Origin of the sequence: Uliginosibacterium paludis (assembly GCF_039631355.1) — a bacterium.
In the GTDB taxonomy this organism is placed as follows: domain Bacteria; phylum Pseudomonadota; class Gammaproteobacteria; order Burkholderiales; family Rhodocyclaceae; genus Uliginosibacterium; species Uliginosibacterium paludis.
This window is the reverse complement of the sequence record NZ_JBDIVF010000005.1, coordinates 1-53,467: the sequence shown is the minus strand read 5'-3', so window position 1 is coordinate 53,467 and position 53,467 is coordinate 1. Positions and strand designations below refer to the sequence as shown.

General features: G+C 66.2%; 60 protein-coding genes and 4 tRNA genes (1 of these 64 cut by a window edge). 30 read left to right on the top strand and 34 right to left on the bottom strand.

Features of this window, described 5'->3' with window-relative positions; all coding sequences use genetic code 11:
- Positions 1-112: the 3' portion of a chemotaxis protein CheB gene (locus tag ABDB87_RS13835; protein ID WP_345928016.1), read on the top strand. The gene continues 464 nt to the left of window position 1, outside the view; 112 of the gene's 576 nt are visible here — the last part of the coding sequence; its start codon lies off the left edge, out of view; it ends in the stop codon at positions 110-112.
- Positions 109-1,218 (top strand): hybrid sensor histidine kinase/response regulator, encoded by a 1,110-nt coding sequence (locus ABDB87_RS13830; protein WP_345928014.1) that lies wholly within the window; start codon positions 109-111, stop codon positions 1,216-1,218. The genes ABDB87_RS13835 and ABDB87_RS13830 overlap by 4 nt, the downstream gene beginning before the upstream one ends.
- A gap of 96 nt (positions 1,219-1,314) precedes the next feature.
- On the opposite strand, the gene ABDB87_RS13825 is transcribed toward ABDB87_RS13830, so the two are convergent.
- The 7 genes from ABDB87_RS13825 to ABDB87_RS13795 form a co-directional block, all read right to left on the bottom strand.
- Entirely contained in the window at positions 1,315-1,458 is a 144-nt protein-coding gene (locus ABDB87_RS13825) for a hypothetical protein (protein WP_345928012.1), read from the bottom strand.
- Between the two features lie 71 nt (positions 1,459-1,529).
- Positions 1,530-1,970 (bottom strand): BON domain-containing protein, encoded by a 441-nt coding sequence (locus tag ABDB87_RS13820; protein ID WP_345928010.1) that lies wholly within the window; start codon positions 1,968-1,970, stop codon positions 1,530-1,532.
- Between the two features lie 154 nt (positions 1,971-2,124).
- Positions 2,125-2,721 carry a hypothetical protein gene (locus tag ABDB87_RS13815; protein ID WP_345928008.1) on the bottom strand — a complete coding sequence of 199 codons (597 nt, stop codon included), beginning with the start codon at positions 2,719-2,721 and terminating at the stop codon, positions 2,125-2,127.
- Positions 2,718-3,104, bottom strand: a complete 387-nt coding sequence (locus tag ABDB87_RS13810) for a hypothetical protein (RefSeq protein ID WP_345928006.1) — start codon at positions 3,102-3,104, stop codon at positions 2,718-2,720. The genes ABDB87_RS13815 and ABDB87_RS13810 overlap by 4 nt, the downstream gene beginning before the upstream one ends.
- An 80-nt stretch (positions 3,105-3,184) precedes the next feature.
- Positions 3,185-3,571: a hypothetical protein gene (locus ABDB87_RS13805; protein ID WP_345928004.1), complete on the bottom strand. Its 387-nt coding sequence runs from the start codon at positions 3,569-3,571 to the stop codon at positions 3,185-3,187.
- Between the two features lie 66 nt (positions 3,572-3,637).
- Complete coding sequence (locus ABDB87_RS13800; RefSeq protein WP_345928002.1) at positions 3,638-3,802, bottom strand: DUF1328 domain-containing protein; 165 nt, start codon at positions 3,800-3,802, stop codon at positions 3,638-3,640.
- 222 nt (positions 3,803-4,024) lie between these two features.
- Positions 4,025-5,413: a CHASE3 domain-containing protein gene (locus ABDB87_RS13795; RefSeq protein WP_345928000.1), complete on the bottom strand. Its 1,389-nt coding sequence runs from the start codon at positions 5,411-5,413 to the stop codon at positions 4,025-4,027.
- Between the two features lie 66 nt (positions 5,414-5,479).
- On the opposite strand from ABDB87_RS13795, the gene ABDB87_RS13790 reads away from it, so the two are divergent.
- Positions 5,480-6,112 (top strand): response regulator, encoded by a 633-nt coding sequence (locus tag ABDB87_RS13790; protein WP_345927998.1) that lies wholly within the window; start codon positions 5,480-5,482, stop codon positions 6,110-6,112.
- A 22-nt stretch (positions 6,113-6,134) separates the two neighbouring features.
- On the opposite strand, the gene ABDB87_RS13785 is transcribed toward ABDB87_RS13790, so the two are convergent.
- The 7 genes from ABDB87_RS13785 to ABDB87_RS13755 all read right to left on the bottom strand — a co-directional run bounded on the left by ABDB87_RS13785 (position 6,135) and on the right by ABDB87_RS13755 (position 11,881).
- Positions 6,135-6,545, bottom strand: a complete 411-nt coding sequence (locus tag ABDB87_RS13785) for a response regulator (protein WP_345927996.1) — start codon at positions 6,543-6,545, stop codon at positions 6,135-6,137.
- A gap of 115 nt (positions 6,546-6,660) precedes the next feature.
- The gene (locus tag ABDB87_RS13780) at positions 6,661-8,712 is read right to left on the bottom strand and encodes an AsmA family protein (RefSeq protein WP_345927995.1); all 2,052 of its coding nucleotides are present in this window, start codon (positions 8,710-8,712) and stop codon (positions 6,661-6,663) included.
- A gap of 119 nt (positions 8,713-8,831) precedes the next feature.
- On the bottom strand, positions 8,832-9,047 hold the full coding sequence (locus ABDB87_RS13775; RefSeq protein ID WP_345927993.1) for a CsbD family protein: 216 nt from the start codon (positions 9,045-9,047) through the stop codon (positions 8,832-8,834).
- Between the two features lie 38 nt (positions 9,048-9,085).
- Positions 9,086-9,403: a BON domain-containing protein gene (locus tag ABDB87_RS13770; RefSeq protein ID WP_345927991.1), complete on the bottom strand. Its 318-nt coding sequence runs from the start codon at positions 9,401-9,403 to the stop codon at positions 9,086-9,088.
- Between the two features lie 207 nt (positions 9,404-9,610).
- A complete protein-coding gene (locus tag ABDB87_RS13765; protein ID WP_345927989.1) occupies positions 9,611-10,999 on the bottom strand; it encodes a phospholipase D-like domain-containing protein in 1,389 nt (462 codons plus the stop codon).
- A 111-nt stretch (positions 11,000-11,110) separates the two neighbouring features.
- Positions 11,111-11,677 carry a ferritin-like domain-containing protein gene (locus ABDB87_RS13760; protein WP_345927987.1) on the bottom strand — a complete coding sequence of 189 codons (567 nt, stop codon included), beginning with the start codon at positions 11,675-11,677 and terminating at the stop codon, positions 11,111-11,113.
- 27 nt (positions 11,678-11,704) lie between these two features.
- Positions 11,705-11,881, bottom strand: coding sequence for a DUF1328 family protein (locus ABDB87_RS13755; RefSeq protein ID WP_345927985.1), 177 nt, complete (start codon positions 11,879-11,881; stop codon positions 11,705-11,707).
- Positions 11,882-12,122: 241 nt separating this feature from the next.
- Between ABDB87_RS13755 and ABDB87_RS13750 the strand changes: the two genes are divergently transcribed.
- Positions 12,123-13,157 (top strand): diacylglycerol/lipid kinase family protein, encoded by a 1,035-nt coding sequence (locus tag ABDB87_RS13750; protein WP_345927983.1) that lies wholly within the window; start codon positions 12,123-12,125, stop codon positions 13,155-13,157.
- The gene (locus ABDB87_RS13745) at positions 13,154-13,990 is read left to right on the top strand and encodes a metallophosphoesterase family protein (protein ID WP_345927982.1); all 837 of its coding nucleotides are present in this window, start codon (positions 13,154-13,156) and stop codon (positions 13,988-13,990) included. Before ABDB87_RS13750 ends, ABDB87_RS13745 begins: the two co-directional genes overlap by 4 nt.
- Positions 13,991-14,004: 14 nt before the next feature.
- Here ABDB87_RS13745 and ABDB87_RS13740 read toward each other — a convergent pair whose 3' ends face one another.
- The 5 genes from ABDB87_RS13740 to ABDB87_RS13720 form a co-directional block, all read right to left on the bottom strand.
- Complete coding sequence (locus ABDB87_RS13740; RefSeq protein WP_345927979.1) at positions 14,005-14,868, bottom strand: YihY/virulence factor BrkB family protein; 864 nt, start codon at positions 14,866-14,868, stop codon at positions 14,005-14,007.
- A 418-nt stretch (positions 14,869-15,286) separates the two neighbouring features.
- Positions 15,287-15,363 (bottom strand) — tRNA-Arg (locus tag ABDB87_RS13735).
- Between the two features lie 121 nt (positions 15,364-15,484).
- Positions 15,485-15,561, bottom strand: a tRNA-Arg gene (locus ABDB87_RS13730).
- Positions 15,562-15,630: 69 nt separating this feature from the next.
- A tRNA-Ser gene (locus ABDB87_RS13725) sits at positions 15,631-15,723 on the bottom strand.
- 48 nt (positions 15,724-15,771) lie between these two features.
- A complete protein-coding gene (locus ABDB87_RS13720) occupies positions 15,772-17,001 on the bottom strand; it encodes an aspartate kinase (protein WP_345927977.1) in 1,230 nt (409 codons plus the stop codon).
- Positions 17,002-17,291: 290 nt separating this feature from the next.
- Between ABDB87_RS13720 and ABDB87_RS13715 the strand changes: the two genes are divergently transcribed.
- From ABDB87_RS13715 to ABDB87_RS13705, 3 genes are all read left to right on the top strand, one after another.
- Entirely contained in the window at positions 17,292-17,585 is a 294-nt protein-coding gene (locus ABDB87_RS13715; protein ID WP_345927975.1) for a helix-turn-helix domain-containing protein, read from the top strand.
- A gap of 119 nt (positions 17,586-17,704) precedes the next feature.
- Positions 17,705-18,151, top strand: coding sequence for a 6-carboxytetrahydropterin synthase QueD (queD, locus tag ABDB87_RS13710; protein ID WP_345927973.1), 447 nt, complete (start codon positions 17,705-17,707; stop codon positions 18,149-18,151).
- A gap of 68 nt (positions 18,152-18,219) precedes the next feature.
- Positions 18,220-18,309 (top strand) — tRNA-Ser (locus tag ABDB87_RS13705).
- Between the two features lie 538 nt (positions 18,310-18,847).
- Here ABDB87_RS13705 and ABDB87_RS13700 read toward each other — a convergent pair.
- On the bottom strand, positions 18,848-20,479 hold the full coding sequence (locus ABDB87_RS13700; protein WP_345927971.1) for a methyl-accepting chemotaxis protein: 1,632 nt from the start codon (positions 20,477-20,479) through the stop codon (positions 18,848-18,850).
- Positions 20,480-20,839: 360 nt separating this feature from the next.
- On the opposite strand from ABDB87_RS13700, the gene ABDB87_RS13695 reads away from it, so the two are divergent.
- The 6 genes from ABDB87_RS13695 to ABDB87_RS13670 all read left to right on the top strand — a co-directional run bounded on the left by ABDB87_RS13695 (position 20,840) and on the right by ABDB87_RS13670 (position 24,715).
- Positions 20,840-21,481: a TetR/AcrR family transcriptional regulator gene (locus tag ABDB87_RS13695; protein WP_345927969.1), complete on the top strand. Its 642-nt coding sequence runs from the start codon at positions 20,840-20,842 to the stop codon at positions 21,479-21,481.
- Positions 21,482-21,592: 111 nt separating this feature from the next.
- Positions 21,593-22,762 (top strand): MBL fold metallo-hydrolase, encoded by a 1,170-nt coding sequence (locus tag ABDB87_RS13690; RefSeq protein ID WP_345927967.1) that lies wholly within the window; start codon positions 21,593-21,595, stop codon positions 22,760-22,762.
- A gap of 18 nt (positions 22,763-22,780) precedes the next feature.
- Positions 22,781-22,966: a hypothetical protein gene (locus tag ABDB87_RS13685; RefSeq protein ID WP_345927965.1), complete on the top strand. Its 186-nt coding sequence runs from the start codon at positions 22,781-22,783 to the stop codon at positions 22,964-22,966.
- An 11-nt stretch (positions 22,967-22,977) separates the two neighbouring features.
- The gene (locus ABDB87_RS13680) at positions 22,978-23,196 is read left to right on the top strand and encodes a hypothetical protein (RefSeq protein ID WP_345927963.1); all 219 of its coding nucleotides are present in this window, start codon (positions 22,978-22,980) and stop codon (positions 23,194-23,196) included.
- A 20-nt stretch (positions 23,197-23,216) separates the two neighbouring features.
- Positions 23,217-23,894 carry a Rossmann-fold NAD(P)-binding domain-containing protein gene (locus ABDB87_RS13675; protein WP_345927961.1) on the top strand — a complete coding sequence of 226 codons (678 nt, stop codon included), beginning with the start codon at positions 23,217-23,219 and terminating at the stop codon, positions 23,892-23,894.
- Between the two features lie 131 nt (positions 23,895-24,025).
- Complete coding sequence (locus ABDB87_RS13670; protein WP_345927959.1) at positions 24,026-24,715, top strand: Bax inhibitor-1/YccA family protein; 690 nt, start codon at positions 24,026-24,028, stop codon at positions 24,713-24,715.
- A 65-nt stretch (positions 24,716-24,780) separates the two neighbouring features.
- Here ABDB87_RS13670 and rlmD read toward each other — a convergent pair whose 3' ends face one another.
- The 3 genes from rlmD to ABDB87_RS13655 all read right to left on the bottom strand — a co-directional run bounded on the left by rlmD (position 24,781) and on the right by ABDB87_RS13655 (position 28,997).
- Positions 24,781-26,079, bottom strand: a complete 1,299-nt coding sequence (gene rlmD, locus ABDB87_RS13665; protein ID WP_345927957.1) for a 23S rRNA (uracil(1939)-C(5))-methyltransferase RlmD — start codon at positions 26,077-26,079, stop codon at positions 24,781-24,783.
- Between the two features lie 562 nt (positions 26,080-26,641).
- Positions 26,642-27,871, bottom strand: a complete 1,230-nt coding sequence (locus tag ABDB87_RS13660) for a sensor histidine kinase (protein WP_345927955.1) — start codon at positions 27,869-27,871, stop codon at positions 26,642-26,644.
- On the bottom strand, positions 27,843-28,997 hold the full coding sequence (locus tag ABDB87_RS13655; RefSeq protein WP_345927953.1) for an FIST signal transduction protein: 1,155 nt from the start codon (positions 28,995-28,997) through the stop codon (positions 27,843-27,845). The genes ABDB87_RS13660 and ABDB87_RS13655 overlap by 29 nt, the downstream gene beginning before the upstream one ends.
- Positions 28,998-29,195: 198 nt before the next feature.
- Between ABDB87_RS13655 and ABDB87_RS13650 the strand changes: the two genes are divergently transcribed.
- From ABDB87_RS13650 to nifM, 4 genes are read left to right on the top strand one after another with little or no spacing between them, the layout of a single operon-like run.
- Positions 29,196-30,152, top strand: a complete 957-nt coding sequence (locus ABDB87_RS13650; protein ID WP_345927951.1) for a beta/alpha barrel domain-containing protein — start codon at positions 29,196-29,198, stop codon at positions 30,150-30,152.
- 19 nt (positions 30,153-30,171) lie between these two features.
- Positions 30,172-30,486, top strand: a complete 315-nt coding sequence (gene nifW, locus ABDB87_RS13645) for a nitrogenase-stabilizing/protective protein NifW (protein ID WP_345927949.1) — start codon at positions 30,172-30,174, stop codon at positions 30,484-30,486.
- Positions 30,483-30,959 carry a nitrogen fixation protein NifZ gene (locus ABDB87_RS13640; protein WP_345927947.1) on the top strand — a complete coding sequence of 159 codons (477 nt, stop codon included), beginning with the start codon at positions 30,483-30,485 and terminating at the stop codon, positions 30,957-30,959. The genes nifW and ABDB87_RS13640 overlap by 4 nt, the downstream gene beginning before the upstream one ends.
- Positions 30,952-31,824 carry a nitrogen fixation protein NifM gene (gene nifM / locus ABDB87_RS13635; protein WP_345927945.1) on the top strand — a complete coding sequence of 291 codons (873 nt, stop codon included), beginning with the start codon at positions 30,952-30,954 and terminating at the stop codon, positions 31,822-31,824. The genes ABDB87_RS13640 and nifM overlap by 8 nt, the downstream gene beginning before the upstream one ends.
- A gap of 67 nt (positions 31,825-31,891) precedes the next feature.
- Here the strand turns inward: nifM and ABDB87_RS13630 are convergent, their stop codons facing one another.
- From ABDB87_RS13630 to rsxA, 8 genes are all read right to left on the bottom strand, one after another.
- Positions 31,892-32,350, bottom strand: coding sequence for a GNAT family N-acetyltransferase (locus tag ABDB87_RS13630; RefSeq protein ID WP_345927943.1), 459 nt, complete (start codon positions 32,348-32,350; stop codon positions 31,892-31,894).
- 228 nt (positions 32,351-32,578) lie between these two features.
- Positions 32,579-32,860, bottom strand: a complete 282-nt coding sequence (locus ABDB87_RS13625) for an RnfH family protein (RefSeq protein WP_345927941.1) — start codon at positions 32,858-32,860, stop codon at positions 32,579-32,581.
- Between the two features lie 20 nt (positions 32,861-32,880).
- The gene (locus tag ABDB87_RS13620; protein ID WP_345927940.1) at positions 32,881-33,567 is read right to left on the bottom strand and encodes an electron transport complex subunit E; all 687 of its coding nucleotides are present in this window, start codon (positions 33,565-33,567) and stop codon (positions 32,881-32,883) included.
- On the bottom strand, positions 33,564-34,178 hold the full coding sequence (gene rsxG, locus ABDB87_RS13615) for an electron transport complex subunit RsxG (RefSeq protein ID WP_345927938.1): 615 nt from the start codon (positions 34,176-34,178) through the stop codon (positions 33,564-33,566). Before rsxG ends, ABDB87_RS13620 begins: the two co-directional genes overlap by 4 nt.
- A gap of 2 nt (positions 34,179-34,180) precedes the next feature.
- Entirely contained in the window at positions 34,181-35,272 is a 1,092-nt protein-coding gene (locus ABDB87_RS13610) for an RnfABCDGE type electron transport complex subunit D (protein WP_345927937.1), read from the bottom strand.
- A 10-nt stretch (positions 35,273-35,282) separates the two neighbouring features.
- Positions 35,283-36,770 (bottom strand): electron transport complex subunit RsxC, encoded by a 1,488-nt coding sequence (gene rsxC, locus ABDB87_RS13605; protein WP_345927935.1) that lies wholly within the window; start codon positions 36,768-36,770, stop codon positions 35,283-35,285.
- 14 nt (positions 36,771-36,784) lie between these two features.
- Positions 36,785-37,309: an RnfABCDGE type electron transport complex subunit B gene (locus ABDB87_RS13600; RefSeq protein WP_345927933.1), complete on the bottom strand. Its 525-nt coding sequence runs from the start codon at positions 37,307-37,309 to the stop codon at positions 36,785-36,787.
- Positions 37,310-37,319: 10 nt separating this feature from the next.
- Positions 37,320-37,901 (bottom strand): electron transport complex subunit RsxA, encoded by a 582-nt coding sequence (gene rsxA / locus ABDB87_RS13595; RefSeq protein ID WP_345928282.1) that lies wholly within the window; start codon positions 37,899-37,901, stop codon positions 37,320-37,322.
- A gap of 376 nt (positions 37,902-38,277) precedes the next feature.
- Here rsxA and nifL point away from each other — a divergent pair, with 376 nt between their 5' ends.
- The 4 genes from nifL (at position 38,278) to ABDB87_RS13575 (ending at position 42,928) form a co-directional block, all read left to right on the top strand.
- Positions 38,278-39,816: a nitrogen fixation negative regulator NifL gene (gene nifL, locus ABDB87_RS13590; protein ID WP_345927931.1), complete on the top strand. Its 1,539-nt coding sequence runs from the start codon at positions 38,278-38,280 to the stop codon at positions 39,814-39,816.
- A gap of 69 nt (positions 39,817-39,885) precedes the next feature.
- Complete coding sequence (gene nifA / locus ABDB87_RS13585; RefSeq protein ID WP_345927929.1) at positions 39,886-41,424, top strand: nif-specific transcriptional activator NifA; 1,539 nt, start codon at positions 39,886-39,888, stop codon at positions 41,422-41,424.
- Positions 41,425-41,571: 147 nt separating this feature from the next.
- Entirely contained in the window at positions 41,572-42,309 is a 738-nt protein-coding gene (locus ABDB87_RS13580; protein ID WP_345927927.1) for a hypothetical protein, read from the top strand.
- Positions 42,310-42,349: 40 nt separating this feature from the next.
- Positions 42,350-42,928, top strand: coding sequence for a hypothetical protein (locus ABDB87_RS13575; protein WP_345927925.1), 579 nt, complete (start codon positions 42,350-42,352; stop codon positions 42,926-42,928).
- Here ABDB87_RS13575 and ABDB87_RS13570 read toward each other — a convergent pair.
- A complete protein-coding gene (locus ABDB87_RS13570) occupies positions 42,903-43,340 on the bottom strand; it encodes a polyhydroxyalkanoate granule-associated phasin (RefSeq protein ID WP_345927923.1) in 438 nt (145 codons plus the stop codon). The genes ABDB87_RS13575 and ABDB87_RS13570 overlap by 26 nt on opposite strands.
- Before the next feature lie 172 nt (positions 43,341-43,512).
- On the opposite strand from ABDB87_RS13570, the gene ABDB87_RS13565 reads away from it, so the two are divergent.
- The 7 genes from ABDB87_RS13565 to ABDB87_RS13535 all read left to right on the top strand — a co-directional run bounded on the left by ABDB87_RS13565 (position 43,513) and on the right by ABDB87_RS13535 (position 48,946).
- On the top strand, positions 43,513-43,989 hold the full coding sequence (locus ABDB87_RS13565; protein ID WP_345927921.1) for a hypothetical protein: 477 nt from the start codon (positions 43,513-43,515) through the stop codon (positions 43,987-43,989).
- A 72-nt stretch (positions 43,990-44,061) separates the two neighbouring features.
- Complete coding sequence (locus tag ABDB87_RS13560) at positions 44,062-45,234, top strand: GNAT family N-acetyltransferase (RefSeq protein ID WP_345927919.1); 1,173 nt, start codon at positions 44,062-44,064, stop codon at positions 45,232-45,234.
- Between the two features lie 224 nt (positions 45,235-45,458).
- Complete coding sequence (locus ABDB87_RS13555) at positions 45,459-45,629, top strand: hypothetical protein (protein ID WP_345927917.1); 171 nt, start codon at positions 45,459-45,461, stop codon at positions 45,627-45,629.
- 16 nt (positions 45,630-45,645) lie between these two features.
- On the top strand, positions 45,646-45,816 hold the full coding sequence (locus tag ABDB87_RS13550; protein ID WP_345927914.1) for a hypothetical protein: 171 nt from the start codon (positions 45,646-45,648) through the stop codon (positions 45,814-45,816).
- A gap of 25 nt (positions 45,817-45,841) precedes the next feature.
- A complete protein-coding gene (locus ABDB87_RS13545; RefSeq protein ID WP_345927912.1) occupies positions 45,842-46,039 on the top strand; it encodes a hypothetical protein in 198 nt (65 codons plus the stop codon).
- Between the two features lie 26 nt (positions 46,040-46,065).
- Entirely contained in the window at positions 46,066-48,192 is a 2,127-nt protein-coding gene (locus tag ABDB87_RS13540; RefSeq protein WP_345927910.1) for a sensor histidine kinase, read from the top strand.
- Between the two features lie 4 nt (positions 48,193-48,196).
- Positions 48,197-48,946, top strand: coding sequence for a LytR/AlgR family response regulator transcription factor (locus ABDB87_RS13535; protein ID WP_345927908.1), 750 nt, complete (start codon positions 48,197-48,199; stop codon positions 48,944-48,946).
- Between the two features lie 194 nt (positions 48,947-49,140).
- On the opposite strand, the gene ABDB87_RS13530 is transcribed toward ABDB87_RS13535, so the two are convergent.
- Positions 49,141-51,522: a methyl-accepting chemotaxis protein gene (locus ABDB87_RS13530; protein WP_345927906.1), complete on the bottom strand. Its 2,382-nt coding sequence runs from the start codon at positions 51,520-51,522 to the stop codon at positions 49,141-49,143.
- 284 nt (positions 51,523-51,806) lie between these two features.
- Here ABDB87_RS13530 and ABDB87_RS13525 point away from each other — a divergent pair, with 284 nt between their 5' ends.
- A complete protein-coding gene (locus ABDB87_RS13525; RefSeq protein WP_345927903.1) occupies positions 51,807-52,133 on the top strand; it encodes a hypothetical protein in 327 nt (108 codons plus the stop codon).
- A 10-nt stretch (positions 52,134-52,143) separates the two neighbouring features.
- Here the strand turns inward: ABDB87_RS13525 and ABDB87_RS13520 are convergent, their stop codons facing one another.
- Positions 52,144-53,409: a sensor domain-containing diguanylate cyclase gene (locus ABDB87_RS13520; RefSeq protein WP_345927901.1), complete on the bottom strand. Its 1,266-nt coding sequence runs from the start codon at positions 53,407-53,409 to the stop codon at positions 52,144-52,146.
- Positions 53,410-53,467: the final 58 nt, after the last annotated feature.

Below are 53,467 nucleotides of genomic sequence, written 5' to 3'. Positions count from 1 at the left end.
GCAGGCCATCGTGCCGACCATGCCGCAGGCCGCGCTGGATCTCGCGGGAGCCGACCTCGCGCCGGGCATCGAAGAAATCGGACACCTGCTGGGGAACGGAAAATGGAGATGAAATCCATGGAGAGGGAAAAAATCAGCGTGCTCGTCGTCGACGACATCGCGCAGAATCTGCTCGCCATGAGCGCCATGCTGGGCAATGAGGACATCGAGATCCTCACCGCCAGCTCCGGCCCGAAGGCGCTGGAGCTGCTGCTGGTCCATGATGTGGCGCTCGCCATCCTCGACGTCCAGATGCCGGACATGGACGGTTTCATGCTGGCCGAGCTGATGCGCGGCACCGAACGCACGCGCCGCATTCCCATCGTATTCCTCACCGCCGGCGGGCACGACGAGCAGCGCATCTTTGCGGGCTACGGCGCCGGCGCGGTCGACTTCCTCTACAAGCCGATCGATCCCTGCGTGCTGCGCGGCAAGGTGGCGGTATTCGCCGAACTGCACCGACACCGGCGCGCGCTCAGCCAGCGCATGGCCGAGCAGGAGCGCCTGCAGCGGCTCAACAGCCTGATGCTGTCGGCCCTCTCGCACGACATCCGCACCCCGCTGACCGCTCTCACGCTGAATGCCGAGATCCTCGTCCGCCGCAGCGAAACCCCGGCAGCGCAGCAGGCCGGGGCGCGCATCAAGAGCCTGACGGCGATGCTCGGCCGCCAGCTCGATCACCTCGTCAATCTTGCGCGCCAGCCCCGTGACGATCTGCATCCCGAACCGGTTTGGGCGGATTTCGGCGCACTCGTCCGCGAGTGCATCCGCGCCAGCGAGGCGCGCGGCGCGAGCCCGGCCGCCATCTTCTTCAACCAGGAAGGCGATGCCCACTGCGAGCTCGATGCAGGCCTGCTCTCGGAGGCGCTGGATCATCTGCTGCTGCAGGCAGCGACCCATGCCGAGGGCCATCCGCTGAGTGTGGAAATCGACGGGGAAGCGCGCCGCGCCGTCACGCTGCGCGTGCGCTTCGCGGCCAGCCTTGCCGCGCCGGCCGCCAGTCACCTCTTCGGCTCCGGCTTTGCGCTCGAAGGCATCTCTTCCCCCCATGTCGGGCCCGGCCTCCACTTCGCCGAGCGCGTGGCCCGCGCGCATGGCGGCTCGCTCATCGGCCACTCGAAAAACGGCGAGGGCACGCTCTTCGAGCTGATGTTGCCGCGCAGTACCGAAGCGCGCTGAAGGCGGATGTAAAAAAGGCGACACGCAAGCGGTCGCCCCTTTCTTCCTGTTGTCCACCGCCCGCACGCCCTGAAGGAACGGCAGGCGCGGGCGGCTTCAATCCTGATCCGGCAGCGTGTCACGCCCGACGCCGAACTGGGTGCTCTCGATCTGCGCTTCGTTCATGTAGGCGCTGCGTTCGTTCTCTTCATCCAGACGTTCGATGTCGGCGGCATTGCCCGGTTTGTCGATGAGGCTCATGGTCTGCTCCTTCAGGGGGTTCGCGATGAAGCGGACGGGCCGTCCGCTCCGTTGAATGCCGGTGGCCGGAATCAGCTGCCGACTTCGAGCTTGTTGTCGACGTCCGTCACGCCCTTCACATTCGCGGCCAGGCGTGTGGCGCGCTCGCGCGATTCGGCATCCGGTGCCTTGCCGGTGAGCAGCACCTTGCCGCCCTTGGTGTCGACGTCGATCTTCAGCGCGCTGAGCTTGTCGTCCTTGGCGAGCTCGGCATTCACGCCAGCAGTGATCGACGCGTCGTCCACCGCGCCGGCCACTGCATTGCCCGCCTGCTTCATGTCCTGCTTGAGCTCGGACATTTCCTGACGCACATCGGCGCGCGTCTCGCTGGCGTTACGCTCGGTGCTGGCAACGGCAGAGTCCAGCTTCTGGCCTGCCGTCGCATCGTCGCTGGTCTTGCTGCAGGCCACGACGCTCAGCAGCAGGGCTGCGCAGGCAGCGGTCTTGAGGGGAAGGGAAGTTTGCCTGGTCATGATGGTTTCCTTTCAGAAAGCACTGCAGGTTTTTGCGACAGGCCTGCCGGGCCAGCCGCAGGATTCGGGAGTGCGCAGTCGAGCCACGCTTCCATGCCCTGCAGCTTAAACACCGCCCGGCCCGGGTTTTATCAGCCGCAGAGCGCTTGTCCTGTCAGACATCGCCGACAGTCCCCGCGGCACTTTCCGCGGGCGGCTGATCCTTCGATTCATGGCGCCCGCGCGATGCCATCAGCATGATCGCAGCGAGCATGGACTGCAGCGGCAGGCGTGAGAGTTCGGCCAGCAGCCAGCGGTACAAGCGGGACGAGAAAGGCACGCGTCGCCGGCCCCGGCGCCGCCAGCGCCAGGGTCTGAGCAGCACCAGCAGCGCCGCGCCACCGACGGCCACGAGCAGCGTGCTGCGCGCATTGCGGCGCAGGGCCGGGATCACGCGCTCACACATCTGCTCGCCGGCCACCTCGACGCAATCGCGCCAGGGATGCTGTCGCCACCAGGCGCTCAGCGACTCGATCAGCACGGCGGCCGCGGGCTGCTCGCGCACCCGGGTCAGGAGCCCTTCCAGCGCTGACTTCCACGCGCGCGGCAACAGCGCAGTCCAGCCACTGCGCGGCGAAGCCGCGGGCGCTGCGTGGCGAACCAGCGCCTCGCGCAGGCCGGCACGCGAGCGCTCAAGGCGTGCGCGGGCCGCGGCCAGGGCATCGACGGGTGCGTGGGGCTCGCCCGCGGGAGCCTCGACGGGCGCGCTCATCGCAGCCCCCCGGACTGGCGCAGCAGCTCCTCATCCAGCGCAAGCTGGCGGCGCAGCTCGGCGAACGGACGGAGTGCGGGCCGGCTGCGCTGCGCGAAGCAGATCGCCCCGGCTGCCACACAGGGGAGCAGTGGCAGGACCAGCAACGCCCAGGGTGCAGGCATGCCCGCACGCGGCAGGGCGGCTAGCAGCAACAGCGCCACCAGCGCCACGGCGAGGCCCACCATGAAGAGCAGCAGGGCCAGCGCCTGCAGCAGCAGGCGGCGCCTGAATGCCGCAGCCGCCAGCGTGGATTCGGCCGCGGCCAGTTGCGCATAGGCTGCAGCGTGGCTCGCGAGCAGGCCGGTTTCGGCGGTCAGCAGATGAATGAGTTGCGAGAGCATGACGATGTCCTCCGGCAGACGAAAAAATGCCGCGGCCCCGAATCGGGCTCCGCGGCATCGTGCGGCACACCCGTGCCTGCTCAGCTGCGACGCGAGCGGGCCATCCAGCCCAGCGCGCCGGCCAGCACCGCTCCGCTGGCCGCGGCGATCAGCACGGCCCTGACCGGCTCCTCGCGCACATAGGCAACGGTGCGCTGGCTGGCGGCATCCACCTGCTCCCGGGCGCGTGCATAGCCGGCTCGCGCACGCTCGACGCCGGCACGGGCCACACGCTCGAGTTCGGCGGCCTTGTCACCCAGCGCGGAAGGGATCTTCTCGCGCAGGGTGCTGACGCCCTCGTGGGCGGAATCCAACGCCTTGTCGGCAGTTTCACGCGTGGTGTCGAGCGCGCGGTGCGCCACACCGGCTGCTTCGCCGGAGAACTCGTCAAGGTTGTTGCGGACGTTCTGTGCAGTGATGGTGTTCATGGCGTATTCCTTTCTTCAGAGGGAGACGGGAAGAACCGGCGGCGCCTGCGTCCGGTCGGTCCGGGCTCAGGGCTTGCGGGCGAAACTCAGCAGGAAGCTGATCAGCGCCATGACGACGAAGACCACGAAGAGGATCTTGGCAATGCCGGCCGCACCGGCAGCAATGCCGCCGAAGCCGAAGAGGGCCGCCACGAGGGCGATGATGAAAAATACGACAGCATAATGAAGCATGGCATTCTCCTTGGCGGTTGAACGGACCGGGCCGCTCGGGATTGAAGCGGACACTTCCGGACAAGGAGCGCTTCATGCGACAAGCCCGGATGCGGTAAGTGAAATTTACCGGCCAGCCCTTTACGCTTCGGCCGGCCGCAGCCTCAGCAGGCTGTCGGCGCCCTGTGTTGGCCGGGGTAGGACGCGGACTACGCAACCTGCATGGCGGGCACGCGCGCCGGGTCAGGCATCCGCTGCGGGAGTGGCAGGAATGGCGGGTGCGACAAGCGCCTGGGCCAGCGGCAGGCGGGCGCAGATCAGCGTGCCCTCGCCGGGTGCGGACTGCACGGTCAGCCGCCCCCGCTCGGCCTCGACACGAAAGCGCATGCCGACCAGCCCGTGCCGTGTGTTGCTGACCGCCGCCGGATCGAAGCCGATGCCATTGTCACGGATGCTCAGCAGCGCTTCCTCGCCGTCCTCACAGAGCCGGACGGTGACCCGCGTCGCGGCGGCATACTTGGCGATGTTGGTGAGTGCCTCCTGCACGACGCGGAAGACGGTCAGCTGCGCGTCGGGAGACAGGCGCACGGCTTCGATTTCCGCCCCGATGGCGGCGTCCAGGCGTGCGGCGGACTCACGACACAGAATCTCCAGCGCCGGCCCCAGGCCGAGGTTTGAAAGCGTGGAGGGGCGCAGATCCTCGATGATGCGGCGCTTGAGCGCGATGGCACTGTTGAGTGTTTCGGTGAGATGGGTCAGCCGCTCCATGAGCTCGGGCAGCGCGCCCTGCAGCTTGGGCCGCATGCGGGCAACATCAAGCTTCGCCGCAGTGAGTGTCGCGCCCAGTTCGTCGTGCAGGTCGCGGGCCAGTCGCGCGCGCTCGTCCTCGCGTGCCGTCTGCAGGTGGCGTGCGAGCTCGGTCAGCTCGCGGGTGCGCCGCGCTACCTCGATGCCGAGCTGGTCGCGCTCGCCTTTCAGGGCTTCCGCATGGGCGGCACGCTGCCGGTCCAGCTCGCGGCTCTGGCGCAGGAACATGATCAGCATCAGCAGGCTGATGGCGGTCAGCGCACTCACGCCGATGCGATTGAGCAGCAGGGTGTCGAACACGCTGCCCAGGCCGCGGTTGATCTTGCCGTTCTCGAGTTCGTAGAGCGCCTTGGCACCACGCCGGATGCGCTCCATCTGCTCGCGCCCGAAGCCGGTCAGGATCATGGCGCGAGTGCCTTCCATATCGCCCCGTTCGTAACTCACCAGCACATCGGCCAGCTCACCGAGCTTCTCCTGCACGTCATGATCGAGCTGGCTTCGCATCGCCTCCGCGTCGTGGTGGCCCAGAAGCCCGTAGGTCTCGCGCAGCATCTCGAGACTTCTGCGCGTATCGGAGGCCGCATGACGATAGGGTTCGAGATATTCGGTGTGGCCGGTGAGGATGAAGCCGCGCTGGGAGGTTTCTGCATCCGTCACCCGCTGCACGATGCTCATGAGCTGCAGCCGCGCCTGCCCCATCGAGACGAGATCGGTCAGCTCGCCCCGCGCGCCCTGGTATGCCGACTCACTGATGGCAAGCATGAAGCCGGCCACCAGGATCGCCACCGGCAGGAAGAATCTGCTGCGCTTGAAGCGCTCATTCATTTGTGCGAGCCGGACACGCATGTCTTACACTCCTAGAAGCTTCCACCCGATTGAGAGAGTATGCCGATGATCAGGATTGCCATCGTTGATGACCATGCTGTCGTGAGGGCCGGACTGCGCCAGTTCCTGGTCGAGCAGATGGATTTCCAGGTCACGGGAGAGGCCGCGAACGGCCGTGAAGCGCTCGACATCGTTCGCCGCGGCGATGCCGACGTCATTGTTCTGGATCTTTCCATGCCGGATCAGAATGGCGTCGATCTGCTCGCCGCGATCAAGGCCCGCGAGCCCGATCTGCCGGTGCTGATCCTCAGCGGTTTTCCCGAAACGCACTACGCCACCACGCTGCTGCGCCAGGGCGCTGCGGGTTACCTCAACAAGGAATGTGATCCCGAGGAAATCGTGCGCGCGATCCGCACCGTGGCGCGCGGCCGAAAATACATCACGCCCGCAGTGGGTGAGCTGCTGGCCGATGGACTCAACGGCAATCCGGATGCCCTGCCTCATGAACAGCTCTCCGAGCGCGAGCTGCAGGTCTTCCTGCGTCTGGCCAAGGGCGAAACGGTCGGCAACATTGCCGAGAGCATGTCGCTCAGCGTCAAGACGGTCAGCACCTACCGCTCGCGAGTGATGGAAAAACTCAAACTCGCTTCCAACAGTGACCTGACCTACTACGCGCTCAAGAACGGGCTCATCCAGTAGGCCTTGCCGGCACCCGCCGGCCTCATGCCATGAGCATGGCCTCGCAGTAGGCGATCAGCTCCTCAAGCTCTGCCGACTTGTCGAACACCGCGTCGGCACCAAGATGCCGGCAACGCTGGCGCATGTCCGGCGTGGCGAAATTCGTGAGCACCACGCGCTTCGCCCCGGGCTGCAGCAATCCGGCATGGCGCAGCACTTCAAGACCTGTTCCGCTCTTGAGAAAGATGTCGATGATGATCAGATCGCACAGATCCTCACCGGTCTGCAGCCAGCTCAGGGCCGACTGCTCGTCGCCGGCGTGGCCGACGACCTCGATATCGAGCATCTCCTGAAGCGTCGCGATCAGGTTCTCCCGGATCACGGGACTGTCCTCGACCAGAAAGCATCGGATCGGCAGCAACCGGAAAGAAGCCGGATGGGCGGTTGAAGTCATTGTTGTCTCATGCATGCTGCCACCCGAAGCGGGAGTCAGTCAGGAACCCTGCCTGCGTATTTTATTATCGTCTGGTGCGGACATTAACGCATTCCGCACCCGCCGCTTTTCGCTGTCAGTGCTGTCCTACATGGGCTGGAGGTGGTGTCCGACGCGCTGTCAGAATCCGGCAGACATCGGCATCGGTCAAGGCCGCCGAGCGCGCACGCCCGAGTGCTTTGCCAGGGTCGATCAGCGGCAGCCACGCGGTCAGCGGATTGAGCGCGGCGAGCGCCGCACTCGCGCCGAGCCGGGCGACGAGCGGGCCGGCTTCCGGCCGGATGCCCGGTCGGGCCAAGCTGCCCCGGATACGAATCGGCGTGCGCAGGGCCAGCGGCGAAAAATCCTTCGGCAACACGCGCGCCAGCAGATCCATGCGCTCGGTGGCGAGCGACAGGCCGCCGCTGACACGGACAAGGGAGTCCGGCGTATCCAGCACGAACAGCTCGGGTCTCACCAGGCCCCGGTCGGCCTTGAGCGCAGCCACGCCACAGGTGACCGGCAAGGTCTTGTCGCCCGTAGCGAACACCCCCAGCGCCTGGGCCACGTCGAGACCGGCGAGCTCGATCAGCAGGTGCGAGATGCGCCCATGCTGCAGGGTGAACAGACTCTGCCCGCTGGCATCGCCCAGGATTTCCGCAGTCGAGTTGCCCGACCCCGTCAGGCTGAGCTCACCCGCCAGCGCCCCCCTCACGCGTGGCGGACCGGTGTCCCGCCCGGCGCGGATCCAGTCTTCCAGCGCGATGCCATCGAATGCCATTCGGGTACGCCAGCGGGCCGGCGTTTCCCGTCCGTCGAGCTCGATCTCGCCGCGCAGATGGCCGCGGGCCAGCCGTGCATCGAGATCCTCGATCCTGAGCCGGCCCGAATCGAGAAGCAGGCGTGCCTGCAGCGGACGAATGTCATCGAGGGCAGGCGTCCCGAGCTCGAGCCGGTCGAGCGCAATGCGGACCTCGGCATCCATCGCGCGCAGGGCGGGAATGTTGAAGCGGCGGTCAGGCAGCACGCGCCCTGCGGGAGCGCCGGTGCGCGGGCGGCTGTCTTCACCCGCCCCGGCGGTTCCGACCGCGGGGCCGAGGTCAGCCAGCCACAGCGCCTTGCCGCTCAGGCGGCCATCGAGCCGCGCACGCTGGCCCTGAGCGCCCTGCCGGAAAGTGAAATGCCCGCCCAGCTCGCTGCGACCGATGCGAGCCTGCGCCACGTCGACAGTCCAGAGCGCCCCCGCCTGCACCAGCTGTCCGCGCATCGAGAATGGAGGCGTGACCGGCAGCGTCACACCCAGCGGCGCGCCGGCATGTGCGAGGGAGGGGCCGGACAGCATGAAGCGGGTCTCGACGCGCGGTGCGCGGAAGAGCCCGTGGATCCAGCCCTCCAGCGCAAGCTTCGTCGGCCCGCTGGAGGCACGCAGCGCGAGCTGCAGATGGGCTTCGCGCTCATCCCCGGCAAAAGCCGCGAGCAGCGAGCGCGAGCTCACCGACACGTCCAGCGGATGGCCGGCGTAAGTGCCTGCCGCACGGCCCTTCAGACCCGCGGGCTGCGACGACGCATCGCTGCTGTCGTCCAGACTGAAATGCCCGCTCAGGATCAGATCCTTCACCTCATCGCGATACTCGAGGCGCCCCCGCTCAACCAGCAGCGCCGCAAAGCGCAGCCCGCCGACGATCGGCCCGGTTTGCGATGTGGCGCGCGCGGGAAAGCGCCAGTTCGCGCTGCCCGTGCGCTCGCGCTGCAGCGCGAGCGAGAGTTGCGAAGCCTTAAGCGAGCGCACGCGCAGCACCTCGCCCGGCCGGAACGCCAGAAGATCGTGCCAGGCAAGCCTCAGCGACAGCTCGTTTGCCGAGAGCAGCGCTGGCTGACCCGCGCCGGCACTCGCCACGGTCGGCGCCGCGAGATCCAGCCGCGGGCCGCCAAGGAGGCGCAGACGGAAACGCCTGCCATCCTGCGCCGGGCCGAAGCGCACCGGCCGGTCAAGCGCGCGGCTTGCTGCCGCTTCGAGGGAGCTCGCGAGAAAGCGCCATTCCATCCATTCACCGAGGGCAAAGCTCGCGCAACAGACAAGAAAGGCCGCCGTCAGCAGGCGGGCCAGCCGCAGCCATCGCGGGACTATCCGGATGTCATCGACCGGCATGCGGCCCCCTTCGCCATCGGTGCCCACCGCAGCGGCAAAGAGACGCGGCGGACGTCCCGGGGAACGTCCGCCGCGCTACCCGCTCCGGGCGCGGAACGGGGCTCTCTGGTTCAGAAGGCTCAGAGGAACCAGCGCTCATCCGCGCCGCGCTCCCAGTCCGACACCTGTTTCTCGGCCTCGTCCCTGGCAATGCCGTAACGCTCCTGGATCTTGCCGGCCAGTTGCTCACGACGGCCATTGACGACGTCAAAGTCATCATCGGTGAGCTTGCCCCACTGCTCGAGGACCTTGCCCTTGATCTGACCCCAGTTGCCTTCGATGCGATCCCAGTTCATGGCGGACTCCTTTCGTGAGTGAAAAATGCTCGCTGCGCTCAGTTGCGGACGGCGAGTTCGTTGCGGACGGTTTTCACGCCCTTGACCTTGCGAGCGATGCTTTCGGCATTGGCCTTTTCACTGGCCGACTTGGCAAAGCCGGAGAGCATCACTTCGCCGTTGAGGGTTTCGACACGGATGGCGCTGGCATCCACGGCCTTGGACTCGACAAAGCGCGCTTTGACCTGGGTGGTGATGGTTGCATCGTCGATGTATTCACCGACAGTGGATTGACCCCGGCTGACCGCGCAGCCCGAAACAGTCGTGAGTGCGATAAGCGAGCTGGCTACGGCAATGAAAGTGGCACGTGCAATCATGGATGGCTCCTTGGAAAAGTGGCGGCCGCGAACTCGGGTGCAGTGGCTCGCCGTGTGTTCAGGGGATGATTCCTGTCAGCGGCTCGGAACCTGCTCTGGCGAGTGCGGATCCGATGAGCCAATGCTAGGCGCGGCAACGGGTGGGCGGCATCGGCCGGACCCGTTCCCTGCTGTAGGACACGAAGCCGGCGCCCCTTGCCCCGCCGCCTACCAGAATCGCTCGAAGACCTGCCAGAAGGCCTGTCTGAGCTTCTGCAGCAGCGGACGCCTTGCCCACTCCGCCGCACTGATCTGCACCGACGCGGCGAGATCGCGACGGAATGCCTCCATCATTTCGCCCGCGAAATCCTCGCCCAGCACCACGGCATTGACCTCGTCATTGGCCTCGAAACTTCGCCAGTCCATATTGCTCGACCCGACGGTGGACACCACCCCGTCAATCACCGCGGTCTTGGCATGCAGCACGGAAGACTGCAGCTCGTGAATGCTGACGCCGGCTTCCAGCAGGTCGGCATAGCTCGCCCGCCCGGCTTCGAGCACCGGCGTGAAATCGCTCAGCGAGGGCAGGACGAGTTTCACGTCAACGCCGCGCCGTGCGGCCGCCTTGAGCGCGTCGAGCATTTCCGCTCCGGGAGCGAAGTAGGCCATCGTCATGTAGATGCTGTGACTGGCAGCCTGGATCGAGCCCAGCAGAAGCCGATAGATGCGGCTTTCCGGATCATCGGGGGTGGCGGCCACGATGCGGACGAGCTGCGCGCCGCCACGCCGGGCGCTCACCGGCTGCACCGGCCCCGGCTCACCTTCGCAGCCCTGGCGGAGCCAGCTCGACCGGAACAGAGTCCCCATCGCGCCAGCGGCTGGCCCCTGGATCGCGATCTGGGTATCGCGCCAGCCGGATGCCTTGCCCGCCTCGCCGACGGCACGCGAGGACCGCCGCGTCCCCATGGAACCCGAGGAGTACACGGAGCTGATGTTGATGCCGCCGGTAAAGGCCAGCTCGTCATCCACCACCAGCAGCTTGCGATGGTCGCGGTGCGAGATGCCCCAGTAACCGGGGCGCTCCAGCGGATTGACCGGGTTGAACTTGCAGACGGCCACGCCGGCATCGCGCAGTCCGTCAAAAAAAGCCTGATCGGTCCCGATCGAGCCGACCGCGTCATAAAGCAGGACGACGTCCAGCCCCTCCGCGCGGCGGGCCTTGAGCAGCGCGGCCAGCTCCCGCGCGATCCGCGCATCCTCGACGATGTAGCTTTCGAGCAGGATGGAGCGCCGGGCGCCACGGATCGCCTCGAACATCGCGGCAAAGGTCGCAGGGCCGTCGAGCAGCAATCGCGCGCGATTACCGGCATACAGGTCCATGTCGCCGAACCTGGCCATGGCCGCGAGCTGCGCCTGGAGCAGCACGGGCCGCCCCTGGGCCGCGACCTGGCGCAGCGTGGCGAGCTTTTCCTGCGGTGCCAGCGGCGCCCCTTCCGGGCCGGTGATCGACACCGATCGCGCCAGCTGCTTCGTGCCGGGGACGGGACCAGAAGCGATTGGGCTCACGATCTGGTGGGCGCAGGCGGGCAAGCCGGTCATCAGGGCAACGGCGGCCACGGCCTGCCACACCCGCCTCGCAGGTTGGCGCCCCCTGCAGGGCACGAAAAAAAGCCGGAGCCGGCCTGGGCCCGACTCCGGCAACCGCAGACGGAAACTGCTGCGCACGGCTTACGCCTCGAGCAGGTCCGCCAGCTCGTCGGCGTGCTCCTCTTCGTCGACGAGAATGGTCTCTAGCAGGCGGCGGGTGGTGGGATCCTTGTCGGCGATGAGCTGGATCATCTGCCGGTAGCTTTCCACCGCTACGCGCTCGGCGATCAGATTGGCGCGGATCATGGCCTTGAGGTCCGAGGAGGCGTCGTAGTCCGCATGGCTGCGATCAAGCAGCGTGGTGGGGGAGAAGTCCGGCGAGCCGCCCAGCTGCACGATACGCTCGGCAATGCTGTCGGCATGCGCGGCCTCCTCCTTCGCATGCACCATGAATTCCTCGGCGATCCGGGGCGACGCCACGCCGACCGCGGTGAAATAGTGGCGCTTGTAGCGCAGCACGCAGACCAGTTCTGTCGCCAGCGCGTCGTTGAGCAGTTTCACGATGCTGTCCCGCCACGGGCCATAGCCGGGGGTGACGGCACCTTCCTCGAGATTCCTGCGGGCACTGTCGAGCCCGCTCTGGTCGAGCTCCAGCCGGTAGTCGTGGCCCGATTCGTCGCGCATGGCCTGAAGGGATGCAGATGACATGATGCGGCTCCTTTCCTGTCCGGGAAATCAACGCTTGAGCGCGCCGACGCCGATGACGGCCAGCGCGACAAGTACGAGGAAGACGACAAGGCACAGCACGAACAGCAGCTTGGCAATGCCCGCAGCACCCGCCGCAATGCCGCTGAATCCGAGCACGCCGGCAATCGCGGCGATGACGGCGAAGATGATGGCCCACTTGAGCATGATGATTCCTTTCACTTGGGTACCCGGGCCGGACGCGTTCCGGCTTGCCTGGACCCACTGTATGCCCGCGCGCGGCCCCGGCCCCATCAGCCGGCAGCACGCCGTGATGTAGGACAGGGAGCCATCGCCTCGCACGCTCGCCACCTCCTCTTGTCCTGCACGCACACGCACTTCAGGCCGATAGTCAGGGGACGTGCGACCGCATAGCATCGATGCGTCCTCACGGCCACGAGAGTCCGCCATGACCGCAGCCCCAGCCGCCTCTGCATCGCCGCGCACGCCCTTCCGTGACCGAAGCCTGACGGTGCATCTGCTGACGACCGAAGCGCACGCTGAAGCGGCGCGTGATCTCGCAGCCGCGCTCGAGAGTCCGGTACAAACTCCGGGCTGCAACTGCTGCATCTACGTTGCCGCCGAGCCTTCCGAGCTGCCGGCTCTCGCCCGGGCAGCGGCGCGGGCGGCCAAGCAGGATGGCATCCTCGTTGCCGTCGGCGGTGACGGCAGCCTCAACGCGGTCGCGCAGGCCGCCTGGGAGCAGGACGTACCGATGTCTGCCCTGGCCTGTGGCACCTTCAACTTCTTCGCTCGCGAACATGGGCTGCCCGACACGCCCGAACGCGCCGCGGCCGTCCTGCAGGATGCCTTCGAGCACGGTCTGCCCACGCCGGTTCAGGTGGGCCGCGTCAATGACCGGGTCTTTCTGGTCAATGCCAGTCTGGGGCTGTATCCGGAACTTCTGGTTGAACGCGAGCAGGCCTCCCGGCGCTTCGGCCGGCATCGGCTGGTCGCCCTGATCTCGGCGGCCTGGAGTATTGCAGGCGGCATCCGCCGCAAGCTGCTCACCATTTCGGGTTGCCCGACGGAGGCCGGAGAAGGTCTGGCTCCGTTTCACGCCACCACGCTCTTCGCGGGCCGCAACACGCTGCAGCTCGCCCGGCTCGGCATGCCCGATACCCGGAAAATTGCCGCCGGCGCCCTGGGCGTGATCGTCCACCAGCCGGAGAGCCGATGGTCACTTGCCGGACTGCTGCTCCGCGCGGCCTGCGGCATGCTGACGACGCATCCCCGGATCCACAGTTTTGCGGCGGGCGCCTTCGAAGTCGCGCCGACGCGCCCCGGGCGCAGGCAGCGCATGCTGGTCGCATGCGACGGCGAACCCCTGCCGATGACGCTGCCGCTGCACTTCTCGGTCGAAGCGCGCCCGCTCCGGCTGCTCGCCCCGCGCGATGCGCTCGCCGAAGTGCGGCCTCCGCTGCGCGCGGACTGCGCCGCATGAGCCTCTTCCTGCACCTGTCCGACCCTCACTTCGGGACCGAGCGCCCGCCGGTCTGCGAGGCCCTGATCGCGCTCGCCCACCGACTCGCTCCAGATGCCGTCATCATTTCCGGAGATCTTACCCAGCGTGCGACCAGGAGCCAGTTCGCGGCGGCGGCGCGTTTCGTGCAGGCGCTGCCGAAGGTCCCCATGCTGGTCCTGCCAGGCAACCACGACATCCCCCTTGCCCCCTGGCACAGGCTGTTCTCGCCGCTGGGGCGCTTTCGTCATCATTTCGGATGCCGGCCGGACCCTGTGCTGGAACTCGATTCGGCCATCATTCTCGGTGTAGACACGACCCGCCGCTGGCGGCAGCAGTACGGCGTCATCAACCGCAAGCAGATCGAACGCGTGGCAGAGCGGCTGAAAACCACGCCGGCACAGAAGTGGCGCATCGTGGTGACCCATCATCCGCTGCTGCTGACACCCGGCGCTGACTGGCCCGACCGACCTCTGCTCCATGCCGAAGCGCTCGACCGCTGGTTCGATTCAGGCGCAGACCTTTTCCTCAATGGCCATGTGCATCGCCCGGCCGTGCTGCCGGTGGCAAGTGGCAGTTCCGGTCAGCACCAGGCCTTTGTTTCGCAGGCCGGCACCGCCTGCTCGCTGCGCCAGCGTGGCGGACAGCCCAACAGCGTCACCGTGCTGCACCAGGACGATACGAGCCCTGCGCGGATCAGGAGCCTGGAGCACTGGACCTGGAGCGACCGCAGCCGGAGCTTCGAACGCTCCGGCCCGACCCCGCTCGGCCACCCCTTCGGCCGCGGGCGACCGAGGCTGCATGCGGTCGCGTGAAGCCGCGGTGTGCGTCAGGACGACTGCCGCAATGAGCCATAACGATGGGCATAGGCCCAGGTGAACTCGGCACCGAGCAGAAAGATCTGGGCCGAGTAATAGATCCATACCAGCAGAACCACCAGCGAGCTTGCCGCACCAAAGCCCGAGGCCACAGCGCTGTAACCCAGGTACAGGCCGATCACGCTGCGCCCGGCAGAAAAGAGGCCGGCCGTAACCAGGGCGCCCACCCAGACATCGGCCCATGCAATCCGGACGCGAGGCATCAGCTTGTAGATCATCGCGAACATCAGGGTCAGGAGAAGGAAGCTGATCAGGAAGTTCAAGGCCCCCAGCACCAGACTCCAGGCGGCCAGGCCCGCCAGCCACCATTTCTGCAAGGCCGCCACCGCCACACCGAACAGCAGTGACACGATCAGCAGGAAGCCCAGGCCCAGCACCAGTCCGAAAGACAGCACGCGGGCGCGCAGGAGGCTCCACAGACCCGAGCGTGGCGCTTCGGGCGCCTCCCAGATACGGTCGAGCGCGCTCTGCAGTTCGGCGAACACTGTCGTGGCGCCGATGAACATGATCAGGAGACCGAACAAGGTTCCCGTCATGCTCCCGGCCGGCCAGTTAACGCTGGCCAGCAGTTGCTCGACGACTTTCGCCCCGGCAGGCCCCATGAAGCCGGAAAGCTGCTCGTAGATCTGGCCCCGCGCAGCCTGGTCTCCGAAGACCAGTCCGGCAACAGACACGGCGATCAGCAGGAGCGGAGCGAGCGAAAAAAGCGTGTAGTAGGCCAGCGCCGCACCCAGGCTGGGCGCACGATCATCCAGCCACGCCATGATCGCGTCATGGGTCAGCCGAATGGGCGGGCAAGCGAGCAGACGGCTCATGAAGGTTTCATGCATCCCGAACTCCTCCTCAAGCGATACGACAAGCGGCCCGTCACCGAAACATCACACCCCGACGCCGAACGCCCTCCTGAGCCTATCGGCGCACCTGGCGTCCGGAGCGGGAGCGCGAATGTTTCGGCTGGAGACGGAGCACAAGCATCTCGCCGCCAAGACGACCGGCGCAATACTCCCGGAAGGACCAAGACGCGGAGCGGAAAGCACAAGGGCCGCCCGCAAGGCACGGAACCAGGCACCGGCGTGTTGCCCGCAGGTAGGTCATTGACGGACATGCTGCCTGAACCCGGACCGCGTGGTCTGTCAGACCAGAGCGGGAAAGCCTGTCATCCGGAGCAGCGGATGCCCGCAGCAGAAGCGGAAAAAAGAAAAGGCCGGTCTGTCGACCGGCCTTTCCTGAAACTGGTACACCCAGAGCGATTCGAACGCCCGACCCCCTGGTTCGTAGCCAGGTACTCTATCCAGCTGAGCTATGGGTGCAATGCAGGGAAGCCTTGCAGGCTTCCGACCTTCTGTATCCGGCACTTTGACGGGCAAGGCGCCTTCTCATCAGGTCTTAAACGAAGAAGCCAGTCGTTTGACTGGCCTCTTCGCCTGAAACTGGTACACCCAGAGCGATTCGAACGCCCGACCCCCTGGTTCGTAGCCAGGTACTCTATCCAGCTGAGCTATGGGTGCAAAAAACGGAAGCAGGATTATGCACTTCTTACCCTGTAACCGCAACATCTTTCGATGTCTGTTTCTTTATGGCGGAGAGCAAGGGATTCGAACCCTCGAGACAGGTTTTGCCCGTCTGCTCCCTTAGCAGGGGAGTGCCTTCGACCACTCGGCCAACTCTCCGCGAAAGAGGGCGCATTCTAGCCACCCTCTTTCAGCCCGTCAAGAACATCAAGCACTCACTTGATCGAGCTCGAACGCCTTGTGCAGCACGCGGACAGCCAGTTCGAGATACTTCTCTTCGATCGCCACCGAGATCTTGATTTCGGAGGTCGAAATCATCTGGATGTTGATGCCCTCTTCAGCCAGCGTGCGGAACATGCGGCTGGCAACGCCCACATGGGAACGCATGCCGACGCCCACAACCGAAACCTTGGCCATCGAGCGGTCACCGCGCACTTCGCGCGCGCCCATATGGGTCTTGACGCCCTCCAGGATGCCGATCGCGCGATCCATCTCGCCGCGCGGCACGGTGAAGGAAAAGTCCGTGAGGCCATCCTGGCCGACGTTCTGGATGATCATGTCGACATCGATATTGGCTTCGGCGATCGGCCCCAGAATCTGATAGGCGATACCGGGGCGATCGGGCACGCCCAGCACGGTGAGCTTGGCTTCGTCACGGGTGAAGGCGATGCCGGAGATGATCGGCTGTTCCATATTGATGTCTTCCTCGAATGTAATCAGCGTGCCCTCGCCTCCTTCCTGGAAGCTGGAAAGCACGCGCAACCTGACCTTGTACTTGCCTGCAAACTCGACGGAACGGATCTGCAGCACCTTGGAACCCAGACTCGCCATTTCGAGCATTTCCTCGAACGTGATGCGATTGAGCTTGCGCGCTTCGGGCACGATCCGCGGATCCGTCGTATAGACGCCGTCTACGTCTGTATAGATCTGGCATTCATCGGCACGCAGTGCAGCGGCGAGCGCCACACCCGTCGTATCCGAGCCGCCGCGGCCGAGCGTCGTGATGTTGCCGGCGTCATCCACCCCCTGGAAACCCGCCACCACCACCACGCAGCCCTCGTCCAGATCACGGCGCATGTTCTCTTCATCGATCTTCTGGATGCGCGCCTTGGTGAAGGAGCTGTCCGTCAGGATGCGAACCTGCGAGCCGGTATAACTGCGCGCCTTCACGCCTTCGGCATGAAGTGCCATGCTCAGAAGACCAATGGTCACCTGCTCACCTGTGGAGATCACGACGTCGAGCTCGCGAGGATCCGGACTGCTCTGGACTTCCTTCGCCAGAGCGATGAGGCGGTTGGTTTCGCCGCTCATGGCCGAGACCACCACCACGATCTGGTTGCCCTCGGCCTGGGCACGCGCGACGCGCCGGGCCACATTCTTGATCCGCTCGGGAGTGCCCACCGACGTGCCACCGTACTTCTGAACTATCAGCGCCATCTTGCTTTCACTGCTGCAGAAAAAGGAAAGCGGGATTTTATAGCAAGCCGGAAACCGAGTCAGAAGAATGACGCAAAAAGAGGTTGAACCAACCGCCCGAATTGACAGTCCCAGCTGTTACGAAAGGACACAAAATGCTCCTTGAATGAACGCAAAATATTGATCTATAATATTTTTTCATATCACGAAAGTTATAGAGCACGTTCAACGGCTCACCCGCCCTGCCTGAAGTCGCACGTTTTTTCCCCGTCGGGCAAGGCCTTCCCCTCATCGTTTCCAGGACACTGCACATGAAGACAATTGATGACATCGACGTTCGCGAAATCCGCCACAAACTGGGGCTGAACCAGTCCGAATTCTGGTCCAGCATCGGCGTCACCCAGAGTGGTGGCTCCCGTTACGAGAGTGGCCGCAGCATTCCGCGGCCCGTTCAGGCGCTGCTTCGCCTGGTCCATATCGAGCGCGTCGATATCGACAAGCTCCGCAAGGACGACTTCGAAGTGATCGAGTACCTCCGCACGCACAAGTCGGATCTGTACAAGACACTGAAGAAGGAAGCCAAGGCGAAGAAGAAGGAAAAGTAAGCGCCCCTCCGGCATGACCGGCCACAACCCCGTCAGGCACACGCCTCACGGGGTTTGTTTTTGGCTTCCGCTACAATGCGCGGCTTCGCGCATGCACGCTCCCGCAACAGGACGACATCTTGATCATCACCCGCCGACTGGAGTTCGACTCCGGACACCGCATTCCCGACCATCGCAGTCTGTGCAGGCATCTGCACGGGCACCGCTACGCGCTCGAAGTCACTGTTTCGGGCGACGTGACCCGGATGGACGGCAATCCCCGCAATGGCATGGTGCTCGATTTCTCGGAAATCAAGACCCTGATGCGCCAGCACGTCGTGGACGTGTGGGATCACGCCTTTCTCGCCTATCAGGGCGACCGGCAGATCCTCGACTTCCTGGAGTCACTCCCTGACCACCGTACCGTGGTGCTGGATGTCGTCCCCACAGCAGAAAACCTTGCCGCCAAGGCCTTCGAACTCCTGGCTCCCCACATCAATTCCCTGTGTGACAAGGCTCTGACGCTGGAAAACGTCCGGATCTACGAAACCCCCAACTGCTGGGCCGACGCAGCCCGGCCGAAGTAGAAGACGGCTGGACAGGACAGCCTGTCTTCGGCACAATTCGTCGCCCCGCAGACCGCTGCGGGCCATGCGGAGGTGTGGCAGAGCGGTTGAATGCACCGGTCTTGAAAACCGGCGATGGTGAAAGCCATCCGTGAGTTCGAATCTCACCGCCTCCGCCAGAAACCCGGAACACAGGCGGGTTTCAGCGAATCATGAATGCCCGCTTTCGCCAGAAGTCACATGGCCGATTGAAGCAGGCAAACGAGAACGAAACCGCCCTTCCGGCGGTTTTTTCGTTTTCAGATGCCGAGTCACGTCCTCAGCATCTGACTTCGGGCAGCCCGGAAACGCCGGTTTCAAACACCCGGCAGAAGAATCCGCACGTTGGAACCAATGCAGACTCACCGCCGATGGGCCGCCTGCCTATCCGGCGCCCGCACGAGTGGCATCGAGAAGACCGCACAGTCCTGCCCCCGAGGCCACGAGCAGGCCGACTGCCTTTTGACATTCGACCTGTCCGTGGCGCCCGAAACGACTGCTCAAGGTTTTCGGCAATCCGGCAGCCGCCACGCCATGAATCCGGAAGGCGAGCCTCGCCACACAGCGGCCCGATGCATCAATCATGGATCCCTACGATGGGCGCGGTGGCGCAGGAGGAAGGCCTGCTGCAGCCGGATGATCACGAACCAGGCGCCAGGGCCACCGGGAGCCTGTGGCTCAGTGAAGCTCGTTCAGACGGTAACGGCTCACCTCGGCGCGCATCCTGCGGGCCAGTTCATCAAGCCCTCGTGCTGCCTCGGCGGTTTCGCCGGCCGCTGCGCTGCTTTCTTCGGACATCTGGGCGATTCGCTCGATCTGCGCCGCGATGTTGTTGGTAGCCGTACCCTGCTCCCGAATCGCGTTGCTGATTTCCCCGACGGTCTCGCCTGCGTCATGACAGCCGTCGCTGATGAGCTGGATCGACGCGCTGGTGTCCCGGGCGCGCTGCACACCAACATCCACCTTGCTGACGGCCCTGTTCATGCTGGACACCGCGCGCGCGGCCTTTTCATTCATCGTCTCGATGGTCGAGGCAATTTCCTGGGTCGAGTGTCCGGTGCGTTCCGCAAGCTTGCGTACTTCATCGGCCACAACGGCAAAACCACGCCCCTGCTCGCCTGCGCGGGCGGCCTCGATCGCCGCGTTGAGGGCCAGCAGATTGGTCTGATCCGCCACGTCGCGGATCACCGCAACCACCCCGGAAATCTGTTTGCTGCTGGCTTCGAGACTGGCGATCAGTTCGGCGGCATGACGCACCGATTCAGCGATATCGTGAATGTCCGATGCCGTCTGCAGAATCACGGCACCGCCTTCTTTCGCGAGCTTCTCCGAGTGCGCCGCGAGGCGGTCCGCCTCGCCGGCCTGGTCGCTCACATGATTGATGGAAACCGTCATTTCCTCGACCGTCGCGGCAACACTTGACGATGCTTCGCTCTGGTTGCTCGATGCCGTTGCCACCTGGGTCGAACTGGTGGCAAGCCGCTCGGCCGACGCCGCAACGGCGTCGGCATTTGCGGCGATGCTGCGAAGGCTCGCCGTGAGCTTGTCCATCAGAAGGTTGATGGCTTGCCCGACCTTGCCGAGCTCATCCGTGCGCACGATTTTGCCGCGCCCGGTGAGATCGAGCGAATCCGCGACATGCGTCATGAAATTGGACATGTGCGCGAGACGGGTCTGAAGCTCCCGTGCCAGCATGATGCTGAAGCCGGCAATGATCAGCAGGCTCAGTACGCTCACGCCGAGTGCGACGTTGCGCCCGAGCTGCGCTGAAGCGAAGGCTGCGTTCGCGTAGTCGGCCGCGAGCTTCTCGTTGAATTCGACGTGCTCGTTGAGCGCCTCCAGCACGGCGTTCCCCGTCGGCAGGATTTCCCTGGACAGGACCTCCGCAGCGAGATCCTCACGCCCCTGCCTGACGTGGGCCACCGCCCGGTCAAGCGCTTCGGAGTAGACCTGCACCGCACGCCGCTCGGCCTCGAGGAGGCGCGTGTCTTCCGGATTGGTAGGGAGCAGGTCATAGGCATCGAGTTGCTGCCGGATTTCGCCCCTGTTCTTCTCCAGGTTCTCCAGCGCTTTGGCACGCTGCTCGTCCTTCAGGAAAATGGACTGGTAAATATTGACCCGCACCTTCATCAGGGCCAGACGCGCCTTGCCGATGACGACGATCCCCGGGAGGCTGGTCTCGTGAATATTCCGGATGCTTCGGGCCTCGATGTTGATGACCGTAACCCCGACAACGGCCACCAGCAGCAACAGCAGAAATGAGATGCCCGCCAGAATCTTGATGCGGGCGGCAACGCCAAAGATATTCATGAAAAGTCCCTCGTGTTTGAATCCATTGGCATGTACTTCGCCCAGCGGGTTGCCGGGGCATGTCATGCGTGATCTGGGGCGCTATCGGATTTTCATGACATCTCTTTAGCCGGCGGCGCGGGAATCTGCGCGATTCAGGATCCAGATCAACCGCCGTGTTCGCTCGGGCCCCCAGCGGCAGCCGATGTTCGACTTCAGGCTGGCGCACATTACATCGTCATCAGCATCTGCCGGCATCGGGATGCGGAGCGGGGAAAGTCGTGCTCCGAAGGCATGCGTGCAGCAACACGTGCAGCCGGACGGGAAACCGGATGAGCAGGCAGCACGCCTGCAAACCTTGTCCGCGCCCTGATCGTCGGCATGACGCACTTGCATTCCGTGCCGGCTTTTTATAAGATGAGTGAGCACTCACTTAAAACACTCCCCGACATGGCCCGCCCACGCTCCGAAGACAAACAGATCGCCTTGCTGGACGCCGCGACCGAAGTCATCGCACTCCAGGGGCTCGGAGCGCCTACGGCCCTGATTGCCAAGCGTGCCGGGGTGGCCGAAGGCACGCTGTTCCGCTACTTCCCGAACAAGGACGCGCTGCTCAACGCGGTGTATCTGCACCAGTGCCGCAATGCAGCCGAGAGCACCCGGTGCGCGTGGGACGTGGCCCTGCCGCTGGAAGAGCGCATGTCAGCGGCCTGGAGCGACTGGATCGACTGGGGCGTGTCACATCCGGCGGCATTCAAGGCGATGGCGCAACTGGAAACCTCCGACAAGCTCAGCCCGGAGGCTCGCGAAGAGGGCCTCAAGCTGTGTGGTGATTGCCAGGAAAATTTCGGCGAACTGCCCTTCGAGGGGATGTCGAAAGCGGTTGCCCGCGAATTTTTCAACATGATCTCGATGGCCATTTCGCAGGCAACGATCGATTTCAGCCTTAGCCACCCGGATCAGACCAAGGCGGCAAAGACTGTTGCCTTCAAGCTCTTTTGCAAGGGACTGATGGAGCCCTGAGCAGGGCTTCGGCCGTTATTTGGCGCGCCCCGCGAATGAGTGATTACTCACCCCAACACAAGAATCAGACATGACAAGCCCGACCTCCTCCCGCCACCTTCCGCGCCAGCCATGAAACGCCGTCTGCCCCTGCGCCGCGGGCGCTGGCTCCTGATCCCCCTCTCCCTTTGCGTGTGCTTCATGGCCTACTCATCGATCTTTGAACCCGCCCCCGCCGTGCCCGCCGAGCGTGTCAGCAAGAGCCTCTTTCATGACGGCCGCTTCCACAATGCCGAAGGCAGCAGCAAGCTCGGCTTCGTGGGCGGGGTGAAGGCGCTGTACCGCAGCTTCACAGAGAAGTCGCCGCTCTCCCGGCCGGAGCTGCCCGTTCCCGCTCTGCCGCTCACCCGCGCCGACCTGCTCGCCGCTCCCGATCTGAGCCTATGGCGCCTGGGCCACTCCACCGTGCTGCTGAAGCTGGCCGGCAAGTTCTGGCTCACCGACCCGGTGTTTGCCGAGCGCGCCTCGCCGCTGGGTTTCATCGGCCCGAAGCGCTTCCAGGCGCCACCGATCACGGTGGCGGAGCTGCCCGAAATCGAAGCAGTGATCCTCTCGCATGATCACTACGACCACCTCGACCACGACACCGTGCTCGCCCTCGCCGCGAAAACCGGCCACTTCCTCGCCCCGCTCGGCGTGGGCGACAGGCTGATCGCCTGGGGCGTGCCGGCGGACAAGGTGCAGCAGTTCGACTGGTGGCAGGAAACCCGCATCGGCGAACTGCGGCTGGTAGCCACACCGGCGCAGCACTTCTCAGGCCGCAGCCCGTTTGACGGCGACCGCACCCTGTGGGCCTCGTGGGTGCTGATCGCGCCGCAGGTGCGCGTGTTCTTCAGCGGCGACAGCGGCTATTTCAGCGGTTTCCGCGCCATCGGCGAAAAATTCGGCCCCTTCGACGTGACCCTCGTTGAAAACGGCGCCTACAACGAGGCCTGGGCCGCGATCCACATGCACCCGGAGGAAACCGTGCAGGCGCATATCGATCTGCAGGGCCGCCATCTGGTGCCGATCCACAACGGCAGCTTCGACCTCGCCCTGCATGCCTGGACCGATCCGCTCGACCAGGTAAGCGCGATTGCCGCGCAGCGCCAGGTGGCGCTTGCCACGCCCCGCTTCGGCGAGCGGCTGGACATCACCCGGCCCGCGCCCGGCATCGCCTGGTGGCGCGCCGCCCCCGAACCCGGTACGCCACGAACGACCGGCGCAGCGGCCATTGAAGCCGCGCCTGCTTCCCCTCTCTGAGATGAGTTTCCGCACACCATGAAACCGATCGACTTTCGCAGATTCGCCTCGCCAGACCGCAAACGGGCAGGCTTCATCGTCCTCGCGCTCGGCGCCCTGCTCATCGCCGGCACGGGCTGGTTAAGCGCCGGCCCTTCAAGCGAAGAGCTCAAGGCGGCACGCAACGAAGCCTGCAATCACGACCCGCACTGCCTGCGCCCCTGATGCCTGTCTTCATGTACTCAATGGAGCCTGACAATCACGCCCTGGTCGACACACCCGGTCGTGACGGGGCGGCACGGCCCTCTGCCGCCCGGATGGCAGGGCCCGGCTTGATGCCGGTGGGCGTCGCCGATGCCATCCGGTCGGGCGCCCGCCGGCGGCTCGCCAGCCAGAAGCAGGACACCGCGCGCCGTGCGCGCGTCAAAATCCTCTCGGGCGCCGCCCGGCACTGAGCCCTCCAGGAAAACCACTGATGCAGACTTCAACTCGCTCCGGCCTGCGCCGGGTCGCCCTCGCCGGAGCCACCGGCCTTGTGGGTCAGCACCTCCTGCAGGGCCTGCTGGCGGATCCGGACGTCGCTGAGGTCCATGCTCTGGCGCGCCGTGAGCTGGCCATCCGGCATCCGAAACTCGTCCTGCACCGGGTGGATTACCAGGCTTTGCCGGCACTGCCGCCGCTCGACGAGCTCTACCTGGCACTCGGCACGACGATCCGGGATGCCGGCAGCCAGGCCGCCTTCCGCGCGGTGGACTTCTCCGCCAACCTTGCCTTGGCACGAAGCGGAATGGCTGCGGGGGCACGCCGAATTGCGCTCGTCAGCGCGGCCGGGGCCGATCCGCAATCCCGGTTTTTCTACAACCGCGTCAAGGGCGAACTCGAAGCCGCGCTGGCTTCCCTCGAGCCCGACACCCTGCTGATCGCCCGCCCCGGCCTGTTGCTGGGAGACCGCGCCGCGCTGGGGCAACGGACGCGCCCGGCGGAGCGGCTTTCCGCCGCCCTCTTCGGCTTTCTCGGGCGAGCGGTTCCCGCCGCGCTGCGTCCGGTCGCGGCGCAGAATGTTGCCGACGCCTTGCGAACCGGACTGCCATCCGTCGAGGGACATGTCGTGCTGGGATCCACACTGCTCAGGGCCGGCGAACACCCGGTCTGATCCACACCTGCGCACCGAGGAATCCTGGACGCGAGTCTGAATGAAAACGGGAACCTTCCGAGGCTTGCTTTGTCAATACGCGTGACGCCACAATCCGCGTCACGCATTTCAACGCAACGGAGAGACTTGGCATGGACAGCAACGTTATCAATTCCAGTACGCTGGATCACGCACAGAGCCGCAACCGGGTTCTGCGCAACACCTACAACCTGCTGGCGCTTTCAATGCTTCCCACCGCTGCTGGCGCCTGGCTGGGCATGAAGCTTCACGTCGCCGGCATGTTCGCGACCAGCCCCTTCATGGGCCCCCTGCTGATGCTGGGCGTGATGTTCGGGCTGATGTACGCCATCGAGCGCAACCGCAACAGCAGCCTGGGCGTCGGCCTGCTGCTGGGCTTCACCTTCGTGATGGGCCTGATGCTGTCGGTCACGCTCGAGCGGACACTGCGCTTCTCCAACGGCGGCTCGCTGATCGCGATGGCCGCGGGCGGCACTGCCGTGATCTTCTTCGCGATGTCGACCCTGGCATCGACCATCAAGCGAGATCTCTCCGGCATGGGCAAGTTCCTGTTCATCGGCACGCTGCTGCTGATCGTGGCCAGCCTCGCGAACATCTTCTTCCAGCTGCCGGCCCTGCATCTGGCCCTGACCGTGATCACCTGCGGCCTCTTCTCGGCCTGGCTGATGTACGACCTGAACCGGATCATGAATGGCGGCGAGACGAGCTATGTCAGCGCAACGCTGGCGGTCTACCTCGATCTCTACAACATCTTCGTGAGCCTGTTGCAGATCCTCGGCATCTTCGGCGGCGATCGCGACTGAGTCCGTCCAGCTGAAACGAATACGCCCGCTTCATGCGGGCGTTTTTGCATGGGCCGGCGGCTGGATCAGTCCCGCTCGAAGAGCGCGACCGACTCCACATGCGAGGTCTGCGGGAACATGTTGGCAATGCCGGCGCTGCGCAGGCGGTAGCCCTTCTCATGAACGAGCACCGCCGTATCGCGCGCCAGCGTGGCGGGATTGCAGGACACATAGACCAGGCGGCGCGGTGCATCATTCCCCAGCGCCTTGCAGACGGCGATGGCGCCCTCCCGGGGCGGATCGATCAGCATCTTGTCGAGTTTGCCAAGCCGCGCAAGGCTTTGCGGGGTGGCATCGAAGAGGTTGGAAACCTGGAAAGTGCTCCGCTGCGCCAGGCCATTGAGCGCGGCATTCTCCGCTGCCCGCTGCACCAGCGAGGCGACGCCCTCCACTCCGACCACGCTCGCACCGCGGGCCGCAATCGGCAGGCTGAAATTGCCCAGACCGCAGAACAGGTCGGCAATCCGCTCGCCGGGGCGCGGATCCAGCAACTGCATGGAGCGACGCATCAGGATCCGGTTGATCTGGATATTGACCTGGGTGAAATCGGTCGGTTTGAAACGCAGGCGGACGCCGAACTCCGGCAGTGAATACTCCAGCCAGGCAGACATCGTGTCATCCAGCGGACGTGCGCTGTCCGGCCCGCCGGGCTGGTGCCACATATCGACGCCGTGCGTGCTGCCGAAAGCCAGAATGCGGGAGACGTCCTGCGCCGTCAGCGGCAGCAGGTTGCGCAGGACCAGCACCGTCTGCGCCTCGCCGACCGCGATTTCGACCTGGGGAATCCGGTCGGAGACCGACAGGCTGCCTATGAGCCCGCGCAAGGGCACGAGCAGGTCGGAGAGCGCACGCGGCAGCACTTCGCAGGACTTCATGTCCGCGATGTAGCTGCTCTTCTTTTCGTGAAAGCCGACCAGCACGCCAAGCTCGCCCGGCACCTCATGCACCGAGAGGCGCGCCCTGAAACGGTAGCCCCAGTCCGGGCCGTGAATGGGTGAGAGCATCACGTCCGGACGCACGCGTGCGAGGTGCCACAGGGCATTCTCCAGCACCCGCTGCTTGGCCGCGACCTGGGCCCCGGTTTCCAGATGCTGCATGCTGCAGCCACCGCAGAGCCCGAAATAGCTGCAGCGTGGCACAACGCGCTGCGCACTCGGGCGCAGCAGCGAAGTCATCACCGCCTGCTCGAACTTGGGCTTGCGCCGATAGCTCTCGAACTCGACCCGCTCGCCCGGCAAAGCGCCTTCAATGAAGATCGTCTTGCCCTCGCAGCGGCCGATGCCCCGCCCTTCGTGGTCCAGCGACTCGACAACAACAGCGGGCATGGCGATCCTTGGCAGAGAAAGAGCGCCGATTTTATCGGGCCTGAATGGCTTTGGGTACGCAAACCCCGGCCGGTACGGTGCGGCAGGGCTGTGCAAAAACATGATTGCGACGGTTGTCAGACGACATACGGCCCGCAAGAAAGACAAGACTTGACTCTTTCAGCGATTCCATTTTGGTGCGCTGCGTTGCTATAATTCCGGAGTCGGCCAACGGGCCGATTCAGATTTGGCTTGTTGCCCACTTATTTCGCAAGGGAATCGAATAATGAAACAGTCTCTCCTCGTCGCTGCTCTGATCGCTCTGGCAGTTTCCGCATGTGGCAAGAAGGAAGAAGCAGCTCCTGTCGAAGCAGCTCCGGCCGTCGAAGCTCCGGCTCCGGCTCCTGCTGCTGACGCTTCCGCTCCGGCTGCTGACGCATCCGCTCCGGCTGCTGACGCTTCCGCTCCGGCTGCTGAAGCATCGCCCGCTCAGTAATTCCGGGCGCGACGAAGAGCCGACCTCCGGGTCGGCTTTTTTGTGCCCGCTTTTTGCCCGTCATCGCAAGCACCCGGCTTCCGGGCGTCAGTCCTCAAGCAGCCCCGGCGCTACCGGTGGCAGCACCAGCGTGAATACCGAGCCCTGCCCGACCGTGGATTCGAGCAGGATGAAGCCCCCCATCTCCTCCGCCAGTTCGCGGGCAATCGCCAGCCCCAGCCCAGTTCCTTCCGCATTGCGCGCCGAGCCGTGACCCGCCTGGCTGAAGCGCTCGAAGATCCGGCCATGTGCCTCGGCAGGAATGCCTGGCCCCGAGTCCGATACCGCGAAAGCGAGCATGCCGTCCGCGCGTGAAACCGACAGGCTCACACGCCCGCGATGAGTGAATTTCAGCGCGTTGCCGAGCAGGTTGTTGATGATCTGCCGCAGCCGCACCGGATCAACCACGATGCGCTGCGGCAAGCCGGCCTCGATCCGGAGTTCGCCCTCGATCTGCTTGCGCTGGGCCTCGGCGCCATAGGGCGCCCAGACGTCCTCGCAGAGCTGACGCAGATCGATGTCTTCCGGATGCAGCACCAGTCTGCGTGCGTCCAGCTTGGCCAGGTCGAGCAGGTCATTGAACATGGCCAGCAGATGGCGGCCCGAGGAGTAGATCGAGTTGGCGTACTCCTCCATTTCATTGCCGGCCAGCTCCAGCCGGAGCAACTCGGAAAACCCCAGCACGCTGTTGAGCGGCGTCCGCATTTCATGGCTGATGGCGGCCAGGAATTCGCTCTTGCTGCGCCATGCGGCCTCGGCACGCTCGCGTGCCTCCTGCAGTTCGCTGTTCTGCAGACGGGTGAGATCCAGCAGGGCGCGGCTGCGCCGGTGATCCAGGCAAGCCTGACAGGCGAACGCCAGACGGGGCATGAGGGCCTCCAGCACAGCCAGCGCGCCGGGGCTGCAGACCACGCCGGCCTCCTCGAGAAACAGCACGGCAAAGGCGCTGATGCGCAGTGCGCGCAGGCTGCCATGCGCCACGCTGCCGGCGTACTGCGAGCCCAGCGCCGCCTCGCACCAGGCCTCGCGTTCGGGGTCTTCCTGCCAGAGGCTGATGCTGCGCGAGGGATAGGCATGCCGCTCGACACCGGCGTCCCCCAGCCACCAGACCTGTGCGGCGCGCAACTGCAGACGGCGGGTGAGTGCGAGCAGGAAGGTGCGCAGCATCTGCGCGGCGTCCAGCGAAGTGCCGATCTGCATCGCAAGCTCCCCCTGAAGGGAGAGCAGCCAGATCGTCGAATGGGACGACTCAGGTAGGGTCAGGCTGTGTGCCGGCATGAGGAATCAGGCCCAGAACGAAAGTCTTGTTGTGAAATTCGAGACACCCGGCCCCCTCGCTGGCGATTTCGCCCAGTGACAATACGCCGAAGACCGGTACAGGAGCGCCGCAGGATCGGCTCAGGAACTGAGTGATGATCGCTGCCTGCCCCTCATGCACGGCATCGAGATGCAGCGCACGGCTGAGGCAATCCACGAGCAGCGCGGCGGCCGGCTGCACGCCGCTGTCGAGCGCGTCCTGGCAGGCGCCTTCCGATGCTTTCATGAGCGCCGCGGGCCTGCCGTGAAGAATGTGCAGCGCAGACTGCGCCGGCACCTCACCGATGCACACCACGCTGTCGCCCTCCGCGCGCACCGGATCGCGCACGATGAAGCTGCCGTCCATGCGTTCGAGTCCGAGCGGGAAGGCGCGTGCAGTCGAAAAGAAGTTGGCTGGATCCACCATCTGCCCGCTGAGCCGGCGGACTTCCTCGCGATAGACCTCCAGTGCGGGCCTGAAGTCCAGCCCCTGGATGCGGCACCCGGAAACGGAGGACACCAGGAAAGGCCCGGCCACCGGCTCCCAGCCATGACGGACGCCCAGCCCCAGCGCCACCGGCAGGCCGACGATCTGTGCTCCCCCGGTCACGCCACGCGCCGAAAACAGACAGGGCTCGGCACAGAGCCGCGTGCTGCCGGCGCCCCCGCCCAGAAATGCGGGGCCGGCGCCCAGCACGTCATAGACTTCGCTGATCAGCGTCTCGATATGCGCGGAGAGCCCATCCACCCAGAGCATCACCGTCCGGGCCGTGCGCAGGGCCTGCAGCGCCTCATGCAAAGCCTCGCGAGCGGACGCGACGCCGTCCGGATCCGCCACGATGCAGACCTCGGCGCGGCACGACAACGCCACGATCAGCACTCCGCAGGCATGCGCCTGCCCCGCGAAGAGCACGCGCGGGAACACGCCGCCGAACACCGGCACCGGCAAGGCGCGAAGCAGGCTGTTCCAGCCCGCCAGGTTCTGTCCGGAATCCTCCGCCGCCAGAATCAGCAAGGACTGCGCGCCGCGCGCCAGGAAGGCATCGATGGCCTCCTGTACCCGCAGCATGTCTGCGTCATCGATGAACACCGGCACATCGATCAGCATTCCGCCTCCGCTTTGCGTTGATGCACGAAGCATACACAGACGGCGCCCTCCGCGCCTTCGCGATGGGGCAAACCCTTCAAAGCGATGTCAGCCTTGTCGCCATTGCTGCACGAAGCTGACACGAATCCCCCGCTTTCCGGCCCTGAAAGGGGTGGCACTGTTTTTGCCAAAGAAAGGCATCCTCCCCCGGATCCGGACATGCCACGCACACCACGCATCCACGACAGCAGCCTGCAGGACGGCGCCGCAAGCGCCGGCCAGGGCTTCGCGCTGCAGGACCGGCTCGAGATCGCGAAGCGCCTCGATGCGCTCGGTGTGCATGAAATCGCGGCAGCCTGGCCGGCTCGCAGCGCGCTCGAGCGCGAGAGCGTACGGGCGCTGGCGCACCTGGGCCTGCGGGCCCGGCTCTGCGTCAGCGCCGGCTTCGACCCGCGGGAGGTTGCGCAGTGCGCCGGCCTCGGCGCCCGGCTGATCGATATCGCCGTGCCGCTTGCCGAACCTGATCAGGCTGGTAGTGCCGGCGCGAAGGCTCTGCTGACCCGACTCGTCAGCCTGCTGAGCCAGGCGCGGGATCTGGGTCTGGAAGCCTGCGTCGGCCTCGAGGACGCGTCGCGCGCCGATCCGGCTTTCCTGCTGCAGCTGGCCGAAGTGGCCGCGCGAGCCGGCGCGGTGCGGCTGCGCTATGCCGACAGCGCCGGGCTGCTCGACCCCTTCGCCACCCACCGGGTGATACGCGGCCTGCGCAGCGCCTGCCGCCTCAAAATCGAAATGCATGCGAGCAACCGGCTCGGGCTGGCCACCGCCAACACCCTGGCAGCCGCCCGCGCCGGCGCCACGCATCTGCGCGCGTCGCTGCATGGCCGGGCCCAACCCGCACTGGACGAAATCGTGCCGGCCCTGCAGCAGTGCTACGGGCTGGCCACCGGCATAGCCCCCGAAGCGCTGAGCGGCCTGCGCCGGCGCCTGGCCCGGACGGCCGGCAGCAGGCCGCTGCCGATCCAGGTGGCCACACAGCCCTTTGCACAGACTGCGGTACCCGGCGTGACGCCCTCAGGCAGCGACCTGCCCTGCCGCTTCGTCGCCATTGAATCCGCCCGTGCCGATGAATCAGCCCGGGCGCGGCCCGCCAGGCGCCCGCGCCCGCCCTGCTGCTGAACCCGAGTGAGGACACACCATGACCCCGAATCCCGACTTTGCCGAAGAAATGGAAGCCCTGGAATCCGCCGAGGAGTTCCTGCAGTACTTCGGCATCCCCTTCAGTCCGCGCGTCCTCGCGGTGCATCGGCTGCACATCCTGCAGCGCTTCCACAACTATCTTGGCGGCGCCGGTGAAGCGCCCGGTTTCGAGACCTGCAAGGCGCTGCTGGCGCGTGCCTATGCCGACTTCGTGAAGTCTGACGCGCGCACCGAAGCCGTGTTCCGCGTCTTCCAGCGCGCCCAGGGCATCGCGAAGGTCTCCATCCAGTCCATCGGCAGGGCCCGTTCATGAAGCCGCGCTGGGAAGTCGGCGAGAGCCTGCGGGTGACCCGCAACGTGCGTGACGACGGCACCTTTCCCGGCGCGCTGCGGGGCGAATTGCTGGTGCGCCGCGGCAGCATCGGCACGGTCGTCGATATCGGCAGCTTCCTGATGGATCAGGTGATCTACTCGGTGCATTTCCTCGACACGAACCGCATTGTCGGCTGCCGCGAGGAAGAGCTGATGGAGCTCGACGAAGTCTGGATCGACTCGCGCTTCGAGACCCGCGAGCGCGTACGTGCCGCGAGAGCGCTCGCCATTGAGGGTGAAGTCCGCGTGCCCGAAGGCGCGCGGGGTGAAATCCTGAAAGTCTTGCGTGATGCGCCGGGCGGGCTCGCCTACCACGTGCATTTCGAGTGCTGGGCGGGTCATCCGCTCATTGTCCGGGAGTCCGCGCTGTGCGCCGGCGTGCCCACCCTGCAGGAAGAAGCCGATCATGTCTGAACTTGCCTCACCCGCTGCCGCCGTTGCCGCTGCCAGCTCGCCCTACCTCATGCTCAAGCATGCACGCGTCATGTTCGACACCACGCCCGAGCGGCTCGATGCCGCCCAGCGCATGAAGCTCGATCAGGTGGTGGCGCGCCAGCACAAGATCGAGGCGCGCATTCTCGGCAGTCGCCAGTCGACCCATGTGAAAGTCAGCGCCGAAGCAATCGAATCGCGGCTGGCCGAAATCGGCAGCCGTTTTTCCAGCGAAGCGGAGTTCGTGCTGGATCTTGCCCGCCATGGTCTGAGCCTGCAGGGCATGCGCGCCGAAATCGAACGCGAGCTGCGCATCGACGGCGTGCTCGAAATGGTGTCCGCACGGATTCCGCCTGTCAGCAATCTGGAGACCGAGCTCTTCTACCGGCTGCACTTCGATCGCTTCCAGACCCCGGAGCGCCGCACGCTGCGCCACATCCTGCTCACGTTCAGCGATGCGGCAGACCGGACAGAGCGTGAGGTCGTCCGCGCGCGGCTCGAAGCGATCCGCGCGCTGCTCGAACGCGCCCCCGACCGCTTCGCCGAGCAGGCCCTGCGCCATTCCGAGTGCCCGACCGCGATGCAGGGCGGCATGCTGGGCCAGGTCGCTCGCGGCAAGCTCTTTCCCGCACTCGAAACCGCCGCCTTCGACATGCGCGCCGGCATGCTCAGCAGCATCGTCGAATCCCCGATGGGCTTTCATCTGCTTCGCTGCGAGAACGTGCAGGCGGCAGGCCGCGTTCCCTTCGCCACGGTGCGTGAGCGCATCCGCGAACAGATGATCGAAGCACGTCGCGAAAACCGCCAGCGCGCCTGGATCCGTCAGGTCACCGAGGGCTACGTCTGATTCGCGGCAGGCGCAGCACAAGGAAAAACGCCGGCTTCAGCCGGCGTTTTTCATGCATCCGCCCGCCTCAGAAACGCTTGCGCCAGTTGCGCATGTTGCCGCGCGCCCAGCCCATGTGGCGATAGAAATCCTGTGCGGGCTGATTGTCTTCATCGGCCAGCAGCTGGATGCGGCTCATGCCACGCCGGCGTGCCCAGACTTCGGCGGCTTCCAGCAGGCGACGACCCACTTTCTGGCCGCGGAAGGAGGCCTCCACCACCACATCCTCGACCATGCCCACCGGCCCGCCTTCGGCGGTCGAGATCAGGCTCTGCACCGAGCAGAAGCCGATGACCCGGCTCTCGTCGCCCGCCTGCAGCTCGGCCACCATCAGCAGGATGTCCTCACGCGGCAGCATGAGCTTCAGCGCGGCCAGCTGGCGCGCCGGCTCGGGCGAAAAGTCGCGTTCGATGGCAAACAGCTCGCCCAGCAGGGCCACGATGTCTGCAAGGTCATTCTGTTGGGCGGGGCGGAATTTCAGGTTCATCAAGCCGGCATCATGAAAACGAGGCGCGAAGCATAAACCAGGCGACGCCCAGCCTCGTTGGAAAAAGACAAAAAAGCCTTCGCCCGGCCTGACGCTCCGAACCCGGAAACACGAGGCACAGGGCCTGAAGCGCCGCGAACCCGTATGCGCCGGGTGCGGCGGCAGAGGTCGCGCAGCGTGCGGCGCAATGTGCCGCCGCAACGCCTGCCGCGTGGCTTCAGCGTCCTGTCACTCGTCGTCGCTGAGCTCGAAGCCCGGCCGGCGCTTGACGGTCAGCGGATCACAGACGATGGGCCGATAGATCTCGACGCGGTCGCCCGCCCGCAAGGGTGCGTCCAGCTTCACCGCCTTGCCGAACACGCCCACGCGCTGGCTTGCCAGATCAATCGCTGGATGAATGCCGAGAATGCCCGAGACCTCGATGGCCTGCTGCACGCTCGCATCCTCCGGCACCTCCACATGCAGCCAGGATTTCCTGCCCGGCTCGGTATAGGCCACTGCTACTTTCATCTTGTGCTCTCCTTCAGCGATCACACGGCACAGTGACTGGCCGGCTCGGGCACGCGGCGCGAAGCCAGGCGCCGCTCAAGCTGACGCTTGGCCACCAGCAGGAAGCCCAGCGCCAGGAAGCCGCCCGGCGGCAGGATCATCATCAGCACGCCGACATAGTCCGGAATCACCTTCATCTCGAGAAAGGAGAAAGAGGGGCCCAGCAGCAGGCTGGCTTGCGAAAACAGGGTGCCGCTGCCGATGAGCTCACGCACCAGGCCCATCACCGTCAGCGCGAAGGTGAAGCCCAGCCCCATCGCCAGGCCATCCACCGCTGACGCCACGACGCCGTTCTTGAACGCAAAGGCCTCGGCCCGCCCGAGGATCGCGCAGTTGACCACGATCAGCGCGATGAAGAGGCCCAGCACCTTGTAGAGCTCGTGCAGCCAGGCATTGAGCGACATGTCGACCAGGGTCACGAGTGTCGCAATCACGACAACGAAGACCGGAATGCGGACCTGATCCGACACATAGTTCCGGATCGCCGAGATCAGCATGTTGGAGGCCACCAGCACCGCCGTCGTGGCGAGCCCCATGCCGAGGCCATTGGTGCCCGAGGTCGTCACCGCCATGGTCGGGCACATCGCCAGCAGCTGCGAGAAGACCACGTTCTGGTCCCACAGTCCGTCACGCATCACCTTGCCGTAAGCCACGCCAGCTTCGCTCATTTCGCTGCTCCCGCAATCTCTTCACGATGGGCCGCGAAGAACTGCAGGCCCTCCTTCACGGCCTTGACCACGCCACGCGGCGTGATCGTCGCGCCGGCGAACTGGTCGAACTGGCCGCCATCCTTCTTCACCGCCCAGGCGGCCACCGGCGTGTTCTCCAGCGACTTCTTCTCAAACGAGCGGATCCAGTCGCTCTTGGCGACTTCGATCTTGTCTCCCAGCCCCGGCGTCTCGGCATGCTTGAGCACCCGCACGCCGGTCACCGTGCCGCCGGCATCCACGCCGATCAGCAGCTTGATCTCGCCGGCATAGCCGCGGCCGCTGAAGCCGAACACGGCGGCTGAAAACGCGCCGGCCTTCGTGCCGCGATAGACCGTCCGTTTCACGCCATTGTCATCGACCTCGACGGCAGCGGCGAGCAGATCGTTATCCGTCATGCCTTCCGGCAGCACCTGCTCCAGCGAGCTCTTGAGATCATCCTGCGCCGCCCGCTCGATGGCCGGCAGCGTGATGCGGTTGGCGGTCAGCAGCGCGAGGCTGGTCACCAGCGTGAAGAAGGCCAGCAGGCCGCCGTGGTAGGGAATGCGCTCGCGCAAGGCGTCGATCTGCATGCTCATTGCTCCTTCTTCTTCAGCACGATGGGTTCGCCGCGCCAGTCACGGCCATAGATGCGCGGCGGCAGCAGGCGTTCGATGGCCGGCGAGAGCGCGTTCATCAAGAGCACCGCGAAGGCCACGCCCTCCGGATAGCCGCCATAGCTGCGGATCACCCAGGTGAGGAAGCCACAGCCGGCGCCGAACACGAGTTGCCCCGCGCGGGACGAAGGCGAGGTCACGTAATCGGTCGCGATGAAGAAGGCGCCCAGGATCGCCGCGCCCGACATCAGGTGGGTGCCGGCATCCAGATAGCGCGCCGGATTCACGGCATGGCCAATCGCTGCCGGCACGGCAATCGCGGCCAGCATGGCCAGCGGAATGTGCCAGCTGATGACGCGCATCAGGATCAGCGCAACACCGCCCGCAGCCAGCAGCAGCACGCCGGTTTCACCCAGGCTGCCCGGCCGCTGGCCGGACAGGGACATCGGCATGCCCTCGGCGAAGGTGTGGAGCAGATCGACACCGCGCGACAGTTCGGTCTTCGCATGCCCCAGCAGCGAGGCGCTGGTAAAGGCATCCGGCACCGCACCGCCGAAGGTGATGCCCAACGACTCCATCATGCCAGGAGCATGTGTGCTCATCTGCCCGCCCGGCGTGACCCAGGCCGTCATCGCCACCGGAAAGGAGACCAGCAGCGCGACCCGCGCAATCATCGCCGGATTGAAGAGATTGAAGCCGATGCCGCCGAAGATCTGCTTGCCGATGATGGTGGCAAAGAGCCCGCCGACCAGTCCGATCCACCAGGGTGCCCAGGGTGGCAGGCTCATCGCCAGCAGCCAGCCGGTGATGAGTGCGGAGCCATCGAAGAGCGCCGTTTTCACCGGCTTGCCCATCAGGCGCAGGCAGAGCGCCTCGCCAGCGAGCGCTGCGGCCACCGTCACCAGCCAGAGGTTCAGCGCAGGCAGGCCGAAGTACCAGAAGCCGCACAGGGTCGCCGGCGCCAGGCAGGCCACGACCTTGAGCATCACCCGGCTGATGCTGGAGAGCTCGCGGGAGTGCGGTGAAGCCGCCACGGCGGGCAAGGCTGCGCTCAGGGGAGTATTCATCATCTGCTTCCTTTCATTCCGCTGCGGGTGCAGGTGCGGCAGCGGCCGCCTGCTGCGCGGCGCGTGCCGCCTTGCGCTTTGCCGCGGCTTCGGCGCGCTCGCGGGCTTCGCGCTCCAGGCGTTCGGTCTTGGCCTGGGCCAGACCCTTGGTGAATTCCATCTTTTTCTTCTGCTGCGCGCGTTTCCAGAGCTCGCCCTTGGCGTGATAGAAGGCGTGCACCAGCGGCAGGTTCGAGGGGCACACATAGGCGCAGCAGCCGCAGGCGAGGCAATCGTCGAGCTGCAGCTTTTCGGCGCCCTCCAGATCGCCGGCGCGCACGCGGGCGGCGATCTCCAGCGGCTGCAATCCCATCGGGCAGGCCTGCACGCAGCTGCCACAACGGATGCAGGGCGAGGCCTCGGGCTTCGTGATTTCGGCAGCAGTGAGCGCGAGGATGCCGCCGCAGGCCTTCACCGTCGGCACATCGGCATGCGGCAGCGCCAGGCCCATCATCGGGCCGCCCAGCACCAGGCGCGCGGGTGTTTCCCTGAGGCCGACGAAGGCCAGCAGGTCCGCCACGCTGACACCGATCGGCGCCAGCACATTGCCCGGCTCGGCCACTGCGCCGCCATTGACGGTCACGATGCGGCTATAGAGCGCTTCACCATGGCGCAGCGCACGATGAATCGCGGCGCAGGTGCTCACGTTATTCACCAGCACGCCGATGGTGGCGGTGCGTGCGCCGGCCGGCACTTCCTTGCCGGTCAGCACCTGCACCAGCTGGCGGTCGGAGCCCATCGGATAACGCGCCGGCACCGGGCAGATGCGGATGCCGGCCTGCCCTTCGGCCGCCAGGCGCATCGCCGCAATCGCTTCGGGCTTGTTGTCCTCGATGCCGACCAGCGCGGTCGATGCACCGGTCGCATGCATCAGGATGCGCACACCATCGATGACTTCATCGGCGCGCGAACGCATCACGCAATCATCACTGGAAAGATAGGGCTCGCACTCCCCGCCGTTGATGACCAGCGTCTCCACCGCATGCTTGCGGCCCAGCTGCGCCTTGGGCGCCGAGGGGAAGGTCGCGCCACCGAGGCCCACCACGCCGGCGGCCGCGATGAGACGGGTGACTTCTGCCGGGTCCAGTGCGAAGGGATCGGGCTGGCCGGCGGCCTCGATCGCGCGATCTTCACCATCGCAGGCGATCGTGATGGCGTCGAATGGCAGGCCGGAAGGATGCGGAGCCGTGACCGGGCCGATGGCCGTCACCACCCCGGAGCTTGGCGCATGCACCGGTGCCGACACATTGCCCTGGGCCGCACCGATCAGCTGGCCGCGCAGCACCTTGTCGCCCACCTGCACCACCGGTTTGGCCGGCGCCCCCACATGCTGCAGCAGCGGCACGCGCAGCTCGGCCGGCACCGGCATCACGCGCAGCGGCACATCGGCGGCCGGGCGCTTGTGGTCGTCGTGCGGATGCACGCCCCAGCTGCCCTTGAGAAAACGGTCGAGAAATCCCATCACTGTGTCTCCTGTCAGGCGAACGCGGGCCGCGCCCAGTTCCAGTCGCGCAGGTTCTGCGGCACCGGCTGCAGCACGATCGCGCCGGTCGGGCAGCAGTCGGTGCAACCGCCGCAACCTGTGCAGGCCTCATCCAGCACGCTGTGGATCTGCTTGGCAGCCCCCAGAATCGCGTCGGTGGGGCAGTGCTTCACGCACTTGCCGCAGCCGATGCAGATGTTTTCCTCGACCACCGCCATCTGCGGGCCGGCGTCTTCCATGCCGTCCAGATCCAGAGCCAGCCCCAGCTTGGCGGCAATCGCCTGCGCCAGTGCCACGCCACCGCCCGGGCAGATCGTGGCCGGCGCACTGCCCGCCACCAGCGCCTCGGCCGCCGCATTGCAACCGGCCAGGCCACACTGGCCGCAGTTGGTGCCGGGCATCATGGCCAGCAACTCTTCAGTGGTGCTGTCGGCTTCCACCGCGAACACCTTCGCCGCATAGCCCAGCAACAGGCCCAGCGAGAGGCCCAGGAAAGTCAGACTCAGAACGCCGATCATCGCTCGCTCCTTACGCGAAATTGAGGCCGGAAAAGCCCATGAAGGCCATCGCCAGCAGGCCCGCCAGCACGAAGCTCAGCGGCACGCCCTCGAAGGCTTCCGGCACCTTGGCCAGCGCCAGGCGTTCGCGCAGACCGGCGAACATCACCATCACCAGCACGAAGCCCAGCGAGGAGCCGAAGGCATACACCAGCGTTTTCAGGAAGCCGTTGCCTTCCTGCACATTGAGCAGTGCGAGACCCAGCACCGCGCAGTTGGTCGTGATCAGCGGCAGGTAGATGCCCAGTGCGCGATAGAGCGCCGGCATGCTCTTCTTGATCACCGCTTCGATGAACTGCACCGTGGCCGCAATCACCACGATGAAGGACAGGATGCGCAGGTATTCCAGGCCCAGCGGCGCCAGCAGAAAGTGGTCCAGCAGCCAGGCCGCCGCCGAGGCCACGGTGATCACGAAGGTGGTCGCCATGCCCATGCCCAGCGCGCTGTCGAGCTGCTTCGACACGCCCATGAAGGGACACAGACCGAGAAACTTCATCATCACCACGTTGTTCACCAGCGCGGTGCTCACCAGCAGGATCAGGTATTCGCTCATCGCTTTCTTCCGGCTATCGGGGATGCGCCGGCTGGCGTCATCCTGGCTCCACCGGTGCATGGCGCGTGCCAGGTGCATCAGCGGCACCGTGAAGGTGCGCCGCCGCCTTGCCCCGGCGGGCTTTGGCGGAAATGCCGTACTGATGTCGCGAATTCGCCCGTCGCGTCACGCTTCCGACAGCCTGTAGGGGATACGACAAGTCCCCGCCCGACGACCGTCCGGCCGCCAGGTCCGGCGGGATTTGACCCAGCTCAATTCCATCGGCATGCGTCAGCACAACGGCATGAAATCTGCATCAGACGAAGTGTCGTCCCGGACGGGCAGGAGTGAGAGCCTGCCTCCCCTCGCGCAGCACGAACGGATTGAATTGCTTGCCATGCCCAGCCCGAAAAAATCGCCCCCCCGCAAGAAGGCTCCGCTCTCCGACGTTCCCGCCGACCTCTTCCGGGCCGCCGTGGAGCAGGCAGACATCGCGATCTCGATCACCGATCCGCACGCGGTGATCCAGTATGTAAATCCGGCTTTTGCCCGCAAGACCGGCTACACCCAGATCGAATCGGTGGGCAGCAACCAGAGCATGCTGGCCAGCCGCACCACGCCGCCGCCGGTCTACAAGGATCTGTGGGCGCACATCAGCCAGAAGCAGCCCTGGAGCGGCCGCCTGGTCAACAGCCGCAAGGACGGCACGCGCTATCTCGCCGACCTCACCATCACGCCGGTGCTCGATGACAGCGGCGCGATCAGCCACTACCTCGGTCTGCATCGCGACATCACCGAGCTGCACCGGCTCGAGTGCGCCGTGCGCAACCAGAAGGCGCTGATCGAATCGGTGGTGGATGGCGCGCCGATGGTGCTGGCCCTGCTCAACATGGAAGACCGCGTACTGCTCGACAACCACGCCTACAAGGCGCTGATGTCGGACCTGCGCATGCAGGAGCCCGCCACGGTGCTGCTTGAAGCCGTGCGCGCCGAGCTCGGCAGCGGCTTCGGCCCCTTCAAGCCGGGCGCCCACGCCTTTCTCGATCGCCAGGTGCGGCTCGACCGCCCGCACTGGCGCAACCCGCGCTGGTATGCCTGCTCCGGCGTCTGGGTAGCGAGCACGAACGACGAAACCGACGCTTTCTACAATGAGCGCCCCGAGGCCTATCTGCTGCTGGTCGCCAGCGAGGTGACGCGTCAGGTCATGGAGCAGGAAAAGGCCCGCGTGGCCGCCCTGCATGCGCTGCTCGCCGACGAAGCCCGACAGCAGGCGCTGCGCGAGAGCATGGCCGCGGCGGTCTACCAGATGGAAGGCCCGCTCAATGTGCTCGAGTCGGTCGTGAACATGATGGGCCGGCGGGGTTGCGATCCCACCCAGGCCGCGCTGGCCGAAGCGCTCAAGGCCGGCCAGAGCGTGCTGGAGACGCTGCGCTCGGCCGTGCCGCCAGCCGCGGCCAGCGCGAGCAGCTCGGTCAACATGAACGAGGCGGTGCGCGACGTGCTCGACCTCTCGGCGCAGACCTTCCTCGCCGCCGGCATCAGCGTGAGCTGGTCCCCGCAACTCGTGCTGCCCGCCCTGCAGGGCTCGCCGACCCGGCTGCGCGCCATGCTCAAGGCGCTGGTCGACAACGCCATCGAGGCCATGAACACCAAGGGCTGGAACCAGCGCGAACTGTCCATCAGCACGCACGCGGCCAGTGACAGCCTCGCGGTGGACATCACCGACAGTGGCCCCGGCCTCGCCCCCGAATCCCGCCTGCGCGCCTTCGAACCGTTCTGGACGACCAAGAAGCGCCAGGGCAATCACCTCGGTACCGGGCTCGCCGCAGCGCTGCAGGTCGCCGTGGACCACGGCGGCAATATCGAACTGGCCGAGGCACCGCGTGGCGGCTGCCTCGCCCGCGTCGTGCTGCCCCTGCGGCACCGGCAGGACTGAGAGACGCAGCACCGGCTCGCACGCCCCCGTGCGAGCGGATCGAAGCAACATGGAAGCAGAAGGCAGATCATGGCACTGGACGCCGAAGGCGCACTGAACCGCAAGCTGATGGAAACGCTGTACGAAGTCAGCGTCATCCTCTCGCGCTCGCTTGACGTGAAGCAGACCCCGCAGGAAGTGCTGCGCGTGCTGGAAGAGTCCGCCGGCCTCACCCGCGGCATGATCAGCGTGCTCGATGCCGTCACCGGCGAACTGGTCGTCAATGCCGTGCAGGGCGTCGAACCCGAAGCCTTCGAACCGGTGCGCTACCAGAGTGGCGAAGGCGTGCTGGGGCTGATCCTGGAAGAAGGCAAGACGGTTGCCCTGCCCCAGGTCTCGGCCAATCCGCACTTCCTCAACCGGCTGGGCATCTACGAGCGCCGCCTGCCCTTCATTGCCGCGCCGATCCATGTCGGCGGCACCCTGCAGGGCGTGCTGGCGCTGCAACCGAACCGGCTCGACGACGGCCTGCTTGCGGTGCGCGCGCGCTTTGCCGAGATGGTCGCCAACCTCATCGGGCAGAGCGTGAAACTCTCGCTGGATGTGGCCGAAGAGAAAAAGAACATCGCCGAGGAGCGGGACACGCTGCGCCGCACGGTGCGGGCCCAGCACGGCTTCGACAACATGGTCGGCCACTCCGCCGGCATGCGGCGGATCTTCGAGCAGATCCGTATGGTATCCAAATGGAATACCACCGTACTCGTTCGCGGCGAAACCGGCACCGGCAAGGAACTCATTGCCAACGCCATCCATTACAACTCGCCGCGCGCACGCGGCCCCTATGTGCGGCTCAACTGCGCCTCGCTGCCGGAGAACCTGCTCGAATCCGAACTCTTCGGTCATGAGAAAGGTGCTTTCACCGGCGCGGTCACGCAGCGCCGCGGCCGCTTCGAGATGGCCGATGGCGGCACCATCTTTCTCGACGAGATCGGCGAAATCTCACCAGCCTTCCAGGCCAAGCTGCTGCGCGTGCTGCAGGAAGGCGAACTGGAGCGGGTGGGCGGTGGCCGCACGGTGAAAGTGGATGTGCGCGTGATCGCGGCCACACACCGCGATCTGGAAGACGCGGTCGATCACGGCAAGTTCCGCGAAGACCTCTACTTCCGCCTCAACGTCATGCCGATCAAGCTGCCGGCGCTGCGCGAGCGGCTCGAAGACGTGCCCGAGATCGCGCGTCACCTGCTCAGCCGCATCGGCCAGGCGCAGGGCCGGCCGCTGGAACTCTCCGACAGCGCAGTGACCCGCCTGATGCAGTACAACTGGCCGGGCAATGTGCGAGAGCTGGAGAACTGCCTGGAGCGCGCCGCGGTGATGTCGGAGAGCGGGCATATCGATGTCGGCCTGATCCGCATCGACCGCCAGCGCGATGTCGCCCCGCCTCTGGCCGCGCCCGGCGCTGCCCCCCGCATCGATCTGGAAGACAGCTCCATCGACGAGCGCACCCGCGTCATCGCCGCGCTCGAGCAGGCCGGCTGGGTCCAGGCCAAGGCCGCGCGGCTGCTGAACATGACGCCGCGACAGATCGCCTACCGCATCCTGACGCTGGGCATCGAGGTCAAGCAGTTCTGAAGCACAAGCCCTGGAAGCATCAAGCCTCCAGAGAATGACTCCGGCATCCTGACAAATGCCATCTGCATTCCCGCTGGAGTATCATCCGGCCTTCGCGTGCGGGTCACGGACCTGCCATCCGGACCACTTTCAAGCGGAATCCAGCTCATGCCACTTCTCGCCGGTCTCGTACTGCTGATCCAGTTCAGCTTCGCCTTCCACGCCCTGCGGACCGGGCGCCCCTACTGGTGGATGTTCGTCATCATGGGCTTTCCGGTGATGGGCTCGGTGATGTACTACTTCATCGAGATCTTTCCCGGCTCGCGCGAGCACCGCAACGCAAACCGCACCGCGCGGAAGATTGCCCGTGCCCTCAAGCCGGACGCCGATCTCAGGCGCCGTGCCGAGGAGCTTGAAATCTGCGGCAGCGTGGACAACCGCGTCGCCCTGGCGCAGGAATGCATGAACCACCAGATGTTCGCGGAGGCGGCAAGCCTCTACGAGAGCTGCCTCGCCGGTGCTTTTGCCGATGACGGGCAGATCCTGGCCGGACTGCTCCGCGCCAGGGTCGAGCAGCAGGACTGGGATCGCGCCGCACAACTCGTCGCCCGGCTCCGCGCGGTCGCACCGGAAGTCCGCCCGATGGAGGTCCGCCTGCTCGACGCACGAATCCTCGCCGGCCGGGGTGAAACCGACGCGGCGCATGCCGCTTTCCGCGCCCTCGTCCCGCAGTTCTCGGGCCTGGAAGCCCGCTACCGCTATGGCGACTTTCTCGCCAGCCTTGGCCAGCACGACGCCGCCAGGCAGGTTTTCAACGAGCTGCTGACCCACTCGAAGCGCTTTGCCTCCACCGTCGAAGACGAGCACGACTGGGTCCGGGCCGCCCGCCAGGCCGTGCGCGGCTGAGCCGGCACGCCGCCCCTCTTTCCGTTCCAATGACACAGACATGACAGACAACCTCTACGCACCGCCGGCCGCACCGGTCGCCGACACCGATCAGCCCGGCATGCGCGCCGACTTCTACATCGTTTCGATCAGCAAGCTGAGCACGCTCTACCTGGCAACCGGGGGCATGTATGCGATTTTCTGGTTCTACCGGAACTGGAAGAACTACCGGGACGCAACCGACGACAACATCTGGCCGATGGCCCGTGCGCTCTTCAACTACTTCTTCGTCCACTCGCTGTTCCGCCGCGTGCACGATCATGCCGAGTCGCGTGGCGTGACGCTGGACTGGCGCCCCGGTCTCCACGCCACGCTGCTGGTGGTGATGCTGCTGATCTCCGGGGCGCTGGACCGCGCGGCGGTCAAGGGCGTCGGCTCGCCGCTGACCGACATCCTTTCCTGGCTCGCCCTGCTGCCGCTGCTGGCGCTCTTCGCCCACGCGCAGCGCCAGATCAACATGGCCTGCGGCGATGCCGAGGGCCGCAGCAACGGCGAGCTGAGCGGCGCCAACTATTTATGGATCGCGATCGGCGCGGTGATCTGGATCTTCGCCCTCATCGGCGCATTCGCCGGGGCGTAAAGAGCGTGGTGCGGCTGCGGGCCAGCCGGCGCGCGTTTGCGCTGGCCCGCCGGTGCACCGGCGCGAGGCCCGCGCCCAGTACACCGGCGACGGCCTCCTGCAAAAAGGAGCCGGAGAACGCCTGAGGGCCGGGCCACCCCGGTTGCCAGAGGCGCATCAGGCTCGCCAGCATTCCCAGCTGGATCTGCCACAGCTGCCAGCTCATCGCCTGCCAGGACTCGAAAAAGGCGGCGAGCTTCTCCAGGCCCATCCGCTGGAATTCCGCCCGGTCGCGCGCGGATGGCATCGGCCCGGCCAGCGCCATGCGCCAGAGCCGATGGGCCATGACCTGCGGCACCGCGAGCGCCAGCTCGAGGCTCTTCGCGAGCAGGGCTTCGTGTACGGTAAATGGATGGGAACGGCGACTGGCCATGGGCATTCTCCTGTGATGACGAGGCACGCGGCGGCACGCCCGCCCTGCTGATCATCGAAGCATCGAAGGGCGGACGCGGCAAGTTCCGTTCCCGTCGGAAGGGGCTTAAGCTCCTCATCGCGCCGGGGCATGAGCCCGGCCAGGCCGTCCATTCATTCAGAGAGGGCAAGACATGGCAAAAACTCCGGAAGACCTCCAGCCGGCGAGCTGGCACCGCTATTTCGCGATCTCGGCCAACAACCAGGCCTGGACCCTCGCCGAGCAGCCGGCTGACGCGCGCGATCCGCTCGCGCTGCTCGATGCCGCGCATGCATCGGCCTGGCACTGGCAGGTCGCCGGCAATACGCTGAACCACATGCGCGCCACCATGCTGCTCGCCCAGGCCCATGCCGCTGCCGGGCTGGGGGCCAGCGCGCTGTGCTATGCCGAGACCATGCGCCGCTATTTTCTCGGCGAAGCGGCCACGCCGGACTGGGAGATCGCTTTCACGCATGCGATCCACGCCCACGCCGCGCATGCTGCCGGCGAGGCCGCCCTGCACCGCGAAGCCTTCGAGCGGGCGGAGCAGGCCATCGCGGCCATTGCCGACCCGGAAGACAAGGCCGTCGTGCAGAAGCTCTTCGACCAGATTCCGCGCCCTGCAGTCTGAAGCGCGCCGCCGCAGCGCGCATGGCTGCTGATATGCTCGGCGGGTCACGCCTCAACCGCTGCGCCCCGCCTCATGGAACTGCGTCATCACGCCCGCATCGATGAAATTCCCGCCGACGCCTGGGACGGGCTGGCCGGCAGCGATCAGCCCTTCCTGCGCCATGCCTGGTTCGCCGCACTGGAGGACGCCGGCTGCACGGGTGCGGGCAGCGGCTGGCAGGCGGCCCACGCCACGCTGTGGGACGAGGCCCGGCTCGTCGCCGCGATGCCGCTCTACCTGAAGCAGCATTCAATGGGCGAGTATGTGTTCGACTGGTCCTGGGCCGACGCCTATGCGCGCAACGGCCTCGACTACTACCCGAAATGGCTCGCCGCGATTCCCTTCACCCCTGTGCCCGGCCAGCGCGTGCTGGGGGTGAATGCCGAGGCGCGCCGCACCCTGCTGCAGGGCGTGCTCGAATCCGCCCGGCAAAGCGGCCTTTCCTCCTTCCACATGCTGTTCGCGCAGCCCGACGAGCTCGCCTGGGCAGACGAAGCAGGTTGCCTCACGCGGCATGCGGTGCAGTTCCACTGGCAGAACCGCGGCTATCCGGACTTCGACGCCTTCCTCGCCGCGCTGACCCGTGACAAGCGCAAGAAGATCCGCCAGGAGCGCCGCTATGTGCGCGAGGCCGGCGTAAGCCTGCGCACCCTCGAAGGCGCTGCCATTGAGCCGGAGCACTGGGCGTTCTTCACCCGTTGCTATGAGCGCACCTACGCGCTGCACCACTCCGCCCCCTATCTGAATCTCGACTTCTTCCAGCGCCTGGGCCGGTCGCTGCCCGCTCACTGCGTGCTGCTGATTGCCCGCCAGCAGGATGAAGACATCGCCGCCAGCCTCCTGCTGCGCGACCACGACACGCTCTATGGCCGCTACTGGGGCGCACTGCGCGAGGTGAGCTGCCTGCACTTCGAAGCCTGCTACTACGCGCCCATCGACTACGCGATCGCTCACGGCATCGCACGCTTCGAAGGCGGCGCGCAGGGCGAACACAAGCTGGCCCGCGGCCTGGAGCCGGTCGCTACGCAGTCGCGACACTGGATTGCCGAGCCACGTTTCCGCGAAGCCATCGCCCGCTTCCTCGAACGCGAAGCCCTGGGCATGGCGCAATACATCGACGAACTCGACGCGCACAATCCGGTGCGCCAGCCGCCGCTCGCCATGACGGCCGGGAACGGCTTCAGGAAATCAGGCAAGATCCGGTGAAAGCGGCGGGCGGGGTGCAGCCTCCCCTGCAGAACGCCTGGCCAGGCGCGTTGCCGCCGCCAACTCCGACGTCATGCGGCCCGGCGCCCGATACCGTTCTTCGCGCCTGGCTGCATCCTGCACCGCACTTCCTGCAGAACATCGCATCCCGCTCGCAGCCCGTCACGCCCGGTCGCATCCTGCGCCTGTCCATTCCGGACATGAAACCCGCCCAGGAGCCCGTCATGCAGATCAAATCCCGCCCCCTCCGCCACATCCTCATCGGTGTCAGCGCTTCCGTCGTCGCCAATCTGTGTCTCGTCACCGCGCTGAACGTCGCCTTCCCCACCCTGCCGCTGGCCGGCTTCGAGGCGCTGGTGGCGGGCAACACGGCCACGATCTGCGCCTGCAACTGAGCCGCGGGAGCCCGTCATGCAGATGACTGTTCCGTTCGCCTCGCGCCGCTTCCTAGTCGCCTTCTTCGTGTCGCTCGTGCTGAAGCTGGGCCTTGCGACGGCGCTCTGGATGACCTGGCCGCGCAGCCCGGCCGGGTCCGGCGCGGTGCCGGTCGCGAGTGACGCCTCCGCCCCCGCCGGCCACTGATCCGCATGACAGACAGGAGCACCGCATGTCCCGCTTCGAACAACCCCTTCCCTTTCTCATCTGCCTGCTGCCCGCCGCGCTGATCACGCTGGGGTTGGTGACGGTTGCCGAACGCCACTTCCGCCTCGCGCCGCAGGCCCTGCACATCGAAGCGCCTCCCGCTGCGTCCAGTGCATCCGCGCAAGGCTTGCCCTCCATGCGGACTGTCTGCACACTCGACTGACCCCGCCGAATTACAGGAGCATTCAATTGCCCGACCCCAAGGAAACGCCGGACGCGTCCGCGAGCAAGCCGGACAGCACCGTTCAGATCAACGAGAACGGCCTTCTCATCCAGGATGGCAAGGACACGGTCCGGATCAATCTTCACGGCATCCAGATCACCTCCAGCGATGCCGGCCACCAGTCCGCCCAAGCAAATGACGACACCGATAGCGATGCCATCGACATGCCGGGCGCATCCCAATCGGGCGTCATCCAGGTCGAGGCAAGTCCCGTCAAGCCGGCCTCGCCGGAGCAGGCCGGCAGCAGCGCCCAGTCGATCGCCCTGACCCTTGCTGCCGCGCTGCTCATCGCGGCCCTCGTCGCGCTGCTCTGGCGCCTGCGCAAGCGCGGCGCGAGAGCTGACCGGTCACCCACCCCGACGCCGCCTGCCGGCGAGGCATCCCGCACAGGCGACACCGACGAAGCGGCGTCCGGACCGCCTGCGACCACCGTGATCTCCAGGCCGGGGAAAGAAATCCGGATCTCGGGGGACAGCACGGTGGTCCTGAAGCCAGGCAAGGAAGTCCGCATCACGCCCGAAGGCGTGCAAATCACGAAGCAAGGCAAGACCGTCCGCATCGACACAGGGGCTTCGCCCGCCTCCCCGCCTGTTCCACCCTCGCCCCCGGTGCCGCCCGAAGCGCCCGCCCACGCTGCCGGAGAGGCCGCCGCACGCGTGGCACCGGTGCCCGGCCAGCTCGCCCTGTTCGTGATCGCCGCGCTGTTCATACGCGCCCTCGTGCAGCACTGGCATATTCCGGGCTGGTACGGCACCGCCCTGCAGATCCTTCTGGCGCTGAGCATGCTCTGGCTGCAGCTGGAGCCCGCCCCCAGCCTCACCGCCTTGCGGGAACAGGGCCGCCGCCTGTGGAACTACTGCGCGGCCTGGCTGGTGGCCGTTCGCTGGCAGCGCCTGCTGGGTTTCAGTGTGTGCGCCTGGCTGGCACTCGACGCACTGGCGAGCGCGCTTTTCGGCCGCTACAGCACCGGCAATGCGCTCTTCGGCCTGTTGATGGGTTTCGTCAGCTGGCGAATCGCCGCCCGCGTGCCGGTGCAGCTGCCGCGCCGGGAAGGCTGGGCCAATGTCCGCCGCTTCAGGCCACTGGAAATCATCGTGCTGGTCGCCTGCTTCTGCCTGGCCGTGTTCGTCTGGCCGCAGAAAGACCGCTCGCCCTCGGAGCCCTGGAGTTTCGGCATCGTGAATATCGAGCCGTCCGCCGAGGACACGGCCGACGCGGCCGATCGCCAGGCCCGGGAAGCCGAGCGCAAGGCACGGATCGAGGAGCGCAAGGCGGAGCGGCATGCCAGAGGCTCGGCGAGCGGAGACGATGACATTTCCTCCGGCATCGCCTTCTTCGGGCTATTCCTCGCCCTGCTCGCCTTCAAGTTGCTCGCCGGCGACAAGATCAAGGCCGAGGAAGCCGCCAACTCTGCCCGAAGTGCTGCCGACACCGCCCGCAATGACGCTGACATGGCAGCCCTGCAGCGTGAAGCGGCCGATGCACGCCTCGCCGCCATGCAGGCCCAGATCGAGCCGCACTTCCTCTTCAACACCCTGGCCTCGATCGACCAGCTGATCCAGACCGATCCGGAGCGGGCCTCGCAGCTGCAGAAAAATCTGATCCGCTACCTGCGCGAAGCGGTGCCGCAGATCCGTGAAGACGCCCAGCGCAGCACGCTCGGCAAGCAGCTCGCGATGAGCCGCGCCTATGTCGAGATCATGCAGATGCGGATGGAAGAGCGCCTGCAGGCGGAATTCCACATCAGCGAAGGGCTGCATGCGGCAGAATTCCCCTCGATGATGCTGCAGACCCTGATCGAGAATGCGATCAAGCACGGCCTGGAGCCTCGCCCGGAAGGCGGGCGCCTGATCGTGAGCGCGGAAGTGGGGCGCAACCAGCTGATCGTCCGGGTGGAGGACAATGGCATGGGATGTGATCCGGTCGCGGCCATCGATGGCACCGGGCTGGCCAACATCCGCGAGCGCCTGCGCCTGCTCTATGGCGAGCGTGCCGCCTTCAGCCTGCAGGCCCGCGAAGGCGGTGGCGCCATCGCCCGGATCCAGCTGCCCTACATCGATGAAGCCCCGCCGGCCGCGCCGGCCCAAGGATGACGCCATGCCCACCGCCCTGATCGCCGACGACGAACGCCTGATGCGCGAGCAATTGCGCAGCGCCCTGGCGCGCGCCTGGCCCGAGCTGCAGATCGTGGCCGAGGCGCGCAACGGTGACGAAGCAGTCAGCCTCTGCGAAACACACCGGCCCGACATCGCCTTTCTCGACATCCGCATGCCGGGCCGCAGCGGACTCGAAGCCGCGCGCGACATCAGCGAACAGGCGCATGTGGTATTCGTCACCGCCTATGACCAGCATGCGGTGGAAGCCTTCGAGAAAGGCGCACTGGACTACCTGCTCAAACCGGTGGAGGCCGCGAGGCTGGACCGCTGCGTGGCGCGCCTGCGCCAGCAGCTCGAGGCCACGCCTCCCGATCTCAACCAGATGCTGCTGCGCCTGGGCCGGCAACTGGGAGGTCGCACGCCCGACTACCTGCAGCATGTGCAGGCCGGCAGCGGTGGCGTGATCCATGTGATTCCGGTGAGCGAAGTCCTGTTCTTCACCTCCGACGAGAAATACACCCGGGTCTGCAGCGGGCGCCAGGAAGTGCTGATCCGCAAGCCGATCCGCGAACTGGTCAACGAACTCGATCCGGCGCTGTTCTGGCAGATCCACCGCGCCACCCTGGTCCGCGCGGACGCCATCGAACGGGTGCGCCGCGATGATCGCGGCCAGCTGCGGGTGAAGCTGCGCGGCAGCGACGAAGAGCTGGAAGTCAGCCGCAGCTTCAGCCACCTCTTCCGGCAGATGTGAAGGGCGGAACCCGACCCGCCCGACCGTAGGGCGCCCTGAGCGAAGCGAAGCGCGCCGAAGCAGCCCTGCACGCCACCGCGACATCGCCGATGCACGCCGCGTACGGATCGGCCCCCAAAGCCAAGCAAAGCTCAGGCCCCGGAGTCCTCCGTGCGGCGCGCTTCGCTCAGGGCGCCCTACATTTTGCCCACCCTTCAGAGTCTGCCCGCGCTGCGGCTCAGCATATCGAGTTCGGCCAGGGCGCCGGCGATTTCGCTGGTGCCTTGCGCCGCATGCAGCAGGATGTCGGAGATCTCGTTGGTGGAGTGCTCCTGCTCGGCGATCGCGCCCGAGATGCCTGAGGACAGCGTCGCGATCTTCTGCATGATCTCGTTGATGCCGGCCATCGACTCATTCACCCGGCCGGTGTTTTCCTGCACGCTGCCGATCATGCTGCGGATGCTGCTGGAGGAATTGACGGTATTCACCGCCAGCGACTTCACCTCCTCGGCCACCACCGCGAAACCGCGCCCCGCCTCGCCCGCGCGCGCCGCCTCGATGGCGGCGTTGAGCGCCAGCATGTTGGTCTGCTGCGCGATCTGGGTGATCAGGCCGGTAACCTTTGTGATCTCCTGAGACTGCTCGTTGAGTACGCCGATGTCATGCGTGGCGCGAGCAGCGAGACTGACCGCATCGTTGATCACCTGGGTCACTTCGCGCACATGCTGCGAGATGCCGTGGATGCTGCCGGCGACACCTTCCATCGCGGCCGAGCCGCCCTGCACGCTGTGCTTGATCTGCTCGGAGTTGCCCGACACCTCCCCCACCTTGCGCTCCATGCCGGAGAGCGTTTCGCGCAGGGTCTGGCGCAGCAGCGCGCCATAGAGCGAGCTGGAGAGCTGCACCTTGAGCGACTCGTAGATGGTGCCGTCATGCGGCCCGAGCGCAAACGCCGCCAGGCCGATCTGCGTCTCGTTGAAGTGCAGCGGCACCACGATCAGGGTCTGGCGCTGGGCGGAATGCGCCATCAGCGCGGGGATGAAGTCCTGCACCGCCATCAGGCTGCCCTCGCGGCCGGCGGACGCGGTCAGCACCCGGAGCTGCGCGGGAATGCGGGTGCGATCCCAGCCGGCCTCACCTTCATACACGGCCAGATGCAACGCCGGCACGCCCAGCTTCGGCAGCTCCTGCTGCAGCAGCTTGAGCAAGGCGCCGGTTTCATGCGTGGTCGCGAGCTTCGCGCCCAGCTGGCTGATCATGCGCTCGCGGGCCAGCGCCTTGAGATTGGCGGCTTCGCGCAGGCGGCCATCGGCCTCGCTCAGCATCACCCGGGCCTGCGCCCAGAGGTCTTCGGCGCGGATGATGCGACCACGCCGCCACAGGCTGGGCAGCAGCCTGCGGCGCAGGGTCGAGATCATGCCCTGCAGCACTTCAAGCGGCAGCTTCGCCTCGGTGCAACGCTTGATCGCGTCGCCCAGCGCGGCATTGAAACCGCCACCCTCACGGGCCCAGCCCAGCTCGCGGCAGAACGCATCGACCAGGCTGCCGGCCACTTCCTCGATCACGGCTGCAGAGGCTGCGCGACCGCCATGACGCTGTGCGCTGGCCGCCGCGACCATGGCGCGCACCGCGCCGCCGCGCGTGAAGAAACCGAAAGCCCTGAAAAGCGCGGCAACACGACCGCCCAGATCGAGCCCGCCCCGCAGCGACACCATGCCGGAAGCCGCGGCGGCCACCTGATGCGAGGCGCAGCCGCAGGACTGCCCCACCACCAGCCGGCCCGGCAGCTGCGTGACCGCCGGTGGCGTGCGCCCGCCCGCCACCGCGCCCAGCACCTCGAGCGCCTTGGCCGCCTGCTCGTCGCCGGGCAAGGCCACGGTCGTGACCGGCGGCGTATTCACCCGCGCATCGAACACATCGTTGCAGCCGGTCACGGCCATGTCTTCGGGCACCCGGATGCCGCGCCGCTGCAGATCGGCGATCGCGGCAATCGCGATGTTGTCGTTCACGCACACCAGCGCGTCGAAGTCGACGCCGGGCCTCAGCCGTCGCTCATCAATGAAGAGCTGCACCATCGCCGCGCCGCGTGCCTTGTCCCAGTTGCCGAAGGGCGAGACCAGGCGTTCGTCCTGGGCGATGCCGTGGGCACGCAGCACCTCGAGGTAGGCCTCATGGCGCTCCTTCGCCAGCGGATGGGTTTCGGGGCCGCGCACGAAAGCGATGCGACGCTTGCCATGCACCACCACCAGGTGTTCGACCAGCGCGCGCATGCCGGAATGGCTGTCGGTCACCACTACCGGCCAGGGCGGCATCTGCTGGGTCAGCGTGACCAGCGGCAGCTTGCGCAGGGAATCGAAATGCGCGCTGCGGGCGCTGTCGCCCTCGGGCGAAGCCCAGCTGATCACGCCCTGATAGCGCTCATTGATGAGCCCGTAGATCTGCGCGCCGGGATCCTTTCCGAAATAGCCGCCGCGGAATACCACCAGATTCTGGCCCTGCTTTTCGGCAGCATTGAGCAGCCCGTCAAACAGCATCTCTTGTGCACTGCCTCCGGCGATCTCCCGCGCCAGGTAGGCCACTGCTTTCTTCTCTGCCATGCCCTCTCTCCACACAAGTCATCCGGGCCCACCGCCGATCCCCCGGGTAGGCCCGCTCTGTCAGGCGACATTGGTGTCGCTTCCACCCTTCACATCGGACAGAAAGCACCGAACTAAAGGGCAGGCGACGACCCTTTTGCGAATAATGTTTCCGGTATCAGGAATATCCCCTAGCGGCACCGGCCGCCACCGTCGCCGGTATGCGGGATGGCACCGATTGCGAGACGCTCGTCGCGGCGGGAGCGCTACACTCGGGGGCCGAACGACCGCAAGAGGAATCCCCCATGCCCGCCTGGCTGCCCATCCTCAAGGCCTCGCTGCCTTACGTCACCCAGATCGTCACCGCGGCGATCCCCGCCTTCACGCGGAAGGAATCCGCCCGGACCGAGCCGCTGGTCGAGAAACAGATCGAGGAGCTTCAGGCCGCGACCACCCACAATGCGGAGTCGATCCGCGTGCTGGCCGACAAGCTCTCGCAGACGCTGCAGACGCTGGAGGGCGCTGCCACCGAAATGGAAAACCGGGCGGCCCGCCTGCAGCGGATCGCCCTCTTCGCCTGCGTGCTGGCAATCATCGCGACCGGGGTCGCGCTCTGCGCGCTGCTGCGCTGAAGTCGCCGGCTCAGACCGCCTCCGGCGTTTCAACCACCACCCGGTTGCGCCCTTCCTCCTTGGCCCGGTAGAGCGCCCGGTCGGCACGGGCGAGCAAGCTCTGCCAGTCGGCATCCTGCGCACTCAGCGAGGCCACCCCGATGCTCACCGTCACCCGCAGCGCGGGCTCCCTGGCCGACACCTGCGCCCCGGCCGAGAGCTGGCGCAGACGCTCGGCCACGCCCTCCGCATCCTCTGCCGCCAGGCCCGGCAGCAATACGCAGAACTCCTCGCCGCCCAGTCTCGCCAGCCGATCCGGCTCACGCAGGGCCTCCCGCCAGCAGCGGGTAGCACCTTGCAGCACTTCATCGCCGACCGCGTGACCGTAGCGGTCGTTGACCTGCTTGAAATGGTCGCAGTCGATCATCAGTACCGACAGGGCCGTGCCCGCCTGCCGCGCGGCCTCGCGGGCGCGCGCGGCTTCCTCCATGAAGGCGCGGCGATTGAAGACGCCGGTGAGTTCATCCGTCATCGCCATGCGGTGCAGGGCGGCCTGGGCGGAAAACACCGCACGATGGCTGCGGCGGATCACCAGGCCGGTTGCCAGCAGCGCCAACGTGAGAAGTGCCGCCACCAGCAGTAGGATGCGACGGATCGTCTGCCAGGGTTGCAGGGCTTCATCGTAGCCCCGCGACGACACCACGAAAACCGGATGCCCCGGCAGCTTTTCATAGCTCACGATGCGCTGCACGCCATCGCTGAACGCACTGCCCGACACCAGCTTGCCCTGAGGCCGCGTACGCATCTCGCCAAATCGCGGGAAGACCGACAGATCCAGGCCCAGCAGCGCCGGATCAAAGGGTGCGCGCGCCAGCACATGTCCATCGTCACGCAGCAGCAGGATGCTGCCCTTGTCCTTCATCCGCCAGGTCTCGTGGGGCTCGCTGAGTCGCTGCAGATCGATCAGGCACAGGATCATCGAGAAGCCGGCAACCTCGCGCTCGAGCCGGAGCACCATCGGCAGCGCCCAGCGGCGGGCAGACTTGCGCAGTACCGGCAAACCGGTGACCAGCGAACCGGGCGGTCCGGCGAGCGCGTCTTCGTAATAGCCGCGGTCGCGCACATCGGAAATTTCCAGGCGGGCGGGATCCGGCACCGGATGGGTCATGCCGCGCGTGCTGATCATCTGGAATTCGACCATGCCGTTCGACATCCCGCTCATCCGCGCGGCCAGGCGCACGAAGACCGGATCATTGACCGGGTCGGCAACCTGGCTCGCCCGAGTTCGACACTTCACCTCCAAAAACCGCCTTTCTTGACCTCTCGGCAACGTAGCCGTGCGGGTTTGCGGGGTG

Coding starts and splice junctions, on each gene's coding strand:
- ABDB87_RS13830 (WP_345928014.1), top strand. CDS start 109: ATGAAATCCATGGAGAGGGAAAAAATCAGCGTGCTCGTCGTCGACGAC.
- ABDB87_RS13825 (WP_345928012.1), bottom strand. CDS start 1,458: ATGAGCCTCATCGACAAACCGGGCAATGCCGCCGACATCGAACGTCTG.
- ABDB87_RS13820 (WP_345928010.1), bottom strand. CDS start 1,970: ATGACCAGGCAAACTTCCCTTCCCCTCAAGACCGCTGCCTGCGCAGCC.
- ABDB87_RS13815 (WP_345928008.1), bottom strand. CDS start 2,721: ATGAGCGCGCCCGTCGAGGCTCCCGCGGGCGAGCCCCACGCACCCGTC.
- ABDB87_RS13810 (WP_345928006.1), bottom strand. CDS start 3,104: ATGCTCTCGCAACTCATTCATCTGCTGACCGCCGAAACCGGCCTGCTC.
- ABDB87_RS13805 (WP_345928004.1), bottom strand. CDS start 3,571: ATGAACACCATCACTGCACAGAACGTCCGCAACAACCTTGACGAGTTC.
- ABDB87_RS13800 (WP_345928002.1), bottom strand. CDS start 3,802: ATGCTTCATTATGCTGTCGTATTTTTCATCATCGCCCTCGTGGCGGCC.
- ABDB87_RS13795 (WP_345928000.1), bottom strand. CDS start 5,413: ATGAATGAGCGCTTCAAGCGCAGCAGATTCTTCCTGCCGGTGGCGATC.
- ABDB87_RS13790 (WP_345927998.1), top strand. CDS start 5,480: ATGATCAGGATTGCCATCGTTGATGACCATGCTGTCGTGAGGGCCGGA.
- ABDB87_RS13785 (WP_345927996.1), bottom strand. CDS start 6,545: ATGACTTCAACCGCCCATCCGGCTTCTTTCCGGTTGCTGCCGATCCGA.
- ABDB87_RS13780 (WP_345927995.1), bottom strand. CDS start 8,712: ATGCCGGTCGATGACATCCGGATAGTCCCGCGATGGCTGCGGCTGGCC.
- ABDB87_RS13775 (WP_345927993.1), bottom strand. CDS start 9,047: ATGAACTGGGATCGCATCGAAGGCAACTGGGGTCAGATCAAGGGCAAG.
- ABDB87_RS13770 (WP_345927991.1), bottom strand. CDS start 9,403: ATGATTGCACGTGCCACTTTCATTGCCGTAGCCAGCTCGCTTATCGCA.
- ABDB87_RS13760 (WP_345927987.1), bottom strand. CDS start 11,677: ATGTCATCTGCATCCCTTCAGGCCATGCGCGACGAATCGGGCCACGAC.
- ABDB87_RS13755 (WP_345927985.1), bottom strand. CDS start 11,881: ATGCTCAAGTGGGCCATCATCTTCGCCGTCATCGCCGCGATTGCCGGC.
- ABDB87_RS13750 (WP_345927983.1), top strand. CDS start 12,123: ATGACCGCAGCCCCAGCCGCCTCTGCATCGCCGCGCACGCCCTTCCGT.
- ABDB87_RS13745 (WP_345927982.1), top strand. CDS start 13,154: ATGAGCCTCTTCCTGCACCTGTCCGACCCTCACTTCGGGACCGAGCGC.
- ABDB87_RS13740 (WP_345927979.1), bottom strand. CDS start 14,868: ATGAGCCGTCTGCTCGCTTGCCCGCCCATTCGGCTGACCCATGACGCG.
- ABDB87_RS13720 (WP_345927977.1), bottom strand. CDS start 17,001: ATGGCGCTGATAGTTCAGAAGTACGGTGGCACGTCGGTGGGCACTCCC.
- ABDB87_RS13715 (WP_345927975.1), top strand. CDS start 17,292: ATGAAGACAATTGATGACATCGACGTTCGCGAAATCCGCCACAAACTG.
- ABDB87_RS13700 (WP_345927971.1), bottom strand. CDS start 20,479: ATGAATATCTTTGGCGTTGCCGCCCGCATCAAGATTCTGGCGGGCATC.
- ABDB87_RS13695 (WP_345927969.1), top strand. CDS start 20,840: ATGACGCACTTGCATTCCGTGCCGGCTTTTTATAAGATGAGTGAGCAC.
- ABDB87_RS13690 (WP_345927967.1), top strand. CDS start 21,593: ATGAAACGCCGTCTGCCCCTGCGCCGCGGGCGCTGGCTCCTGATCCCC.
- ABDB87_RS13685 (WP_345927965.1), top strand. CDS start 22,781: ATGAAACCGATCGACTTTCGCAGATTCGCCTCGCCAGACCGCAAACGG.
- ABDB87_RS13680 (WP_345927963.1), top strand. CDS start 22,978: ATGTACTCAATGGAGCCTGACAATCACGCCCTGGTCGACACACCCGGT.
- ABDB87_RS13675 (WP_345927961.1), top strand. CDS start 23,217: ATGCAGACTTCAACTCGCTCCGGCCTGCGCCGGGTCGCCCTCGCCGGA.
- ABDB87_RS13670 (WP_345927959.1), top strand. CDS start 24,026: ATGGACAGCAACGTTATCAATTCCAGTACGCTGGATCACGCACAGAGC.
- rlmD (WP_345927957.1), bottom strand. CDS start 26,079: ATGCCCGCTGTTGTTGTCGAGTCGCTGGACCACGAAGGGCGGGGCATC.
- ABDB87_RS13660 (WP_345927955.1), bottom strand. CDS start 27,871: ATGCCGGCACACAGCCTGACCCTACCTGAGTCGTCCCATTCGACGATC.
- ABDB87_RS13655 (WP_345927953.1), bottom strand. CDS start 28,997: ATGCTGATCGATGTGCCGGTGTTCATCGATGACGCAGACATGCTGCGG.
- ABDB87_RS13650 (WP_345927951.1), top strand. CDS start 29,196: ATGCCACGCACACCACGCATCCACGACAGCAGCCTGCAGGACGGCGCC.
- nifW (WP_345927949.1), top strand. CDS start 30,172: ATGACCCCGAATCCCGACTTTGCCGAAGAAATGGAAGCCCTGGAATCC.
- ABDB87_RS13640 (WP_345927947.1), top strand. CDS start 30,483: ATGAAGCCGCGCTGGGAAGTCGGCGAGAGCCTGCGGGTGACCCGCAAC.
- nifM (WP_345927945.1), top strand. CDS start 30,952: ATGTCTGAACTTGCCTCACCCGCTGCCGCCGTTGCCGCTGCCAGCTCG.
- ABDB87_RS13630 (WP_345927943.1), bottom strand. CDS start 32,350: ATGAACCTGAAATTCCGCCCCGCCCAACAGAATGACCTTGCAGACATC.
- ABDB87_RS13625 (WP_345927941.1), bottom strand. CDS start 32,860: ATGAAAGTAGCAGTGGCCTATACCGAGCCGGGCAGGAAATCCTGGCTG.
- ABDB87_RS13620 (WP_345927940.1), bottom strand. CDS start 33,567: ATGAGCGAAGCTGGCGTGGCTTACGGCAAGGTGATGCGTGACGGACTG.
- rsxG (WP_345927938.1), bottom strand. CDS start 34,178: ATGCAGATCGACGCCTTGCGCGAGCGCATTCCCTACCACGGCGGCCTG.
- ABDB87_RS13610 (WP_345927937.1), bottom strand. CDS start 35,272: ATGATGAATACTCCCCTGAGCGCAGCCTTGCCCGCCGTGGCGGCTTCA.
- rsxC (WP_345927935.1), bottom strand. CDS start 36,770: ATGGGATTTCTCGACCGTTTTCTCAAGGGCAGCTGGGGCGTGCATCCG.
- ABDB87_RS13600 (WP_345927933.1), bottom strand. CDS start 37,309: ATGATCGGCGTTCTGAGTCTGACTTTCCTGGGCCTCTCGCTGGGCCTG.
- rsxA (WP_345928282.1), bottom strand. CDS start 37,901: ATGAGCGAATACCTGATCCTGCTGGTGAGCACCGCGCTGGTGAACAAC.
- nifL (WP_345927931.1), top strand. CDS start 38,278: ATGCCCAGCCCGAAAAAATCGCCCCCCCGCAAGAAGGCTCCGCTCTCC.
- nifA (WP_345927929.1), top strand. CDS start 39,886: ATGGCACTGGACGCCGAAGGCGCACTGAACCGCAAGCTGATGGAAACG.
- ABDB87_RS13580 (WP_345927927.1), top strand. CDS start 41,572: ATGCCACTTCTCGCCGGTCTCGTACTGCTGATCCAGTTCAGCTTCGCC.
- ABDB87_RS13575 (WP_345927925.1), top strand. CDS start 42,350: ATGACAGACAACCTCTACGCACCGCCGGCCGCACCGGTCGCCGACACC.
- ABDB87_RS13570 (WP_345927923.1), bottom strand. CDS start 43,340: ATGGCCAGTCGCCGTTCCCATCCATTTACCGTACACGAAGCCCTGCTC.
- ABDB87_RS13565 (WP_345927921.1), top strand. CDS start 43,513: ATGGCAAAAACTCCGGAAGACCTCCAGCCGGCGAGCTGGCACCGCTAT.
- ABDB87_RS13560 (WP_345927919.1), top strand. CDS start 44,062: ATGGAACTGCGTCATCACGCCCGCATCGATGAAATTCCCGCCGACGCC.
- ABDB87_RS13555 (WP_345927917.1), top strand. CDS start 45,459: ATGCAGATCAAATCCCGCCCCCTCCGCCACATCCTCATCGGTGTCAGC.
- ABDB87_RS13550 (WP_345927914.1), top strand. CDS start 45,646: ATGCAGATGACTGTTCCGTTCGCCTCGCGCCGCTTCCTAGTCGCCTTC.
- ABDB87_RS13545 (WP_345927912.1), top strand. CDS start 45,842: ATGTCCCGCTTCGAACAACCCCTTCCCTTTCTCATCTGCCTGCTGCCC.
- ABDB87_RS13535 (WP_345927908.1), top strand. CDS start 48,197: ATGCCCACCGCCCTGATCGCCGACGACGAACGCCTGATGCGCGAGCAA.
- ABDB87_RS13530 (WP_345927906.1), bottom strand. CDS start 51,522: ATGGCAGAGAAGAAAGCAGTGGCCTACCTGGCGCGGGAGATCGCCGGA.
- ABDB87_RS13525 (WP_345927903.1), top strand. CDS start 51,807: ATGCCCGCCTGGCTGCCCATCCTCAAGGCCTCGCTGCCTTACGTCACC.